Origin of the sequence: Pararhodobacter sp. CCB-MM2 (assembly GCF_001691415.1) — a bacterium.
Lineage (GTDB): Bacteria > Pseudomonadota > Alphaproteobacteria > Rhodobacterales > Rhodobacteraceae > Pararhodobacter.
The window spans coordinates 563395-618518 of record NZ_LRRR01000001.1 but is presented as its reverse complement, the minus strand read 5'-3'; the positions used below and the strand labels follow the sequence as shown (position 1 = coordinate 618518).

56 protein-coding genes and 1 tRNA gene (2 of these 57 only partly in view) are annotated in these 55124 nt (G+C 66.2%); 19 read left to right on the top strand and 38 right to left on the bottom strand.

Going from position 1 to position 55124, the window contains the following annotated elements:
• The 5 genes in view from BCY78_RS02935 to BCY78_RS02915 are tightly spaced (at most 13 nt apart) and all read right to left on the bottom strand, a layout consistent with a single transcriptional unit that may run on beyond the window.
• Positions 1-755, bottom strand: the 5' portion of a protein-coding gene (locus BCY78_RS02935) for an acyl-CoA dehydrogenase family protein (RefSeq protein ID WP_068297563.1). 409 nt of this gene lie to the left of the window's left edge; the window shows 755 of its 1164 coding nt (coding positions 1-755); it begins with the start codon at positions 753-755; its stop codon lies off the left edge, out of view.
• 13 nt (positions 756-768) lie between these two features.
• Complete coding sequence (locus BCY78_RS02930; protein WP_068297556.1) at positions 769-1524, bottom strand: SDR family oxidoreductase; 756 nt, start codon at positions 1522-1524, stop codon at positions 769-771.
• Positions 1521-2987: a carnitine 3-dehydrogenase gene (locus BCY78_RS02925; protein ID WP_068297553.1), complete on the bottom strand. Its 1467-nt coding sequence runs from the start codon at positions 2985-2987 to the stop codon at positions 1521-1523. Before BCY78_RS02925 ends, BCY78_RS02930 begins: the two co-directional genes overlap by 4 nt.
• 13 nt (positions 2988-3000) lie before the next feature.
• Positions 3001-3318 carry a hypothetical protein gene (locus BCY78_RS02920; RefSeq protein ID WP_068297552.1) on the bottom strand — a complete coding sequence of 106 codons (318 nt, stop codon included), beginning with the start codon at positions 3316-3318 and terminating at the stop codon, positions 3001-3003.
• Entirely contained in the window at positions 3315-4223 is a 909-nt protein-coding gene (locus tag BCY78_RS02915; protein ID WP_068297549.1) for a 3-keto-5-aminohexanoate cleavage protein, read from the bottom strand. The genes BCY78_RS02920 and BCY78_RS02915 overlap by 4 nt, the downstream gene beginning before the upstream one ends.
• 70 nt (positions 4224-4293) lie before the next feature.
• On the opposite strand from BCY78_RS02915, the gene BCY78_RS02910 reads away from it, so the two are divergent.
• Positions 4294-5280, top strand: a complete 987-nt coding sequence (locus tag BCY78_RS02910) for a GlxA family transcriptional regulator (protein WP_068297546.1) — start codon at positions 4294-4296, stop codon at positions 5278-5280.
• Positions 5281-5391: 111 nt separating this feature from the next.
• Here BCY78_RS02910 and tyrS read toward each other — a convergent pair whose 3' ends face one another.
• Positions 5392-6642, bottom strand: coding sequence for a tyrosine--tRNA ligase (gene tyrS / locus BCY78_RS02905; RefSeq protein ID WP_068297543.1), 1251 nt, complete (start codon positions 6640-6642; stop codon positions 5392-5394).
• A 97-nt stretch (positions 6643-6739) separates the two neighbouring features.
• Between tyrS and BCY78_RS02900 the strand changes: the two genes are divergently transcribed.
• A complete protein-coding gene (locus tag BCY78_RS02900; RefSeq protein ID WP_068297540.1) occupies positions 6740-7819 on the top strand; it encodes an anhydro-N-acetylmuramic acid kinase in 1080 nt (359 codons plus the stop codon).
• Between the two features lie 118 nt (positions 7820-7937).
• On the opposite strand, the gene gatB is transcribed toward BCY78_RS02900, so the two are convergent.
• The gene (gene gatB / locus BCY78_RS02895; RefSeq protein WP_068297533.1) at positions 7938-9452 is read right to left on the bottom strand and encodes an Asp-tRNA(Asn)/Glu-tRNA(Gln) amidotransferase subunit GatB; all 1515 of its coding nucleotides are present in this window, start codon (positions 9450-9452) and stop codon (positions 7938-7940) included.
• A gap of 206 nt (positions 9453-9658) precedes the next feature.
• Here gatB and BCY78_RS02890 point away from each other — a divergent pair, with 206 nt between their 5' ends.
• Entirely contained in the window at positions 9659-10249 is a 591-nt protein-coding gene (locus BCY78_RS02890; protein ID WP_158515892.1) for a transglycosylase SLT domain-containing protein, read from the top strand.
• A 60-nt stretch (positions 10250-10309) separates the two neighbouring features.
• Here BCY78_RS02890 and BCY78_RS02885 read toward each other — a convergent pair whose 3' ends face one another.
• Positions 10310-10831 carry a YbjN domain-containing protein gene (locus BCY78_RS02885; protein ID WP_068297526.1) on the bottom strand — a complete coding sequence of 174 codons (522 nt, stop codon included), beginning with the start codon at positions 10829-10831 and terminating at the stop codon, positions 10310-10312.
• Positions 10832-11042: 211 nt separating this feature from the next.
• On the opposite strand from BCY78_RS02885, the gene BCY78_RS02880 reads away from it, so the two are divergent.
• Positions 11043-11645, top strand: a complete 603-nt coding sequence (locus BCY78_RS02880; RefSeq protein WP_068297524.1) for a hypothetical protein — start codon at positions 11043-11045, stop codon at positions 11643-11645.
• Between the two features lie 341 nt (positions 11646-11986).
• The gene (locus BCY78_RS02875) at positions 11987-12598 is read left to right on the top strand and encodes a DnaJ domain-containing protein (protein WP_369808687.1); all 612 of its coding nucleotides are present in this window, start codon (positions 11987-11989) and stop codon (positions 12596-12598) included.
• Between the two features lie 69 nt (positions 12599-12667).
• Here the strand turns inward: BCY78_RS02875 and yghU are convergent, their stop codons facing one another.
• Positions 12668-13501, bottom strand: a complete 834-nt coding sequence (gene yghU / locus BCY78_RS02870; protein ID WP_068297518.1) for a glutathione-dependent disulfide-bond oxidoreductase — start codon at positions 13499-13501, stop codon at positions 12668-12670.
• A gap of 135 nt (positions 13502-13636) precedes the next feature.
• A complete protein-coding gene (locus BCY78_RS02865; protein WP_068297516.1) occupies positions 13637-14659 on the bottom strand; it encodes an extracellular solute-binding protein in 1023 nt (340 codons plus the stop codon).
• Positions 14660-14863: 204 nt separating this feature from the next.
• Here BCY78_RS02865 and BCY78_RS02860 point away from each other — a divergent pair, with 204 nt between their 5' ends.
• The gene (locus BCY78_RS02860) at positions 14864-16576 is read left to right on the top strand and encodes an iron ABC transporter permease (protein ID WP_083194775.1); all 1713 of its coding nucleotides are present in this window, start codon (positions 14864-14866) and stop codon (positions 16574-16576) included.
• A gap of 164 nt (positions 16577-16740) precedes the next feature.
• Positions 16741-17382, top strand: coding sequence for a L,D-transpeptidase (locus tag BCY78_RS02855; protein WP_068297514.1), 642 nt, complete (start codon positions 16741-16743; stop codon positions 17380-17382).
• An 84-nt stretch (positions 17383-17466) separates the two neighbouring features.
• On the opposite strand, the gene BCY78_RS02850 is transcribed toward BCY78_RS02855, so the two are convergent.
• The 6 genes from BCY78_RS02850 to BCY78_RS02825 all read right to left on the bottom strand — a co-directional run bounded on the left by BCY78_RS02850 (position 17467) and on the right by BCY78_RS02825 (position 22876).
• A complete protein-coding gene (locus BCY78_RS02850) occupies positions 17467-17745 on the bottom strand; it encodes a hypothetical protein (protein WP_068297510.1) in 279 nt (92 codons plus the stop codon).
• 1017 nt (positions 17746-18762) lie between these two features.
• Positions 18763-18839, bottom strand: a tRNA-Arg gene (locus tag BCY78_RS02845).
• Positions 18840-19374: 535 nt separating this feature from the next.
• The gene (locus BCY78_RS02840; protein ID WP_068297507.1) at positions 19375-20301 is read right to left on the bottom strand and encodes a pentapeptide repeat-containing protein; all 927 of its coding nucleotides are present in this window, start codon (positions 20299-20301) and stop codon (positions 19375-19377) included.
• A gap of 147 nt (positions 20302-20448) precedes the next feature.
• The gene (locus tag BCY78_RS02835; protein ID WP_139103061.1) at positions 20449-20988 is read right to left on the bottom strand and encodes a hypothetical protein; all 540 of its coding nucleotides are present in this window, start codon (positions 20986-20988) and stop codon (positions 20449-20451) included.
• Positions 20989-21218: 230 nt separating this feature from the next.
• Positions 21219-22220 carry a hypothetical protein gene (locus tag BCY78_RS02830; RefSeq protein WP_068297500.1) on the bottom strand — a complete coding sequence of 334 codons (1002 nt, stop codon included), beginning with the start codon at positions 22218-22220 and terminating at the stop codon, positions 21219-21221.
• Between the two features lie 95 nt (positions 22221-22315).
• The gene (locus tag BCY78_RS02825; protein WP_083194774.1) at positions 22316-22876 is read right to left on the bottom strand and encodes a TIGR00730 family Rossman fold protein; all 561 of its coding nucleotides are present in this window, start codon (positions 22874-22876) and stop codon (positions 22316-22318) included.
• Positions 22877-23007: 131 nt separating this feature from the next.
• Between BCY78_RS02825 and BCY78_RS02820 the strand changes: the two genes are divergently transcribed.
• Positions 23008-25347, top strand: coding sequence for a LysM peptidoglycan-binding domain-containing protein (locus tag BCY78_RS02820; RefSeq protein WP_068297497.1), 2340 nt, complete (start codon positions 23008-23010; stop codon positions 25345-25347).
• A gap of 112 nt (positions 25348-25459) precedes the next feature.
• Complete coding sequence (locus tag BCY78_RS02815; RefSeq protein WP_068297494.1) at positions 25460-27301, top strand: ABC transporter ATP-binding protein/permease; 1842 nt, start codon at positions 25460-25462, stop codon at positions 27299-27301.
• A 94-nt stretch (positions 27302-27395) separates the two neighbouring features.
• On the opposite strand, the gene BCY78_RS02810 is transcribed toward BCY78_RS02815, so the two are convergent.
• The 5 genes from BCY78_RS02810 to BCY78_RS02790 form a co-directional block, all read right to left on the bottom strand.
• Complete coding sequence (locus tag BCY78_RS02810; protein ID WP_068297491.1) at positions 27396-27599, bottom strand: DUF2892 domain-containing protein; 204 nt, start codon at positions 27597-27599, stop codon at positions 27396-27398.
• An 81-nt stretch (positions 27600-27680) separates the two neighbouring features.
• On the bottom strand, positions 27681-28328 hold the full coding sequence (locus BCY78_RS02805) for a Crp/Fnr family transcriptional regulator (RefSeq protein ID WP_068297488.1): 648 nt from the start codon (positions 28326-28328) through the stop codon (positions 27681-27683).
• On the bottom strand, positions 28325-29194 hold the full coding sequence (mmsB, locus tag BCY78_RS02800; RefSeq protein WP_068297485.1) for a 3-hydroxyisobutyrate dehydrogenase: 870 nt from the start codon (positions 29192-29194) through the stop codon (positions 28325-28327). The genes BCY78_RS02805 and mmsB overlap by 4 nt, the downstream gene beginning before the upstream one ends.
• A 47-nt stretch (positions 29195-29241) precedes the next feature.
• On the bottom strand, positions 29242-30264 hold the full coding sequence (locus BCY78_RS02795; RefSeq protein WP_068297482.1) for an enoyl-CoA hydratase/isomerase family protein: 1023 nt from the start codon (positions 30262-30264) through the stop codon (positions 29242-29244).
• Positions 30264-31409, bottom strand: a complete 1146-nt coding sequence (locus tag BCY78_RS02790; RefSeq protein WP_068297480.1) for an acyl-CoA dehydrogenase family protein — start codon at positions 31407-31409, stop codon at positions 30264-30266. The genes BCY78_RS02795 and BCY78_RS02790 overlap by 1 nt, the downstream gene beginning before the upstream one ends.
• 179 nt (positions 31410-31588) lie before the next feature.
• Between BCY78_RS02790 and BCY78_RS25510 the strand changes: the two genes are divergently transcribed.
• On the top strand, positions 31589-31744 hold the full coding sequence (locus BCY78_RS25510) for a hypothetical protein (protein ID WP_158515891.1): 156 nt from the start codon (positions 31589-31591) through the stop codon (positions 31742-31744).
• 3 nt (positions 31745-31747) lie between these two features.
• On the opposite strand, the gene BCY78_RS02780 is transcribed toward BCY78_RS25510, so the two are convergent.
• Both BCY78_RS02780 and BCY78_RS02775 read right to left on the bottom strand, forming a co-directional pair.
• Entirely contained in the window at positions 31748-32170 is a 423-nt protein-coding gene (locus tag BCY78_RS02780; protein ID WP_068297473.1) for a hypothetical protein, read from the bottom strand.
• Between the two features lie 89 nt (positions 32171-32259).
• Positions 32260-32583: a cupredoxin family copper-binding protein gene (locus BCY78_RS02775; protein ID WP_139103060.1), complete on the bottom strand. Its 324-nt coding sequence runs from the start codon at positions 32581-32583 to the stop codon at positions 32260-32262.
• A 240-nt stretch (positions 32584-32823) separates the two neighbouring features.
• Here BCY78_RS02775 and BCY78_RS02770 point away from each other — a divergent pair, with 240 nt between their 5' ends.
• Positions 32824-33312, top strand: a complete 489-nt coding sequence (locus tag BCY78_RS02770) for a hypothetical protein (protein WP_068297471.1) — start codon at positions 32824-32826, stop codon at positions 33310-33312.
• 54 nt (positions 33313-33366) lie between these two features.
• Here BCY78_RS02770 and BCY78_RS02765 read toward each other — a convergent pair whose 3' ends face one another.
• Positions 33367-34866 (bottom strand): CoA-acylating methylmalonate-semialdehyde dehydrogenase, encoded by a 1500-nt coding sequence (locus tag BCY78_RS02765; protein WP_068297469.1) that lies wholly within the window; start codon positions 34864-34866, stop codon positions 33367-33369.
• Between the two features lie 100 nt (positions 34867-34966).
• Between BCY78_RS02765 and BCY78_RS02760 the strand changes: the two genes are divergently transcribed.
• The gene (locus BCY78_RS02760; protein WP_068297467.1) at positions 34967-35866 is read left to right on the top strand and encodes a LysR family transcriptional regulator; all 900 of its coding nucleotides are present in this window, start codon (positions 34967-34969) and stop codon (positions 35864-35866) included.
• Here the strand turns inward: BCY78_RS02760 and BCY78_RS02755 are convergent.
• Entirely contained in the window at positions 35851-36453 is a 603-nt protein-coding gene (locus tag BCY78_RS02755) for a hypothetical protein (protein ID WP_158515890.1), read from the bottom strand. The two genes, BCY78_RS02760 and BCY78_RS02755, sit on opposite strands and share 16 nt — an antisense overlap.
• Before the next feature lie 78 nt (positions 36454-36531).
• Between BCY78_RS02755 and BCY78_RS02750 the strand changes: the two genes are divergently transcribed.
• Positions 36532-36963, top strand: coding sequence for a CBS domain-containing protein (locus BCY78_RS02750; protein WP_068297462.1), 432 nt, complete (start codon positions 36532-36534; stop codon positions 36961-36963).
• A 128-nt stretch (positions 36964-37091) separates the two neighbouring features.
• Positions 37092-37598, top strand: coding sequence for a pantetheine-phosphate adenylyltransferase (coaD, locus tag BCY78_RS02745; RefSeq protein WP_068297460.1), 507 nt, complete (start codon positions 37092-37094; stop codon positions 37596-37598).
• A 21-nt stretch (positions 37599-37619) separates the two neighbouring features.
• Here coaD and BCY78_RS02740 read toward each other — a convergent pair whose 3' ends face one another.
• The 6 genes from BCY78_RS02740 to gap (BCY78_RS02715) all read right to left on the bottom strand — a co-directional run bounded on the left by BCY78_RS02740 (position 37620) and on the right by gap (BCY78_RS02715) (position 43924).
• Positions 37620-40124, bottom strand: coding sequence for a cation:proton antiporter (locus BCY78_RS02740; protein ID WP_068297457.1), 2505 nt, complete (start codon positions 40122-40124; stop codon positions 37620-37622).
• A gap of 81 nt (positions 40125-40205) precedes the next feature.
• Positions 40206-41210, bottom strand: coding sequence for a type I glyceraldehyde-3-phosphate dehydrogenase (gap, locus tag BCY78_RS02735; protein ID WP_068297452.1), 1005 nt, complete (start codon positions 41208-41210; stop codon positions 40206-40208).
• 103 nt (positions 41211-41313) lie between these two features.
• Positions 41314-41820 carry a LuxR C-terminal-related transcriptional regulator gene (locus BCY78_RS02730; RefSeq protein ID WP_068297450.1) on the bottom strand — a complete coding sequence of 169 codons (507 nt, stop codon included), beginning with the start codon at positions 41818-41820 and terminating at the stop codon, positions 41314-41316.
• A complete protein-coding gene (locus BCY78_RS02725) occupies positions 41817-42362 on the bottom strand; it encodes a cytochrome b/b6 domain-containing protein (RefSeq protein WP_068297447.1) in 546 nt (181 codons plus the stop codon). Before BCY78_RS02725 ends, BCY78_RS02730 begins: the two co-directional genes overlap by 4 nt.
• Before the next feature lie 63 nt (positions 42363-42425).
• Entirely contained in the window at positions 42426-42677 is a 252-nt protein-coding gene (locus tag BCY78_RS02720; protein WP_068297444.1) for a PepSY domain-containing protein, read from the bottom strand.
• Between the two features lie 245 nt (positions 42678-42922).
• The gene (gap, locus tag BCY78_RS02715) at positions 42923-43924 is read right to left on the bottom strand and encodes a type I glyceraldehyde-3-phosphate dehydrogenase (RefSeq protein ID WP_068297441.1); all 1002 of its coding nucleotides are present in this window, start codon (positions 43922-43924) and stop codon (positions 42923-42925) included.
• A 357-nt stretch (positions 43925-44281) separates the two neighbouring features.
• Here gap (BCY78_RS02715) and BCY78_RS02710 point away from each other — a divergent pair, with 357 nt between their 5' ends.
• Complete coding sequence (locus tag BCY78_RS02710) at positions 44282-44563, top strand: DUF1294 domain-containing protein (RefSeq protein WP_233499331.1); 282 nt, start codon at positions 44282-44284, stop codon at positions 44561-44563.
• A gap of 54 nt (positions 44564-44617) precedes the next feature.
• On the opposite strand, the gene BCY78_RS02705 is transcribed toward BCY78_RS02710, so the two are convergent.
• From BCY78_RS02705 to BCY78_RS02690, 4 genes are all read right to left on the bottom strand, one after another.
• Positions 44618-45670, bottom strand: coding sequence for a low specificity L-threonine aldolase (locus tag BCY78_RS02705; protein WP_068297438.1), 1053 nt, complete (start codon positions 45668-45670; stop codon positions 44618-44620).
• Positions 45670-46119 carry a YcgN family cysteine cluster protein gene (locus tag BCY78_RS02700; protein WP_068297435.1) on the bottom strand — a complete coding sequence of 150 codons (450 nt, stop codon included), beginning with the start codon at positions 46117-46119 and terminating at the stop codon, positions 45670-45672. Before BCY78_RS02700 ends, BCY78_RS02705 begins: the two co-directional genes overlap by 1 nt.
• A gap of 70 nt (positions 46120-46189) precedes the next feature.
• Positions 46190-47116 (bottom strand): bifunctional riboflavin kinase/FAD synthetase, encoded by a 927-nt coding sequence (locus BCY78_RS02695; protein ID WP_068297432.1) that lies wholly within the window; start codon positions 47114-47116, stop codon positions 46190-46192.
• 32 nt (positions 47117-47148) lie between these two features.
• Positions 47149-47634 (bottom strand): MaoC family dehydratase, encoded by a 486-nt coding sequence (locus BCY78_RS02690; protein ID WP_304441969.1) that lies wholly within the window; start codon positions 47632-47634, stop codon positions 47149-47151.
• A gap of 202 nt (positions 47635-47836) precedes the next feature.
• On the opposite strand from BCY78_RS02690, the gene BCY78_RS02685 reads away from it, so the two are divergent.
• A complete protein-coding gene (locus BCY78_RS02685; RefSeq protein WP_068297426.1) occupies positions 47837-49054 on the top strand; it encodes a CynX/NimT family MFS transporter in 1218 nt (405 codons plus the stop codon).
• Here BCY78_RS02685 and BCY78_RS02680 read toward each other — a convergent pair.
• Complete coding sequence (locus BCY78_RS02680) at positions 49036-49602, bottom strand: NADPH-dependent FMN reductase (RefSeq protein WP_068297423.1); 567 nt, start codon at positions 49600-49602, stop codon at positions 49036-49038. The two genes, BCY78_RS02685 and BCY78_RS02680, sit on opposite strands and share 19 nt — an antisense overlap.
• A gap of 64 nt (positions 49603-49666) precedes the next feature.
• On the bottom strand, positions 49667-50548 hold the full coding sequence (locus tag BCY78_RS02675; protein WP_068297420.1) for a TIGR01459 family HAD-type hydrolase: 882 nt from the start codon (positions 50546-50548) through the stop codon (positions 49667-49669).
• A gap of 106 nt (positions 50549-50654) precedes the next feature.
• On the opposite strand from BCY78_RS02675, the gene BCY78_RS02670 reads away from it, so the two are divergent.
• Positions 50655-51890 carry an aminopeptidase gene (locus BCY78_RS02670; protein WP_068297417.1) on the top strand — a complete coding sequence of 412 codons (1236 nt, stop codon included), beginning with the start codon at positions 50655-50657 and terminating at the stop codon, positions 51888-51890.
• A 240-nt stretch (positions 51891-52130) separates the two neighbouring features.
• On the opposite strand, the gene tkt is transcribed toward BCY78_RS02670, so the two are convergent.
• On the bottom strand, positions 52131-54149 hold the full coding sequence (tkt, locus tag BCY78_RS02665; protein ID WP_068297414.1) for a transketolase: 2019 nt from the start codon (positions 54147-54149) through the stop codon (positions 52131-52133).
• A gap of 221 nt (positions 54150-54370) precedes the next feature.
• On the opposite strand from tkt, the gene BCY78_RS02660 reads away from it, so the two are divergent.
• Together BCY78_RS02660 and BCY78_RS02655 are read left to right on the top strand one after the other, a co-directional pair.
• Positions 54371-54898: a hypothetical protein gene (locus tag BCY78_RS02660; RefSeq protein ID WP_068297411.1), complete on the top strand. Its 528-nt coding sequence runs from the start codon at positions 54371-54373 to the stop codon at positions 54896-54898.
• A 13-nt stretch (positions 54899-54911) separates the two neighbouring features.
• A protein-coding gene (locus tag BCY78_RS02655) for a cell division protein ZapA (RefSeq protein WP_068297408.1) crosses the window boundary here: on the top strand, positions 54912-55124 show its 5' portion. The gene runs 168 nt beyond the window's last position; 213 of the gene's 381 nt are visible here — the first part of the coding sequence; the start codon lies at positions 54912-54914; its stop codon lies beyond the right edge, outside the window.

The window sequence follows — 55124 nt, the reverse complement described above, 5'->3', positions numbered from 1 at the left end:
GAAGCGACCTGCAGCCGGGTCGCGCCCAGCCAGTCGTTCGCGACCTCAAACCCCTTGTGGACCTCGCCAAGGATGTTCTCGGCCGGGATGCGGCAATCGTCGAATTCCAGCACCGAGTTGGTGTAGCCCCGGTGCGAGACGTTGCGATAGCCGTCGCGGACGGTGAAACCCTTGGTGCCCTTGTCGACGAAGAAGGCGGTGATCTTCTTCTTCTTGCCGCGCGGGGTGTCCTCCTCGCCGGTGGCAAGGAAGGCGATGGTGAAGCCCGCGATATCGGCATGGCTGATGAAATGCTTGGTACCGTTCAGGACCCAGTCGCCGCCGTCTTGCCGTGCCGAAGCCGACATCCCGCGCAGGTCCGAGCCCGCGCCCGGTTCGGTCATCGCGAGGCAATCCCAGGTTTCGCCACGGATGCAGGGCATGAGGTATTTCTCACGCTGCTCGGGCGTGCCGGCCAGAAGGATGTTCGAGGGCCGCGCGACACAGGTCCAGTGCAGCGCGTAATTCGCCCGGCCGAGCTCGCGCTCATAGAGCAGCCAGGACAGGGTATCGAGCCCGGCGCCGCCGACCTCCTCGGGCATGTTGGCGGCATAGAGACCCGCTTCCATCGCCTTTTGCTGCAGCTCCTTGATCAGCTCCAAGGGCAGGTGGCCCGTGCGCTCGACCAAAGCTTCGTGCGGGTAGAGTTCGGTTTCCACGAAGGCGCGAGTGGTCTCGACGATCATCCGCTGCTCGTCGGTCAATCCAAAATGCATCTGTGTCAGCTCCTTACGGGTCGACGTTGTAGGTGTATCCGTCCACGGCCATGGCCTGTCCGGTGATCATGCGCGCCCGGTCCGAGGCGAGGAACAGCGCCATATCGGCCACGTCCGAGGCACCCGACAGCCGCTTCAGCGCGGTGCCCGAGGCATAGCCCTCGCGCACGGCGTCGGGGGTCATGCCCTTGGCGGCAGCCTCGGCCTCGATGACGCGGTCGATGCGCGGCCCGTTGACCGAGCCCGGGCAGATGGCGTTGGCGCGGATGCCCTTCGGCCCCAGCTCCATCGCCACCGATTTCATCAGGCCAATCACCCCCCATTTCGCCGCCGAATAGGGCGTGCGGAAGGGCGTGCCATGCAGGCCCGAGGTCGAGGAGAGGAAGGTGATGACCCCCGAGCCTGCGGGCAGCATTAGCCGGGCGCCGAGACGCGCGGCCAGCATCGCGCCGGTCAGGTTCACGCCGACGCAGGCATCCCATTCGGCGCGGTCCATTTCCTCGATCCCGGCGGTCGGGCCCTTGATGCCGGCATTCGCCACCAGCACGTCGAGGCCGCCCCATTCCGCCAGTACAGCTTGCTCCAAGGCCTGCATCGCCGCGTCATCGGCGCTGTTGCACTCGGTCCGCTGCCACTCGGCAGGGGCCTCTGCCAGCGCTCCGGCGTCGACATCGGTGATCCAGACGCGGTCCCCCTCGGCGGCGAAGGCCGTGGCCATCGCGTAACCGATGCCCGAGGCCCCCGCCGTGATGAGGACCCGACGGCTCACGCGCGTTTCTGCCCGACATGACGGCCCGCGGTGGCGGGACGCTCCAGCGCCTTGTGGGCCTCGACGATCGGCATCAGCCGCTCCAACACCTCGGGCTTCGCGGGGCAGGATTTGCCGGCCTTCATGTCGACATGCAGCAGCATCTGTTCGATCGAGGCGACCAGATCCTCACCGCGCTCGATGCGGATGAAGAGGTGCAGCCGCTTCTCATCCGCGCCCAGCACCTGCACCGAGCCAGTCAGCCGGTCGCCCAGCTTGGCCTCACCCGCATGCATGATGTGGCTCTCGGCGGTGTAGTAGCTGTGGCCGCCCGCGACATAGTCCATGCCGGCGCCGATATTGCGCAGGAAGGCATCGCAGGTCTCGGAGGACGCGAACAGGTAGCGGCTCTCGGTCATGTGGCCGTTGTAATCGATCCAGCCCGGCAGCACCTGCATATGCGCCAGCACCATCGGCGCGGCGGTTTCCGGCGTGGGATCGGGGGCGGTGACACGGCGGCGGGGGTCGTGATCCAGAAGCACCTTGCCGGCGCCCCAATTGCTGTCCTTCAACACGCGCAGGAAGCCGACGAGATTGCGGTCGCGGATGCGTTCCAGCTCACGGATCGAGTGCATCCCGGATTGTTCGTCCGACTGCCCGGCGATCAGATCGACCAGCTCGTCGGTGAACTCGGGGACATCCATCAGCTTGGTCCAGGGCCAGCTGAGGCAGGGGCCGAACTGCGCCATGAAATGCTTCATGCCGGCCTCGCCACCCGCCACGCGGTAGGTCTCGAACAGGCCCATCTGGCCCCAGCGCAGGCCGAAGCCCATGCGGATCGCCTCGTCGATCTCCTCTGTCGTGGCGATGCCGTCCTTCACCAGCCAGAGCGCCTCGCGCCAGACGGCTTCCAGGAAGCGGTCGGCGATATGGGCGTCGATCTCCTTGCGGACATGGAGCGGGAACATGCCGATCTCGCGCAGGATTTCCTTTGCCTTTTCAATCTTCTCCGCGTCGTTCTTCGGCGAGGGGACGACCTCAGCCAAGGGCAGCAGATAGACCGGGTTGAACGGGTGCGCGACAAAGATAGAGCCCGGATTCGCGGCATTCTCCTGCAATTCCGACGGCTTGAAGCCCGAGGTCGAGGAGCCGAGCAGCGTATCCGGCGCGGATTGCTGGATCTGGGCATAGACGCGATGCTTCAGGTCCAGTCGCTCGGAGACGGATTCCTGAATATATTCAGCGCCCTCGACGGCGTCGTGGATGTTGTCGTGGAAGGTCAACGTGCCTTCCGCCGGCATCGGCACATCGGCCAAAGCGGGCAGCGCCGCGCGAGCATTGGCGAGGACCTCGCCCACCTTGCGCGGGGCCTCGGGATCGGGGTCGAAGACCGCCACGTCCCAGCCCGAGAGCAGGAAGCGCGCGGCCCAGCCGCCGCCGATGACACCGCCGCCGATGATGGCAGCCTTGCGATTGGTCGTCATGGAAGAACTCCGGTCAGTCGACGCAGATGTCGATGCGCTCGCCATCCGCATTGAGGAAGGCGTAGCAGCCAAAGGGGGATTGATAGGTTGAGCATTGCCGCGTCTCGGCCTCGCAATAGCCGGCGCAATCGGTGCCCCGGCTGCAGCTCTGCCCGGCATCCGGGTTGCGGGCCGCGCAGAACTCATGGCCCGAGAGGCCCGCGGTCATGACCATGCCACCGGCGGCCTCGCATTGCGCGCGCGCCGCCGCGTCCAGACGGTCCGGCGCGGGAACGTCATCGGACGGCGTGCAGGCCGCGAGGAGCAGTGCGAAGGCGAGGGCGCGCTTCACAGCGGCGCCCGCTTTTCCAGCTTCAGGCGCTGGCGAACCTCGGCCGGGGTGATGACCCGCGAACCCATGTTCTCGATGATCGTCACCGCTCGCTCGACCAGCTGCGCGTTGGTCGCCAGCACGCCCTTGTCGAGCCAGAGGTTGTCCTCGAGACCCACGCGGACGTTGCCACCGGCCAGCACCGAGGCCGCGACGAAGGGCATCTGGTGGCGACCCAGCGCGAAGGCCGACCAATGCCAATCAGCGGGTACGTTGTTGACCATCGCCATGAAGGTGTTGAGGTCATCGGGCGCGCCCCACGGCACGCCCATGCAGAGCTGCACCAGCACCGGATCCTTGATGATCCCCTCGGCCACCAGCTGCTTCGCGAACCACAGATGGCCGGTGTCGAAGGCCTCGATTTCGATCTGCACACCCGAATCGGTCATGCGCTGCGCCATGTCGCGCAGCATGCCGGGGGTGTTGACCATGACATAGTCGGCCTCGGCGAAGTTCATCGTGCCGCAGTCGAGGGTGCAGATCTCGGGCCGGCAATCGACGATATGCTGCACGCGCTCCTCGGCGCCCGCCATATCGGATTTCTGCGACATGCGGTTCATCGCCTCGGTGCCGTCAAACAGCAGGTCGCCGCCCATGCCGGCGGTTAGGTTCAGCACCACATCGGTGCCCGAATCGCGCACGCGCTCGGTGAGTTCGCGGTAAAGCTTCGGATCGCGCGAAGGGGTGCCGGTCTCCGGGTCACGGACATGGCAATGGACGATGGCGGCACCGGCCTTGGCCGCGTCGATGGCGCTGTCCGCGATCTGCTGGGGCGAGCGCGGAACGTGGGGGCTGCGGTCCTGCGTGCCGCCCGAGCCGGTGACGGCGGCGGTGATGAAGACTTCGCGATTCATGGTGAGTGGCATGTGGTTTCTCCCGTGTTGCGCGCAGCCTAGCAGGCTTGTGGCGGCATAGTTGGCGCTGTACGAAGAAAACATGGCTATTTCCGAAACCATTTTTGCCCCCTCCAGCGATGCGCTGGACATCGCCGTGTTGGTCCTGCCGCGCGCCTCGATCCTTGAGGTGGCGTCCGTTCTGGACCCTTTGCGCTCGGCCAACCGGCATCTGGGGCGCGAGGGATTCCGCTGGCGCGTGGTGTCGATGGACGGCGGGCCGGTGCCCCTGACTTGCGGCATCGAACTGCCCTCGAAGGGCGGCTTGGCGGCGGCCGAGGGGGCGGATGTGCTGATCGCCGTCGCGGGCTATTCGCAGGCCGAGATCGTCACGCGGCCCCTGCTGGCCGGGCTGCGGCGCATGGCCGGGCGGTTCAAGGCGATCGGCGGGGTGGATGCGGGGCCCTGGGTGTTGGCGCGGGCGGGGTTGCTCGACGGCCACCGCGCCACCGTGCATTGGGAGGATATGGAAGATTTCGCCGCGGCTTTCCCGGCGGTGGACGTGGTGCCCGACCGCTTCGTGATCTCGCGCAACCGCTTCACCTGTGGCGGCGCGGTCCCTGCGGCGGACCTGATGCTGCACCTCATCGGCGCGCGCTGCGGCGCCGGGGTCGCCGGGCGGGTCGCGGACAGCTTCCTCTACGAGGCCCGCGCGGATGGCGCGCGCCCCCAGCGGCCCGGTCTTTTGCCCGGTGCGCGCGACCCGAGGCTCTCGGCCGCCCTGACGCTGATGAGCCAGAACCTTGAGGAACCCCTGCCTTTGGAGCAGGTGGCCTCGGAGCAGGGCGTGGGCCTGCGTCGGTTGGAGCAGCTGTTCCGGGACGGCCTGGGGCAGGGGCCGGGCGCAGCTTATCTGGAGCTGCGTCTGCAGGCCGCGCGGCGGTTGATGGCCGATACCGCGCATCCCATTCAGGAGATTGCCCTGCGCTGCGGTTTTCCCGACCGCTCCAGCTTCTCGCGTGCTTTCCGGCGACAGTTCGGGCAGGCGCCGAGGGCCGCCCGCAGCGGAAAGCCCGCCGCCGGAGTATGAAGAAGGCGCGCCGGTGGATAACCCGCGCGCCTTGCCGTCTATTACGATTAATCCTTCAGTAACTTGGCGTTACGAAAGGATTAAAATGTCAGATAATTGAATGTCTGACGATCAATCCAGCGCCACGAGAGCATGACGCTTGCGCCCGGCGGTCAGTTTCATCGGCTGCGCCAGATCCTCGGCCTTCACCAGAAGGCCCGCATCCGACAGTGCCTCGTCATTGACCCGCGCGCCACCTTCCGAGATCAGGCGCTTCGCATCCTTGCCCGACTTCGCCAGACCCGCACGGACGAAGAGCTGCACGATCGACACGCCCTCGGCAGCCTCAGCTGCGTCCAGCACGACGCGCGGCAGGTCATCGCCCAAGCCGCCCTGTTCGAACACGGCCTTGGCGGTAGCTTCGGCGGCCTCGGCGGCCTCGGCCCCATGGCACAGGGTCGTCACTTCGCGGGCGAGGATGATTTTGCCCTCGTTGATTTCGGCGCCCTGCAGGTTGCCCAGACGGTCGCATTCCTCGACCGGCAGCTCCGTATAGAGCTTCAGGAAGCGGCCCACATCGGCGTCGGTGGTGTTGCGCCAGAACTGCCAGAACTCATAGGGGCTGAGCATGTCGGCATTGAGCCACATTGCGCCGCCTTGCGACTTGCCCATCTTGCGGCCGTCCGAGGTGGTCAGCAGCGGCGTGGTCAGGCCGAAGATTTGCGCGTCGATCACGCGGCGCGTCAGGTCGATGCCGTTGACGATGTTGCCCCATTGATCCGAGCCGCCCATCTGCAAGAGGCAGCCATATCGGCGGCGCAGTTCGAGGAAGTCATAGGCCTGCAGGATCATGTAGTTGAACTCGAGGAACGACAGCGACTGCTCGCGGTCGATGCGCGATTTCACGCTCTCGAAGGACAGCATCCGGTTCACCGAGAAATGCCGACCGATGTCGCGCAGGAACTCGAGGTAGTTCAGATGGTCCAGCCATTCGGCGTTGTTGAGCATGATCGCGTCGCTCGCGCCGTCGCCATAGGCGAGGTACTTGGCGAAGACGTTCTTCATGCTGGCGATGTTGTCGTCGATGGCCTCGGCCGTCAGCAGCGGGCGCTCGTCCGACCGGAACGAGGGATCGCCCACCTTCGTGGTGCCGCCGCCCATCAGGGTGATCGGCTTGTGGCCGGTCTTCTGGAACCAGCGCAGCAGCATGATGTTCAGCAGGTGCCCCACGTGCAGCGATTTCGCCGTGGCGTCATAGCCGATATATGCCGGGACCACCCCTTTCACGAGTTGCTCGTCAAGGCCCTGCAGATCGGTGCAATCGGCAAGAAAGCCGCGTTCGATCAGGATGCGCAGGAAGTCGGATTTTGGCTGGTAGGTCATGTCGCTGGTCCGGTCATTTCACTTGTCATCGCCGCCCTTGTGGGGCTGTGTATGCGCGAAGGCCCTTTTAAGGGAAAAGCTTGGCAAAGGGAAAGCCATGATGAAGGCCGGAATGCAGCGCGTGCTGGGGACGATGTCGGGAACCTCATTGGATGGGGTCGACGCGGCCGTGCTGGTGACGGATGGCGTCGGGATCGAGAGCTTCGGTGTGAGCGCCTATCGGCCCTATTCCGACGATGAACGCGCCGTGCTGCGGGCGGCTCTGGGCCTCTGGCCCGGCGATCCGCGGGTCGAGGCGGCGGCGGAGGTCGTGGAGCTTGCCCATGCCGCGCTGCTGGCCGAATTCGCGCCGGTGGATCTCGTGGGTTTCCACGGCCAGACCCTGGCACATGAGCCGGGCGGGCGGGGCACGCATCAGGCGGGCTCGGGGCAGATGCTGGCCTCGGCGCTGGGATGGCCCGTGGTCTGGGACTTCCGCTCGACCGACGTGCGGCTGGGCGGGCAGGGCGCGCCCCTCGCGCCCTTCTACCACCACGCGCTGGCGCAATATCTCGGCCTTGAGGCGCCGGTGGTGTTCCTCAATCTCGGTGGGGTGGCGAATGTCACCTGGTGCGATCCGCGGATCCCCAAACCCGAGCACGTCTGCCTCGCCTTCGATTGCGGCCCGGCCAATGCGCCGATGGACGACTATTGCCTGACCCATCTGGACCGGCCGAGGGACGAGGGCGGCGCGATGGCCGCGCAAGGCACGCCCGACGAGGCGCGGCTCGAGGCCTATCTCGGCCATGAGTATTTCCGCCGCATCCCGCCGAAATCCCTCGACCGCGCCGCCCCGGTGCCGGATGTATCGGGGCTTTCCCCGGAGGACGCACTGGCGACGTTGGCGGCGGGTGTGGCGATGGGCGTGGCTTTGGCGTTCGAGCATTTCCCAGAAGCCCCCGCCCGTGTGCTGGTCTGCGGCGGCGGGCGGCATAATGCGACGCTGATGGCGATGATCGCGGCGGGTTGCGACTGCCCGGTCGAACCCGTTGAAGCGATGGGGCTCGACGGCGACATGATCGAGGCGCAGGCCTTCGCCTATCTCGCCGCCCGCGTGTCCCGAGGCCTCCCGACCTCGGCCCCCGGCACAACTGGGGTCGCCACGGCGGTCGGCGGCGGCATCCTCAGCCAGCCCTGAGAAACGCCCGCCCATTCACTCTGCCCCCAATACGCAAAAGGCGCGGCCCCCAAGAGCCGCGCCCATCACCTTGTTCCAAATACTCAAATCCCACTTGGGGCCTTGAGCGCGCCCGGGATCAGAGCCCCAGCTTCGCCATCACCAGCGCGTTGACCGCCGCCGGGTTGGCCTTGCCGCCGGTCGACTTCATCACCTGACCGACGAACCAGCCCGCGAGCTTCGGGTTCTGCTGCGCCTTCTCGACCTGCGCCGGGTTGGCGGCGATGATCTCGTCGACGGCCTTCTCGATGGCGCCGGTATCGGTCACCTGCTTCATGCCGCGCTCTTCGACGATGGCGGCGGGCTCGCCGCCCTCGGTCCAGAGGATCTCGAACAGGTCCTTGGCGATCTTGCCCGAGATATCCCCCGACTTGATCAGCTTGATCACGCCGCCCAGCTGCGCGGGCGAGACGGGGCTTTCGCCGATCTCCTGACCTTCCTTCTTCAGGCGGCCGAAGAGCTCGTTGATCACCCAGTTCGCGGCCAGCTTGCCGTCTTCACCCACGGCCACGACAGCCTCGAAGAAATCGGCATTCTCGACCTCGGCGGTCAGCACCGAGGCGTCGTAATCCGTGAGGCCAAAGCCCTCCATGAAACGGGTCTTCTTGGCGTCCGGCAGCTCGGGCATGGTCGCGGCGATATCGTCAACCCAGCCCTGTTCGATCTCCAGCGGCAGCAGGTCGGGATCGGGGAAGTAGCGGTAATCCTGCGCCTCTTCCTTCGAACGCATCGAGCGCGTCTCGCCCTTGTCGGGATCGTAGAGACGGGTCTCCTGATCGACCTTGCCGCCGTCCTCGAGGATGGCGATCTGGCGACGGGCCTCGTAGTCGATGGCCTGCTGGATGAAGCGCATCGAGTTCATGTTCTTGATCTCGCAGCGCGTGCCGAGATGCGAGAAATCCTGCGTTTCCTGATACTTCTCGTACTGGCCCGGACGGCAGACCGAGACGTTCACGTCCGCGCGCAGGTTGCCGTTCTGCATGTTGCCGTCGCAGGTGCCGAGATAGCGCAGGATCTGGCGCAGCTTGCCGACATAGGCCGCCGCTTCCTCGGGGCCCCGGATATCGGGACGCGAGACGATCTCCATCAGCGGCACGCCGGTGCGGTTCAAATCGATGAAGGACATGTTCGGGTCCATGTCGTGGATCGACTTGCCCGCGTCCTGTTCGACATGGATGCGCTCGATCCGGACCACGCGGGCGACGCCCGGGCCCATCTCGACCAGCACCTCGCCCTCGCCGACGATCGGGTGGTACAGCTGGCTGATCTGATAGCCTTGGGGGTTGTCCGGGTAGAAATAGTTCTTGCGGTCGAAGGCCGAGCGCAGGTTGATCGCGGCCTTGAGGCCCAGACCCGTCCGCACCGCCTGTTCGAGGCAGAATTCGTTGACCACCGGCAGCATGCCGGGCATCGCGGCGTCCACGAAGGCCACGTTCGAGTTCGGCTCGGCCCCGAAGGTCGTCGAGGCGCCCGAGAACAGCTTTGCCTGCGTCGAGATTTGCGCGTGGATCTCCATGCCGATGACCAATTCCCAATCGCCGGTTGCACCGGCAATCACCTTGGGCTTGGGGGCTTCGAAGCTGAGATCGAGCATGATGTCATCCTTGTTGCGGATCAGGGGCGAGGGACGCCCGGGACCCTTATCGCGGGTTGCGCCGGTTCTAGAACGCCGCGCGTCCAAGGAAAAGCGGTTTTCCGCCTAGCGCCCTTCCGCCCATCGGCGGGGTCCGCAGGCAGCGCACGCTTGCAGGGAATCGCGCCGCCGATCATGGGAAGCGAGCAACAATCATGGAAGACCGCATGCGTCCCGCCCTCGTTCTCACTCTTGCCGCCCTGCCGGTTCTCGGCGCCTGCTCGATGCCGCCCGCCGAGGACACTGTCCCCGAAGTCGCGGCCCGCTGGAACCACCGCCCGGAATCGGCGGACTGGAACACGGCGATGATCGAGGCGCTGCTGACCGACGGCTCGGGCATGGTGGGGACGGTGCCCGAGGATATCGAGCGGTTCTGCCCTGAATACGAGGAAGCCTCGCCCAGCCAGCGCGCGGCCTTCTATGTCGCCTTCTTCTCGGGCCTCGCGCGGTTCGAGAGCACTTGGAACCCGCGCGCGGCGGGCGGTGGCGGGGCCTATCAGGGCCTTCTGCAGATCTCGCCCGCGACTGCGCGCTACCACGATTGCGAACTGGGTGAGGATGGCCTCTACGACGGCGCCTCTAACCTGACCTGTGCCGTGCGCATCGCCTCGGCCGCGGTGGAGCGTGACGGGGTTCTGGTGCAGGGCACGGGCGGCGTCGCGGCAGACTGGCCGCCGATGCGCAACGACAGCCACCGCCGCGAGGTTGCCGCCTTCACCCGCGCGCTGCCGCAATGCGGGGGCAGCCAAGAGGGCTGAGCGCAGTAAAAAGGGCGCGACCGGTGGCCGGGCGCGCCCCTTTTTGATGTCCGGCGGTGCTTATTTGCTGCCCGACGGCGCGCCCGAGCTGCTCGAATCCGGTTCGATCACCTGATCGCGGAACTGACGGATCACCGCCTGCCACCATTGGATGTTGTCGTCGAAATTCGCAGCGGTCACGCCGCCCGCGAGGTTCACGTCCCATTCGATCGTCGCATTGTCGCGGCTGTCGAGATAGGCGGATGAAAAGCGGCGGTCGCGGTTCCACTGGTTCATGGCTTCGATGGTGTGCGCACCGTTTGATTCCCACCAGGCGCGGAACTGCACCGACGAGCAATTGGCATTGTTGTCGTCGCAGTTGAGGAACGAGATGGTGTAGACGATCTCGTCCATCTCACCGCGCAGCCAGATGCCGTCTTCGTCCTGACGGCGCTCGATGGTGCCATAGGCGCGGGCGAGGTCGGCGATGCGGTCGATGTCATTGCCGGTGATCATCCCGGCGAGGTTCTGTTGCGCCAGAGCAGGCGCGACGAAAAGGCTACCCGCCAAGCAAGCGGCGGCAAGGGTACGAATAGGCGTCATGATAATCCCTCCAGTCAAAATGCCCGGGCAGGCTAACACCGGCAAAAAACAGCTTACAATCAAAAGCCCGTGGCCCAAGTGAAATAACGGAGGGCACGCAGAACGGTTCCCGACGGCGCCCTCGCGCCGAGGTGAGGCCTCGCGTCTTGCAAACTGCGTCCTGATACCGCAAAACCCCTCAATCTTCTGGAACAACCTGCCGGACCCTCGAATGTACGAATACAAGGTCGTTCCCGCGCCGCAGCGCGCGGCGAAAGTCAAAGGTCTCAAGACCACCGCGGATCGCTTCGCGCATGCGCTGGCCGAACGGATCAATGCCGAGGCCGCCGGTGGCTGGCAATTCCTGCGCACCGAAACCCTGCAATGCGAAACGCGCGGCCGGTTCGGCGGGATCAAGCAATCCACGGAAACCGTGATGGTCTTTGCACGCGAAGTGGGCGTGACCCGTCCCGACGCCAGCGCCGCGCTGGCCGCCGTGCAGGAGCCGGAAGCGGCGGTCGAAGCGCCGCGTCGCCGGGCTGTCGCAGCGCCCGTCGCTGCACCCGCAGCCGCGCCGCGCGTGAACCGCTCAGTCCCGCCCGTCGCACCGCAAGAGATCGCGCGCTACGAGGACGAGGGCTATGACGAGGACGGCGACGAAGGTTTCGACGACGACGTTGTCGAGCCCGAGCTGGCCCCGGCGCCGCAGCGTCCGGCCCGCCGGCAAGAGCCGCTGTTCCGCTCGGGCGCGATGCTGCGCAGCGAGATGAACCGCGGCGAGGGTCGGTCCGAGCCGCAATTGCGCCCCCGGGCCAACAGCGCCGACGACGAGTGACCGTCGCGGGTTGACGCGAACAAGCACGGGCGCGCGGGGCTTGTCCCGCCGCTACGTCCTCCTACATCTATCCCGTGCAAGGCCTTGCTTCGGCGAAGTTTCCTTGCACGCTGCGTTGCGGCACCAGGCGCCAATGTTTCAGGCGCCTCGTTGCTCAAAGGGTCGTCATGACGGCCGCTTCCGGACATCGCGACCCTTTCCTTTTGGGGTCCGAAACCCTTAAACTAGCGCCTCCGAGTCGCCAGGGCAGATTTCGCCCTTCCGCGCGGGACGGAGCAGACACAGGCAAACAGCAGGCAAAGCATCGGCAGGCCATGACCCGCGATCCATTTAAATTCGACATGCGTGCGTCGACTGACAAGAAAAAGAAGGCCAAGGGCCGCCGGGGCATGTCCGGCGCGGTCGAAACCTCGGCGCGGACGTGCAACCATCCGGGCTGCGAAGAGCCCGGCCAATACCGCGCGCCGCGGTCGCCCGACGCGCTCAACGACTATCTGTGGTTCTGCAAGGACCACGTGCGCGAATACAACCTTCAGTGGAATTTCTTCTCCGGCCAGACCGAGGCCGAGCAGATGGACACGATGGATCGCGACCGGACTTGGGGCCGGGCGACCAACGCCTTTGGTTATGGTGAGACCCGCGACTGGTCGCGCCACGGCATCGACGATCCGCATCAGATCCTCGGCGACAAGGCGACGCGCAAGCGGGGCGATGGCGACCAGCCGGGCAAGGCGCAGGTCACGCGCCGGCTGCCCTCGACCGAGCGCAAGGCGCTGGAGATCCTCGATGCACGCGACACCTGGACCCGCGCCGAGATCCGCAAGCAATACAAAGGCTTGGTGAAAGATCTTCACCCGGACCTCAACGGCGGCAACCGCGCCGACGAGGAGCGCCTGCAAGAGGTCGTCTGGGCCTGGGACCAGATCAAGGAAAGCCGCAGCTTCCGCGACTGACGCGGGCTGCCGGACGATGAAAAAGGGGCGCCTTGGGGCGCCCCTTTGCGTCTCGGTGGGACGGAAAACTCAGTCCAGATCGGCGGCGCTGTGGCGCTCGGGGATGCCCTCGGCCGGGTTGCCGCGGTTCACCCGCTTGCCGCGCGCGACGGCGGGGCGGGCGGCGCAATCGGCGGCCCAGCGGATGACGTTCTTGTATTCGTGCACCGACAGGAACTCGCCCGAATCATAGGCCCCGCCTTCGACGAGGCGGCCGTACCACGGGTAGATGGCCATGTCGGCGATCGAGTAGTTGTCGCCGGCGATCCATTTGCGGTCGGCCAGATTGCGCTCCAGCACGTCGAGCTGGCGCTTCACTTCCATGGCGTAGCGGTTGATCGGATATTCCAACTTCTCGGGCGCATAGGCGTAGAAATGGCCGAAACCGCCGCCGAGGAACGGGGCCGAGCCCATCTGCCAGAACAGCCAGTTCATCACCTCGGTCCGCTCCGGCCCCGTGGCCGGCAGGAAGGCGCCGAATTTCTCGGCCAGATGCACCAGGATCGAGCCGCTCTCGAACACCCGCAGCGGTTCCGCGCCCGAGCGGTCCATCAGGGCCGGGATCTTTGAGTTCGGGTTGATGTCGACGAAATCGGAACCGAACTGGTCTCCCTCGCCGATGTTGATCAGCCAGGCGTCATATTCGGCGCCTTTGTGGCCGGCTGCCAGCAGCTCTTCCAGCATGATGGTGACCTTCACGCCATTCGGCGTGCCCAGCGAATACAGCTGGAAGGGATGCTCTCCGACGGGCAGCTCCTTGTCGTGGGTCTTGCCGGCGATCGGACGGTTGATCGAGGCGAACTGGCCGCCGCTGGACTTGTCCCAGGTCCAGACCTTCGGGGGCGTATAGCTGTCGGTCGACATCGTGCTTCCTTTGCAAATGGCTGGTGCTGAACGTGAACACGCCAACGCAAAGGTCAAGGGCAGGGGCCGGGAAAAGCGCGCATGAAAAAGGGGGCCGCGCGGGCCCCCTTTGACTAGCAGCTTGGAATCCCGGGCTTACGGGAAGCCGACGCGGTCGTAGATCTCAGTCGCTTCGGCGGCGTTGATGCCATAGATCGCGACGTTCACGCCCGAGTTGCGGAACTCGGTATAGGGCGCGACGGGGCCGTGGATCTCGACGCCCGGAACGATCGGGAATTCGTTGTTCGAATCCGCGAAGATCGCCTGCGCTTCATCCGACACGAGGTATTCAAGGAAGCGGATCGCGTTGTCGCGGTTCGGCGCGTTCACCACGACGCCGGCGCCCGAGATGTTCACATGCGCGCCCGAACCCGGCTCGGCATCGGTGCCTTGGTTGGGGTAGAAGAACTCGACGGCATCGGCGACGGCGACGTCATCGGGGTTGTCCGACGCGGCGAGCGCACCCCAGTAATAGGTGTTCGACACCGCGACCGAGCATTCGTCGGCGGCCAGTGCGCGCAGCTGATCGCGGTCGCCGCCCTGCGGCTGACGGGCCAGGTTGTCGACCACGCCCTGCGCCCAATCCTGTGCCGCATCGTCGCCCAGACGCTCGATCAGCTCGGCCAGCAGCGAGATATTGTAGATCGACGAGGACGAGCGGATGCAGATCTCACCCTCAAGGCGCGGATCGGCCAGATCCTCGTAATCGTTCAGCCATTCCGGGCGCTCGCCCTTGCGGGTGAAGATCACGCGGGCACGGGCCGAGAGGCCGAACCACAGATCTTCCGGGTGGCGGAAGTTTTCGGGGATGCGGCTGTCGAGGATGTCGCTGTGCACCGGCTGGAAGATCCCGGCTTCGACGGCCTGATGCAGACGGCCGCCATCGACGGTGACGTAGAGGTCGGCGGGCGAGTTCTCGCCTTCGGTCAGGATCCGCTCCATCAGCTGCTCGCCGGCGCCCTCGATGAGGTTCACGCGGATGCCGGTCTGGGCGGTGAAGTTCTCGTAGATGCGCAGGTCGGTATCGTAGTGGCGGGCCGAGTAGAGGTTGATCTCCTGAGCCAGCGCAGGGCTGGCCGCGACGAGCGCGAGGCCAAGGGCGGTGAGAGTGCGGACCATGAATTCCTCCGGGTCATGCGGTGTCACGGGCACCTGCCTGGGCCGCCCGAGGGACAAGCGGCGGGGGTGGGCGCTTCGGTCCAGGGCGCTTGGGCCCCGTCGCGGCCCGATCTAACGCGTCGCGACATTTCTGACAATAACAATCGGGTAACTGGACAGCCCCGAAGTGATGGGCTAGGGCAGGGCGAGAAGACAGGACGCGCCATGGCCACCACAGCCGATCCCCTCAAGCCGCAACCGGCCCCCTCCCGCGGGGCGGGTCGCAAGCCTGTGCGCCGCGCGGCGCGTCGCATTTCCGCCTGGAGCCTCGGCGCGTTGGTGGTGGCGGCGCTGATCGCCCTGCCGATCGTCGCCGTGGTGGCTCAGGTTTTCGTGCCCTCGGGCGGGGCGTGGTCGCATCTGGCGTCGACGGTACTGCCCCTCTATCTGCGCAATTCGCTGATGCTGGTGGTGCTGACGGTGGCGCTGGCCTCGGCCATGGGCGTGGGCGCGGGCTGGCTGATCGCCGGGTTCGAGTTCCGGGGCCGTGGCGTCCTGCAATGGGCGCTGATGCTGCCGATGACCGTGCCGGGCTATGTCATCGCCTATGTCTATTACGAGCAGCTGACCTTCGCCGGCCCCGTGCAATCCACCCTGCGAGAGATCTTCGGCTGGGGGCGTCGCGATTATTGGTTCCCTGACATCGCCTCACTGCCCGGCGCGGCCATGATGCTGGCGCTGGTGCTCTATCCCTATGTCTACCTGCTGACGCGGGCGGCCTTTGCCACCCAGTCGCTGCACCTGATCGAGGCGGCGCGCGCGCTTGGCCAATCCTCGCGCGGGGCGTTTTTCCGCGTGGCGCTGCCGATGGCGCGTCCGGCCATCGTTGCCGGTGCGGCCTTCGTGGCGATGGAAACGCTGGCCGATTTCGGTACCGTTCAGCATCTGGGCGTGCAGACCCTGACCTCGGGCATCTTCCGCACGTGGTTCGCCCGGGGCGAGCCGGTGGCCGCGGCACAGCTAGCGGCGATGCTGATCGGCTTCGTCGCGCTGGCCTTGGTGCTGGAGCGGCTGCTGCGGGGCTCGCGCCGCTATGTCGGGGATCCGGCGGGCAAATCGGCCTCGGCCGCCGCGCGCCATCCCCTGAGCGGCTGGCGGGCGCTGATCGTCATGGCGCTCTGTGCCTTCCCGATCGTTGCGGGCTTCCTGTTCCCGGCCGGTGACCTGCTGCGCCGCGCGATCGAGGTGGGCGACCCGATGTGGGGCGAGCGTTTCCTGGCCTTTGCGTTGAACTCGCTGTGGCTGGCGGGCCTGGCCGCGCTGGTCCTACTGTCGCTGGGCCTGTTCCTCGGCTATGCGCGCCGGCTGGATGGCGGGCCGCTGGTCCGAGCGGCGCTTGGCGTGGCGGGGATCGGCTATGCGATGCCCGGCGCGGTGATCGCCGTGGGCGTTCTGCTGCCGCTGGCTTGGGCCGACCGGACGCTTGACGCCTGGATGCGGGCAAGCTTCGACATCTCCACCGGCCTGTTGCTGACGGGCAGCTATGTCGGCCTGATCTTCGCCTATTCGGTGCGCTTCCTGTCGATCAGCCTCAACACCATCGAAGCCTCGCTGCAACGCATCCCGCCGTCGCTGGACGACGCGGCACGGGGCCTCGGCTCGGGCCCGGGGCGGACATTGGCGACGGTGCATTTCCCGCTGCTGCGCGGGGGGCTTTTGTCCGCGGCGATCTTCATCTTCGCCGACGTGATGAAGGAACTGCCGGCGACGCTGATCGTGCGGCCCTTCAACCTCGATACGCTGGCGATCCGTACCTACCGGTTGGCCTCGGACGGACGGCTCGATGAGGCCTCGACCTCGGCGCTGCTGATCGTTGCTCTGGGGATCATCCCGGTGATCCTGCTCAGCCGCGCGATGGACCGTCCCGGCGCGCATTGAGCCACGGGCCGGGACGACGCCGCCCAAACATGCAGTCTTACGCAAGTGTGAGCGCCTTTTTGCATGAGGCGGTTGGCCATTGTTGCCCTGTGACGCATATTGCGCTTAAGAGAATGCCGCAGCCCCCGCGCTGCGGCCCGACTTGTTTCAAAGGGACATCCGCTGTGACCACCAGACGCCAATTCATGACCTGTGCCGCCGCGCTGGCGGCTCCGGCCCTCGTGCCGTACCGGGCCTTCGGCCAGACCGCGCAAGAGCAACAATGGGATGATTGGGACACCCAGGTGACGCCGGCGGGGTATGACCCGTCCTTCTCGAACCCGTGGGACCTGCATCCGCGTTTCCTGCCGCGCCGGGTCGAGGCCAATCCGACCCTGCGCGCCGGCGACATCCATGTCGATGCGGTTGCGCGCTACCTCTACCACATTCAGGACGACGGCACCGCGATGCGCTATGGCGTCGCCATCGGTCAGGCCGACCTCTACGAGCCGGGCGTGTTCCGCATCGGTCGCAAGGCGCGCTGGCCCTCCTGGACGCCGACGGCGAACATGATCCGTCATACGCCCAGCTACGAGCAATACGCCGGCGGCATGCCGGGTGGCCCCGAGAACCCGCTCGGTGCCCGCGCGCTGTATCTCTACAGCGGCAACCGCGACACCTATCTGCGCATCCATGGCACCCCGCAGCCGTGGTCGATCGGCTACCGCGCCTCGTCGGGCTGCGTGCGGATGATCATGGCGCATATCATCGACCTGTACGAAGCGGTCGAGATCGGCTCTGTCGCGCATCTCTACGCGGCCGAGTAACCGCCCGACGGGCTGACCAATAGAAAACCGGGCACCGCGATGGCGGTGCCCGGTTTTTTCATGCGCTGAGTGGCCTGTGGCGCCTTATTGGGCGCGGGCGCATATCGGGCGGCCGTCGTTGGTGCGCAGCGGCAGGAAGGTCGTCTCGACGGGGTTCTGGTGCTCGTACCAATAGCAGCCGTCCGCCGGCATGATCCGCACCCGCGACAGGTCCTGGTTCGGCCCGGCGGTCTCGGCCAGCCCCTCCGGCAGCTCCGAAAGGAACGGCGACGGCGAATCCTCGGGGGCGCTGGACACGCAGGCGGACAACAGGAGGCTGGAGGCGAGCAGGGCAGCAGCGCCCGTGATGCGGTTCTGGATCATGGTTTTCCCGGTTTGTGGCAGACCCCTTCGGGATCTTTGGCAGCTATCCTCGAAGATTGCAGCAATCCCCGTTTCGTCAAGGCTTTACACCTTTCAACGACAAGGGGGAACCGTGGCGCGCCGCGTCGCGCTTAGGGGAGGCCTATTGGCAACAGCCGGATGCCGCTGTCCCCATTGGGCCGTATGCAGGGCGCTGAAGGACTGCCGCCACTCCGGGCTTTCGTATTGAAGTTGCTTCATTAATTGTGCTTTCCGGCGATGAGGCGCCGGCGGAAAAGCCGGAGTGATCCACGCGTTTCCACGCCCGAGACCGATGTCACCCGATACGGAGAATGCTCCCACGGTTTTGACCCGCTGACAGCGCTCCGGCAACACATTGAGATGATGGGCAGGAGCCCGGGCAACATTCTCGGGCCGTTCCGAGTTCTTCTCGGCGCCATGACGGCCGACGGGAGCGGGACCGGGATCGCCGATCTGCTGGTCGCTTTGACCGGGTTGCGGTCGACCGTCTCAGGCCGGGCCTCCTTCGGACCGAGATCGCGCTATCAGTCTGAGCGTCGCTGTGGAGGGACCCCCGATTCCCACCGCCTTCAGCGACGGTTGATCGCCTGCCTCACGCTGCCTTGCGACAGAACTCGGCAAGGGGCGTTTTGTCCTCATGCTGTTTCTGCCTGAGCGCCTTTGGAGCATTTGAACCGAACGGACCGGGCAGAAGGTTCTCTCCCGACCGGGTAAGCCGAGTGCAAGGCACCAGCGGCAAGCGGTCAATTTCATGAGCCGGTTGGGATACCCCCGAAGGATGTCCGTGCGCGGGTAAAGATGGCCGTCTCCGTTCACGAGCGTCACGGGCAAGCGGCCCCTGCGGAGAGCGATTCTCGTCAGCAGCGGTCGTGCACAAATTCGGGACTGCAATGTGCAGCACCGCCGGTGGATCGGCGCGCGCGCGTTGGAGTGTTGGAGAATTCGCGTGCCGCGGACCTTCCACGTGGAAACAGGGCAAGTCATCGGGGGGGAAGCTGGCGCACCCAAGAGGATTCGAACCTCTGACCTTTGCCTTCGGAGGGCAACGCTCTATCCAGCTGAGCTATGGGTGCGTTGGGAACCGGATAAGACATTCACTTACGGAAGGCAATGGCATTGGGAGGTGAAATGCGCGGCTGTGCGGACACATGATATCGCGTCGACGCCAGCTGAGAGGCCACCTGACATTCGCGTCGAAGCCCGGACAGCGGCACGACCCTGTTGAGGCTCCTTTTAGTCGCGAGACCAAGGCCAAATCTTCCCCGAGCGCAGGCTCCATGATGGGGAAATCTTGGCAGGCACCCGGCGTTGCGGACACGAATGTGAACTCGTGACCAGAGAACCTTAGAGCGAATTTGACCAGACGGAACGTCAGCCGGGAGTGTAGCAGAAACGCTTTCAGGTGAGCGACGGGCCATAGCGGCCGGATCGCGCGTTATCTGGATGAGGCTGAGCGATTTCTGTGGTGACGGATGCTGGCGCCGACCGCAACGCCGGCGGAGGTGCGTCCAAGGGAAGGGCTCACCGAGGCCCGCACGACAGGGAAATCCGCTGACTGCCCCTTTGCGCGGACGTCATCCGCTCAAGCTGCGCCTGTTGCGCTGCAGGTTACTCGGGGAAGGTGGCGCGGCGGCGTGCCTTGAACTCGGCGGGGTCCAAAGCGGTTGTTGGCCAGAAGCCGGGGCGTGGCAAGGACGCCGGAAAACAGACCGAACCATCGGCAAACAACTGGTTGAGTTGGCTTTCGCTCAGATCGGCTTGCGACAGATCGCTACCTTGCAGATAACTGCCAGAGAAACGGGCCCCGGCGAGGCTGGTGTTTGCGTCAAAGAGCGCACCACTTAGGTCGGTTGCAAGGACCTCGGCCAGGTCCAGCCGCGCGCCGCGCAGGTCTGCTCCGGCGGCCCGGCCGCGCTCCAACAGGATGTGGGACAGGTTAGCGCCGGTCAGGTCACAGCCACGCAGGTCGGCGGTCAGCATCTCGGCCGAGGTGAAGTCCGAGGCGGGCGCGATCGCCTCGACCAGCCGGATGTCATTGGCGATTGCCCCTTCGACCCGCGCCTCGCGCAGGCTTGCGCCCGAAAGATTGGCCCCTTCCAGCCGCGCATGGGACAGCAAGGCGAGGTCCAGCGTGGCGCCGACCATCTCTGCCACCGACAAATCCGCCTCACGTAGGTCAGCGCCTGTCAGCACAGTGCCTGACAGATTGGCCCCGGCGAGACGGGCGCCGCTCAGGGCCGCGCCGCGCAAGTCGCAATCGGACAGATTCGGCGCGCCACCCAAACGGGCCAGCAACGCGAGGGCGGCGGCGATATCGGCGCGCGGGGCCTCGGCGACCGCGCCGCAGGCGTTCTGGCGCAGGTAGCGGGCGAGAGTGGGGACCAGCGCAGGGTCGGGGTGCTTCGGGTCGGCCAGCCGCGCGAGGGTCGCCAAGCAGGCAAGCCGATCGTCGAGATCGGCGGGGGCCTCGGCGCCCGGTGCCGGGGTGAAGGTCATCAGGCCGTCAAGCGAAGAAGCGGGGCGGGGATCGGTCATGCGCGGCTCAATCAGGCAGGGCCTCGGGCAAACGGGGCCTCGGGGGCGGCAGGGAGGGTCCGCCCCCGATTGCCCCGCGCCGGCTGAGCGGTCAAGCGGCAATCCGGGGAGGACCGGGCCGCCGTCCGTCGCGCTGCCGGAGTCAGGTCATGGCGCGCCTGCCTGCCATGTGGCCACGAAGTTCAGGCCATTGGTGCCGCCCGGCGTCACGCGCATGCCGGCCGCGTTCTGATCCATCCACCATTGGTTGAATTTCTCCGAGGGAATGCCGGTGCCGCCGCTGCCGAAATGCTCCTTCCCGCCTTGGCGGTAGAAGGCCATGTCTTGCGATCCGAAACGGGTCTCGCCCAGCTCGGCCATGACGTCGGATTGTCGGCGGATCGTCACATTTCCCTCGGCCTTCGCCGCCAGATAGGCCGGATCGCCGGCATACCATTCATCCAAGGCAGCCGAGACTTCGGCCTGGAAGGTGGCGTCATCCACCTCGGCCCGGCCATAGAGCCGGACATGCGTCGCGCCCACGGACCGCGCGAAATCGCGGTAAACAGGGTCGAGCGTGTCGACATCGACAAGATCACCGATCTCGTAAGTGTCGGGCAGATCATTCGCTGGGTCGTAAGGCTGCTCTGGCGCGGTGACGGCTTTCGATGCGCTGGCCGTCTTGGCGTATTGCAGCAATGAATTCACGTCATCGGAGGGGGAAACGCGCGCGCCGTCGGGTGCGGTTGGGGAGGAATTCTGTGCCGTCTGAAGCAATCTCAGCGCAATATCGGCGCTGCGCAACGGCTGCAGTCCTGCGCCCGAGGTGATTTGCATGACCCGTACTCCTTACCCGGCAACGCACAATGTTGCCGAGGCAAGTGTGCGCCCCAAACCTTGCCGAGATCTTAACGCCAGACGGGTGCCGGCGCGGCGGCTCAGTTCATCGCGCAGCGCTGGACCTGTTCGACATGCCGGTCGACGCCTTGCCCGGTGACCGACATGGCAAAGCGCGAATCCAGCCGGGCGAGGGTGGCGATGTCGTAGACCTCGTAGCCGGTGAGGGCGAGGGTCAGCGACAGATCCGAGGCGGGCAGGGTGAAGCCCATCCGCCCGGCATATTCCACGACCACACCGTCGCGTTTCATCGCCCGGTGGCGGCCACTGACGGCCGAAACGATCTCCAGATCGTCGAACCCGGCACCAGCACCCAGCAGCGGGCCCGCCAAGGCCAAGATCCGGGGCAGGGCGCCGTCTTCCGCATCATTGCCCAGCCAGGACTGGCCCAGCCGGACGTCGCCTTCATTGAGGAACCACGCGGGGTTGCCGGCGACCATCGCGGCCAGAAGCTCGTCGATCAGGCGGCGGTTCGGGGCCTCGGGCGTGAGCACCGCGCGGGTCACGTCATCGCGGTAGAGAGGCGTGGTGCCAATCGGGCGCACGTCCATCGAACCCTCGGGACCGGTGTAGATCCAGCGCCCCAGCGCCGCCGCCTGTCCGTCCGAGCGGCCCAGAACGGCCAACCGGGTCGCGGCGCGGTCGGTGGTGACGTGGAAATCCACCGCGCCGCCAGGCTGGTGGCGCAGCTCGATCCGGTCACGCGAATGGGTCACATCCTCGCGCGGGAAATCCGAGGTGATGCGGGTGCGGCAGGCCAGCGCGTAATCCTCGCGTCCGGCGACGGGGACGATCCCCTCAAGCGGGGTCAGCGCGCCGTCGAACACGCCAAGCGACAGGGTGCCCGAGGCGGTGCCATCACGCCCGGCGCGGGCGAGGTCACGGATGCGGGTCAGGCTGTCTTCGCCCGGCGTGGCAAGGAAGGCGCGTCCCAGCGTGCGAAGCTCGGACTCGGTCTCAGGAGTGAGTTGGGCCTGTGCTGGCAGGGCAGCCCAGCTCAGGGTCGATGACAACAGGGCAGCGAGGAACGCGGTCTTCACCAATCGGGCCTCCGGATCTGTGGATCGGTCCCTTGTTACTGCCAAAATCCTGATTCCGGGTAAAGCGCCAAGCCCTTCGCCATTGCGTGAACGTAGAGTCAGCCGGGAAGATGAGCAGACAATGCCACTTCAAGCATCGCCACGTCCGGCACCACGGTGATCAGATCGCGCAAGGTGGGGGCGGCAAAGCCCTGGGCGATGACGTGTTCGACCAAGGCCATCAGCGGCTGCCAGAAGCCGTTGGTATCGACCAGGATCACCGGTTTCGCGTGCAGGCCGATCTGCGCCCAGGTCACGACCTCGAAGAATTCGTCCAGCGTGCCGGCGCCGCCCGGCAGGACCACGGCGGCATGGGAATTGGCGAACATGACCTTCTTGCGCTCGTGCATGGTCTCGGTGATGACCAGCGCATCAAGGCTGGCGCGCGCCACCTCGCCATGGATCAGATGGGTCGGGATCACGCCGAAAGTGCGGCCCCCGGCCTCCTGCACGGCGCGGGCAGTCTCGCCCATCAGCCCCACGTCGCCCGCCCCGTAAACCAGCCGCCAACCGCGCCGGGCCAGAAGCGCGCCCGTGTCCGCCGCCACCTGCATCATCGCCGGATCCTTGCCCGGACGCGAGCCACAGAAGACGCAGACAGACGGGGGGAGGACAGACATCTGGGGGCCTTTCGCAACACTTAGGGGAGGCAATATTCTTTTGCCCATAGATACGGGTCTATGTACAAGGGAACAAGGGTAGTTGGACGGTTGGGAAGGCCGGTACACGAACTGGCGAAAGGATAGACGGAATGTCGCGATACCTGGTGTGGTTGCTGGGCGGAGGTAGCGTTTTGGCGGCGGTGGCCGTGGCCGGGTATTTTGGCCTGAACCTCCGTGACGATCCTGCGCCTGTTGTCGTGACCCCGCGAGAGAGCGCGCCTACAGCCGCGCCGATTGCCGCGAACGATCCCGGCCCGATCGGCACCGAGCCGGTCGTCGAAGAGGCCGAGGCCGCCGTCCCGATGCCGACCTTCGACGTGGTGCGCGTGGCGCGCGATGGCGCGGCGCTGGTCGCGGGCTCGGCAATGCCGGGTGCGGCGGTTACCCTCAGCGTCGACGGCGTCGTCGTGGCCGAAGTCGCGGCGGATGCCAACGGTCAATACGTCGCTCTGTTCGAACTTGGCGTGAGCGATGAGGCGCAGAGCATGACCTTGAGCATGCGCGACGCCGATGGCACGGTCCTGACCGCCGAGGACACGGTGATCTTGACCCCGCGGCCTGCGCAGCTGGCTGCGCTGGATGTGCCCGAAGCGGCGAATGTCGATGCGGCGCCGGTCGCTGACGCGGAGGCCCCGGAGGTCGAGGAGACGCCGGCGGAAGCCGATGTCGCCGAGATTGAAGCGCCGGCCGAGGAAGTGGAGACGGCCACATCTGACGCCCAGCCCGCCGATGTCGACGTGACGCGGACCGCCTCGACCGAGGCGGAGGCATCGGTCGAGACGCCGGGCCCGACCGCCTTCCTGCTGCGTGGTGACGGTCAGGTCGAGCGGCTCGATACCGCGCCGGGTGTGGCCAATGTGGTGGTGGACACCATTGCCTACACGGCGGAAGGCGCCGTGCAGATCGCCGGTCGCGCGGCCGAGGGGGCCTCGGCGGCGCTGCGGCTCTATCTGAACAATGATTTCCTTGCCGAGACCCGTGCCGATGCCGGGGAATGGTCACTGGACCTGCCTGAGGTCGCGCCGGGCGTCTACACTTTGCGGGTCGACCAATTGGATGACGCGGGGCGCGTGGTCTCGCGGTTCGAGACCCCGTTCCTGCGTGAGGCGCCCGAACGTGTCGCCGAGGCGCAGGCCGCCATGGCGGCAGGAACGCCGGTGACTGAGACCGCGGCGGCCGCAGAGGCGGTTACAGAGCCGGCACCGGAAGCTGAGAGTCCGGCTGAGGATGTTGCGGTGATCGAGGAGGCTGCCGAAGACGCGCCGGTCGAGATCGCGGCGCTGGATCTGCCGGAAGAGGCGGCCGCGTCATCTTCGACCGAGGCCTCATCGACGATGTCAGAGGCCACTGAAGCCACCGAAGTGATGGAAGATCCAGCGGTCGTTCCCGCCACAGAGGCGACCGATGAAGCCGCAACCATCGAGGCGGTAGAGACCGAAGCGGCAGAGGACGTGATGGCGTCCCAGGCCGAGGAAAGCGAAGCATCCGCAGAGGCGCCGGCCAGCGATGCCCCGGCTACTCCGCCCGTCGTGGCCTCGGCCCCTGCCACCGGGGAGTTTGCAGAGACCGAAGAGGCGGTGACCGAAGAGGTGGTGGTCGAGGACGCCGCCGAACTCCCGTCCGCCACGCAAACCGAAACCACCCCGCGTGAGACGGCGAGCGACGCTGATGCAGGCGATGCCAACCCGGTCGCATCCGCCCCGACCCCGGAGCGGGTCGTATCCGAAGCGGCCGCCTCGTCGGAACAGAACGCCGGAAACACCGCAACGGTGAGCGCCGAAACTCCGACGCAAAGCGCCGAAGTGCCCGTGACTGAAAGCGCCTCGACGACCACGCAAACCGAACAGGCCGATGTAGCTACGGCGACGTCCGAAAGTTCTGCTGTCGGCGAGAGTTCCTCTGCGCCTGCTGCACCCACGACGGCGGAGGCCAGCGCTTCCGCGGCGGCGTCCGCTTCGACGTCGTCCAGCAGCACCGGATCAAGCGCGGGGACTTCGCCCAGCCAGACCTCGAGCGCCGGCGCGTCCAGCGGCGCCGTTGCCGAAGGGGCAATCGCAGCGCAGTCCATGGGGGTGTCGTCCTCGCAATCTGGGACCAGCGCAACGACAACCAGCAGCGCGAACGGGTCGTCGTCGGGCGCCACACAGCCAGCCGCGTCGACCTCCTCGAGCAGCAGCGCGTCGGGCAGCAGCACGCAAGCCTCGGCTTCGGCGGAAAGCTCCAGCGCAGGCACTGCGTCGTCCACCGCTCCGGCCGCACCTCGGGTCTCCCTGATCACCGTCCAACCCGGCCACACCCTGTGGCATATCTCGCGGGAGCGCTACGGGCAGGGCGAGCAATACGTGATCATCTACAACGCCAACCGTAGCCAGATCCGCGATCCGGACCTGATCTATCCGGGCCAGATCTTCACGCTGCCCGACCGCTAAGGCCACCTCAGGCCGACCCGTCCCGCCGGTGCTCTGGTCAGCAGGGCGCCGGCGACCTATTTCAGGACCATGCCAGCCGGGTCCTGACGCCCGCCGCCAGCCCGGAGCCCCCATGCGTTACCGTCCCAGCGCCAGCGCGCTGCCTTCCGATCCCAATGAACCTCGTGCCTCGGGCATGCAGACCATCGCCAAGGTCGCGCCCTATCTGTGGCCCGCCGACCGGCCCGCGTTGCGCACACGCGTGGTGCTGGCGATGCTGGCGCTTCTGGCCTCGAAGCTGATCGCGGTGGGCACGCCCATGCTCTACAAGGGTGCGGTCGATGCACTGGCGCCGAGCGAGCTGGACGCGGGCTGGCTGGTGGGGATCGGCGCGGTCGGGCTGACCATCGCCTATGGCCTTGCGCGGCTGATGACCAACGGCTTCCAGCAATTGCGCGACGCGCTGTTCGCGGCCGTCGGCCAGCGCGCCCTGCGGCAACTGGCGCTGGTGACCTTCGAGCATATCCATGCGTTGAGCCTGCGCTATCACCTAACGCGCAAGACCGGGGGCCTCAGCCGCATCATCGAGCGTGGCGTGAAGGGCGTCGATTTCCTGCTGCGGTTCCTTCTGTTTTCCATCGGGCCCTTGGTGCTGGAACTGCTGCTGATCGGCGTCGTGATGACGGTGCTGTTCGATGTCTGGTACATGGCCGTCATCGTCGGAGTTATCGCGCTTTATGTCTGGTTCACCTTCGCGGTGACGGAATGGCGGGTGAAGATCCGGCGCGAGATGAACAAGCAGGATACGGATGCCAACCAGAAGGCCATCGACAGCCTGCTGAACTTTGAAACCGTCAAGTATTTCAACGCCGAACAACGCGAAGCTGCGCGCTATGACCGGGCGATGGAAGGCTATGAAAGCGCGGCTTTGAAGACCGCCTATTCGCTGACGCTGCTAAATTTCGGGCAGTCGGCGCTGATTACCTCGGGGTTGGTGATCGTCATGGTCATGGCCGCGATGGGGGTTCAGAACGGCCAGCTGACGGTCGGCGATTTCGTCATGGTCAACGCTTACATGATCCAAATCACCATGCCGCTGAACTTCCTCGGCACGGTCTATCGCGAGATCCGGCAGGCGCTGGTGGATATGGGCGAGATGTTCGGACTGCTGGAACAGGCGCCAGACGTGACCGAGAAAAAGGGCGCGACGCCACTGGCGCTGTCGGGTGGACATGTCCGGCTGGAGGACGTGCAGTTCTCGTATGAGAAGACGCGCGCGATCCTGAAAGGGGTCAGCATCGACGTCCCGGCGGGGCAGAAGGTGGCGCTGGTCGGCCATTCCGGCAGCGGCAAGTCGACCATCGGGCGGCTTCTCTTCCGCTTCTATGACGTGTCGGGCGGGCGGTTGACGATCGACGGCCAGGATATCCGCGACGTGACGCTGACCTCATTGCATCAGGCGATCGGGGTGGTGCCGCAGGACACGGTGCTGTTCAACGACACGATCTATTACAACATCGCTTACGGCAAGGATGACGCCTCCCGCGAGGAGGTCGAGGCCGCCGCCAAGGCTGCTCGCATTCATGACTTCATCATGGGCCTGCCCGAAGGCTACGAGACGCAAGTCGGCGAGCGGGGGCTCAAGCTCTCGGGCGGCGAGAAACAGAGGGTCGGCATCGCACGCACGTTGCTGAAGGACCCGGCGATCCTGCTGCTGGACGAGGCGACCTCTGCGCTGGACACCCAGACCGAACGCTCGATCCAGGAGGCCCTCTCGGCCATGGGACGCGGGCGCACGGTGATTACCATCGCGCACCGGCTCTCGACCGTGGTCGATGCGGACCGGATCGTGGTGTTGGAAGCGGGCGAGGTGGTCGAGGAGGGCACGCATGCCGAGCTCCTCGCCCTTGGTCAGCGCTATGCGCAGATGTGGGCGCATCAGGCGGCCGAGCGGCAGGCTGAGGCGGCGGAGTAAGGGAGGAACGCCGCGCTCGGGCCCCCTTCAGGGGAGCCCTCGCGCGGCGTGTCGGGGCGTTTGCCCCTCCGGGTGCCTGTGGCGGCGGGGCGCGTTACCGGCGCAGACCGCAGGTGTTGATGCCGAGGATCGAGTACAGCGGGCAGGGCCCGACGAGACCCGTCACCAGCGGCACCACGCCGATCAGGAAGGCCCAGCGATAGGCGGCGTCGGGGAAGACGAAATAGCCGGCGAGCAGCGCCAGACCGACGATGACCCGCAGAACACGGTCGAGGCTGCCTTCATTGCGCGAGAACATGGGAAACTCCTGTCATGGCTTCCCGTTCTGGTTAATCCCGGCGACCCGAGTCGGTCTGTGACCTCGTCACCGTCAGCCCGATTATTGCGCGTCGGCGAGCCGTTTCAGCCCCGCCGGGTCGCGCAACAGGACCCGTCCGCGATCCGTCGCCACCAGCCCGCGCTTCGCCAAGGCCTCGAGCCGGCGCGAGATCACCTCGCGGGCCGACCCGATGCGGGCGGCGAGTTCGGCATGGGTGGCCTCGACCACGCCCTCGGACGCCAGATCCAGCAGCGCCTGCGCCAGCCGGGCCTCGACGCGCGTGAAGGCCACGCGTTCCAACAGCTGGGTCATGTCGCTCATCCGCGTGGCAAAGGCGCGGAAGACGAGGGCCCGGAAGGGCTCGGAGCGGTCCATCAGCGTGCGAAACAGGGGGGCGGGGATCAGGGCCAGCCGCGTCTCCGAGGCGGTGATCGCGTCGCCGGAATAGGGCTCGTCGCCCAGAAGACCCAGCGTGGTCTGGATGCAGGTCTGGCCGGGCTCGACCGCATAGAGCAGGGTCTCCCGCCCCGAGGGGCCGGTGAGCGAGACCTCGATCCGCCCGGACAGCACCACGGCAAACCCCTGCGCCGTGTCGCCGGGGCCAAAGAGATGCGCGCCGCGCGGCAGGGTCTGGACGGGCAGGGCGTCGAGCCGAGCCCGATCCTCGGGCGCGAGACCCGGAAGCGCCGCGCCCGCCCAGGCCTTCAGCCGCGCGACCGTTTCTCGAAGCGGGGCAACATGGCCGAGAAGTCCATGCCCTTGCCGTCTTCCTTGTCGACGAAGGTCTCGTAGAGCGCGGCAGCCAGCTGGCCCATCGGCGTGTCCGCATCGGCACTTTCAGCCGCCTGCTGCGACAGGCGCAGATCCTTGAGCATCAGTTCCGCCGCAAAACCGGGTTTGTAGTCGTTGTCGGCGGGGCTTTTTGCACCGACGCCCGGCGCGGGGGTATAGGCGTTCATCGTCCAGCTGTAGCCCGACGAGGTCGAGACCACATCATACATCTTCTGGCGATCCAGCCCCAGCTTGTCGGCCAGCGCGAAAGCCTCGCAGGTGGCGATCATGGTCACGCCGAGGATCATGTTGTTGCAGATCTTCGCGGCTTGCCCAGCGCCCGAGGCGCCGCAATGCACGGCCTTCTGGCCCATGATCTCGAAGAGCGGCTGCACCGTGGCGAAGGCCGCGTCCGAGCCGCCGACCATGAAGGTCAGCGTCCCCGCCGCCGCCCCGCCGACACCGCCCGAAACGGGCGCATCGAGCGCGCCGAGGCCCGCTGCCACCGCCTGCTCCGCCACCGCCTTGGCACTGTCCACATCGACGGTCGAGCAGTCGCAGAACACCGCGCCGGGCTTCATCGCCGGGATCACCTCGGCGGCGACGGCGCGCAGGATGGTGCCGTTGGGCAGCATGGTGATGACCACATCCGCGGTCGCGGCGGCCTCACCCGCCGTGGCGGCGAGGTCGATGCCGTCGGGGGTGGCGAACGTGTCGAAGCCGGTGACGGTATGGCCGGCTTTCAGCAGGTTCAACGCCATCGGCGCGCCCATATTGCCGAGGCCGATGAAGGCGATGTTCATGGTGGTTCCTCCTCACGAATTCGGGGTGAGCGGGGCTGACGCGCCGCTCAGAATGTCAGCTCATCGGCCCCCAGCGGGGCCAGCATCGCCGCGACCTCCTCGTCGCGGACGGCGTCCGGAGCCGGGTGCTTCCACGTCGGGTTGCGGTCCTTGTCCAGGATCTGCGCGCGCACACCCTCAAGGAAATCCCCGTGCTCGACGGTGCGCCAGACCCAGCGGAATTCCTGTGCCAAGGCGGCCTCGATATTGGTCGGGGCCGGGCGCAGCATGGCCAGCGTCGAGGCCATCGACAAGGGCGAATTGCGGCGGATTGCCTTCAGGGCCGATTGTGCCAACGGCGCGTCCGAGTTCTCTAGCGCGGTGACGATGGCGGGGATATCGGCGCCCGCAAACATCGTGTCGATGAGGCTTTGTTCGGCGGCGAGGGGGCTTTCGGGCGTGTAATGCTCGGGCAGGGCGATGACGTCGCCGGCCTCGCACAGGCGGGCCTTCACCTCGTCCCACTCGGCCTCGGGGATGAAGCGGTTGGCGAAACCTGCGTGGATCGCATCGCCCGGACCCATCCGTGCCGCCGTCAGCGCAAGGTAGAGGCCCAGCTGGCCGGGCGCCTTGCCCAGAAGATAGGTGCCGCCCACATCGGGGATCATGCCGATGCCGCATTCGGGCATCGCCATCTGCGTCGACTCGCCCACCACGCGGTGCGGGATATGGCAGCCATAGCCGACTCCACCGCCCATGACGAAGCCATTGAGGAAGCTGACGATGGGCTTGGGATAGGTCGCGAGCAGCACGTTCATCGCGTATTCATCGCGCCAGAAATCCCGGCCCATGGCATAATCGCCAGCTTTGCCCGCGGCATGGACCTGCGCGATGTCGCCGCCCGCGCAGAAGGCCCGCTCGCCCGCGCCATCGAGGATCACCAGCGCGACCTCGGGATCATCGCGCCACGCCAGCAGCGCCTTGGTCGTCTCAAGACAGATGTGGTGCGTCAGCGCGTTCAGCGCCTTGGGACGGTTCAGGGTCAGACGGCCGGCGCGGCCTTCCTTGCGGATGATCAGTTCGGGTTCCATCAGCCCCTCTCGGCCAGAAGCGCCCGGACGGTGATCAAGCGCATGATTTCGTTCGTGCCCTCAAGGATCTGATGCACGCGCAGGTCGCGCACGATCTTCTCGATCCCGTAATCGGCCAGATAACCATAGCCCCCGTGCAGCTGAAGGCACTGGTCGGCGACGCGCGAACCGGCCTCGGTCACGAATTTTTTCGCCATGGCGCAGAACTTGGTGGCGTCGGGCGCCTTCTGATCCAGCTTCCACGCCGCCTGCCGCAGGAAGGTGCGCGCGGCCTGAAGCTCGATCTCCATATCGGCCAGCCGGAATTGCAGCGCCTGAAACTGGTCGATGGATTTGCCGAAAGCCTTGCGCTCACCCATATAGGTCAGCGTCTGGTTCAGCGCGGCCTGCGCGCCCCCCAGCGAACAGGCCGAGATATTGAGCCGTCCGCCGTCCAGACCGATCATCGCGTACTTGAACCCGTCGCCCTCGGTGCCGACGAGGTTCTCCAACGGCACAAGGCAATCATCGAACTGCACCTGCCGGGTCGGCTGCGAGCGCCAGCCCATCTTGTCCTCAAGCCCGCCATAGGACAGGCCTTCCGTTCCGTGTTCGACCACCACGGTTGAGATCCCCTTCGGCCCCTCGTCGCCCGTGCGGCACATGACGACATAGGCGTCCGAATAGCCGCCGCCCGAGATGAAGGCCTTGGTGCCGTTGAGCGTATAGCCCGCGTTGCCCTTCTGCGCGCGGGTCTTCAGCGCCGCCGCATCCGAGCCCGCGCCGGGCTCGGTCAGGCAATAGGAGAGGACCTTCTCCATGGTCACGGCGGGCTCCAGGATACGGGCCTTCAGCTCGTCCGGCGCGAATTTGTCCAGCATCGCCGCGCACATGTTGTGGATCGACAGGAAGGACGCGACCGAGGGGCAGGCATGGCTCAGCGCCTCGAACACCAGCACCGCATCCAGACGCCCCAGCCCCGTGCCGCCGCTGTCTTCGCTGACATAGAGCCCGCCAAAACCCAACTCACCCACCTTGGCCCAGAGGTCGCGCGGGATTGTGCCCTCGGCCTCCCATTGGCGCGCGAAGGGCGCGATATGTTCCTGCCCGAAGGCATGGGCCATGTCATAGATGGCCAGCTGCTCGTCGCTGAGTGCGAAATCCATGGCGTTCCTCCCCCTTGAACAGCCGTTCCGACCTGGAATTGAACGGATGTTTAATTCGGGAATGTTGCAGGAGTTTTGCGGGGAGGTCGAGAGGCGACGCCACGTTGCAAGCGCGTCAAAGCGGAATTGAACCAATGGCCATCGCCGCACGACAGACGGCAAAGCCCAAGGAGGTTCCCGTGATCCGCATCGTCGCCCTCATTGTCCTGATTTGCCTTTCCGGGGCAGCCTCGGCCGCTGTGTTCGAGCCGAACGATCACCCGGTTCAGGGGCCGGTAGTACAAGGCGGCGTGCTGACAATCCCGACCGGCGGCTGGGGCCTTGTCCGGCGCTGAGCCTCAGCGGGCGGAGGTCAGCAGTTCTTCCATGTCACGTTCGGGTTGGCCAAGGATATCCAACGCATGCGCGGCGTTACGCTGCACCGTGGCCATGACCGTGCGCACGCCTTGCCATGAACGCAGGATCAGCTTGGCCATCTCGTAGCCCTCATCGTTCGGCGCGTAATACACCAGCAGGGTCTGCACGGCATCGGCCGGACGGAACACATCGGCCTTCTGCGCCTGCAAGCCCAGCAGCCGGGCATAGTCCTTCTCGAACCCGGTGACGGCGGAGAGGTCGACCAGCTGTTTCTGACCCGGCACGCGGTCTGGATGCGGCATGTAGCGCGCCAGCAGGGCAACCGTGTCGTCGATGGTCACGAACCCCTCGTATCGGACGTAGACGAGGCCGCGCTCGGGCAGGATGGTGAAGCTGGCTGGCACGGGAGGTCCGCTTGCTAAGGGTTGTCTTCAAAACCTAAGCGGAATTTTCTCGCCGTGCCAAACCCTGATTGGCAAAACCGGGCGCAGCGTTACCCGGTGACCACAACCTGTCCTCGCATCGACGGGTGGATGGCGCAGGCGTAGTCATACGTGCCCGGCGTATCGAAGGTCAGCTCGGCGCTGTCACCGCGGTTGAGCCGAGGTGTCGCCATGCCGGAGAAGGTCGCCGTATGGGGCGCGCCGTCCTGATTGGTCCAGCGGATGGTGGTGCCGGCGCTGACGCTGATCGAGGCTGGCGCGAAGGCCATCCCCGAGATCGCGACCTCGGCGCTTCCGGCGGCTTGGGCGTGGCGGGGCAGCAAGGGCAGGGTGGCAACGAGAGCAAGGGCAGAGCGGCGGGTCATCGCAGTCATGTCAGTCCTCCGTGTGGGGCAGCCGGGATCGCCCGAGATCCGATGGGGCGCCGACGCACGCCAAACAGGCTATCGCAGGGCAGAGACCGCGCAAGTGTCAATTGTGACAGGGGGATCGCGTCCGTGTGAGCCAGACGGAGCCAACGTGAATTGACCTGTGCCTCGGACCGGGTAGGCTAGCCTCATTCATCCGGCGTCTCGGCGCCATTTTTTATCGCTGTATTTTCAATGGAGGACGTCATGTTTCGACGCCAATTCCTTCTGTCCGCGCCGGCCCTCATGCTGCTGCCCGCACTTCCGGCCCTTGCGCAATCCGGCCCTTCGCTCTCGGCCAGCGCCGACAATGGCAATTCCGGCACGATCCGGCCCCATCGCGACGGCTTCCTGCTGGAGGTGAGCGGGCTGCGCTTCAACATCGGCATGCCGCCGACCAACCGGCTGGGCAATTTCGAGATCCAGGATCTGATGGCGCGCGAGATCACCTACCGCGTCGGCAACGCCGCCGTCACCACCACGCTGCGCGCCAATGGGACCGGGCAATACACCCTGCCGAATGGCCGCAGTGGCTCGCTGAACTACCGCTCGCAGGGCGGCGGCACGGCGCTGGGGTATCTGACCATCACCATGACCAACACCGTGGTGCTGGGATCGTCGCTGGGCCGCGGCGGCGCCGGTCAGATCTCGATCGGCGGGCGGAGCATCAACTTCATGCTGCAACCGCAATCGTGAACTCAAAAGGGGCCCCGAAACGGGGCCCCTTGGCTCAAGGCTGGATCGCGTCGATCAGTCCATGGCCTTGAAGTTGAACGCGGCGCCTTCCTTGATGCCCGAGGGCCAGCGCGCGGTGATGGTCTTGGTGCGGGTGTAGAACTTGAACCCGTCGGGACCGTGCTGGTTCAGGTCACCGAAGCCCGACTTCTTCCAGCCGCCGAAAGTGTGATAGGCCAGCGGCACCGGGATCGGCACGTTGATACCGACCATGCCGATGTTGATCCGGCTGGCGAAGTCACGCGCAGTGTCGCCGTCGCGGGTGAAGATCGCGGTGCCGTTGCCGTATTCATGCGTGATGGCGAGGTTGATCGCCTCCTCGTAATCCTTGGCGCGCACCATCGACAGGACCGGGCCGAAGATCTCGGTCTTGTAGATGTCCATATCGGGGGTGACGTGGTCAAACAGATGGGCACCGACGAAGAAGCCGTCCTCGTAGCCCTGCAGCTTGAAGTCGCGCCCGTCGACGACCAGATCCGCGCCCTGCGCCACGCCGGTTTCCACCAGCCGCAGGATGTTCGCCTTGGCGGCGGCGGTGACGACCGGGCCGAAGTCCACGTCATTGCCGGCGGTGTAGGGGCCGACCTTGAGGGCCTCGATCTTCGGCACCAGACGCTCGCGCAGGGCTTCCGCCGTGCCTTCGCCCACCGGCACCGCGACCGAGATCGCCATGCAGCGTTCGCCCGCCGCGCCGAAACCGGCACCGACCAGCGCGTCGGCGGCCTGATCCATGTCGGCATCCGGCATGATGATCATGTGGTTCTTGGCACCGCCGAAGCACTGGGCGCGCTTGCCGGTGCGGGCAGCGTTCTCGTAGATGTATTGCGCGATCGGGGTCGAGCCGACGAAGCCCACCGCCTGGATGATCTCGCTGTTGAGGATGCCGTCGACGGCTTCCTTGTCGCCGTTGACGACCTGCAGCACGCCGTCCGGCAGACCAGCTTCCTTGCAGAGTTCGGCGATCATCAGCGGCACCGAGGGATCGCGCTCGGAGGGCTTCAGGATCATCGCGTTGCCCGAGGACAGCGCCGGGCCCATCTTCCACAGCGGGATCATGGCGGGGAAGTTGAAGGGCGTGATGCCGGCGACGACACCCAGCGGCTGGCGCATCGAATACATGTCGATGCCCGGGCCGGCGGCGTCGGTGAATTCGCCCTTCAGCATCTGCGGCGCGCCGATGCAGTATTCGATCACCTCGAGGCCGCGCTGCACGTCGCCCTTGGCATCCGGGAAGGTCTTGCCATGCTCGCGCGAGAGGGCCTCGGCCAGCTTGTCCATGTCGCGGTTCAGAAGCCCGACGAGGGCCATCATCACGCGGGCGCGGCGCTGCGGGTTGGTGGCACCCCAGGCGACCTGAGCCTTGGCGGCCGAGGCGATGGCGGCATCGAGCTCCGCGGCCGAGGCCAGCGCGACCTTGGCCTGAACCTCGCCGGTGGCGGGGTTGTAGACATCGGCGAAGCGGCCCGACGTGCCGGCAACCATCTTGCCGTCGATCCAGTGACCAATTTCCTTCATGGGAACCTCCTCTCGGTTTGGCGCGGAGAATAGCCTTGCAGAAATGGCCTGAACAGGGGCAGTTTCCCAAAAGTGGTTTTGCAAAATTGCAGGGGTCGCGGTGGCGGACTGGGATGATCTGAAGGTATTTCTGGCGGTGGCGCGTGGCGAGAGCCTGTCACGTGCCGGGCGGGTGCTGAAGCTGGATGCCGCGACGGTGGGGCGGCGTGTCACCCGGCTGGAAGAGGCGCTTGGCGCGCGGCTGTTCACCCGCTCGCCGCAGGGCTATCAGCTCAGTGACGAGGGAGCGCGGCTGGTCGCCCATGCCGAAGCGGTCGAGGCCGAATTGGCCCGCGCGGCCGAGGCTTTGGCTGGACCGTCCGAAGGGATCACCGGGCAAATCCGCATCGGCGCGCCGGACGGATGCGCGAACTACCTGCTGCCGCAGGTGGTCGCGCGGATCGCAGCGGTAAATCCGGGGCTGGAGGTACAGATCGTCGCACTGCCGCGGGTGTTCAACCTGACCCGGCGCGAGGCGGATATGGTGATCTCGGTCTCCAAGCCTGAGCAGGGGCGGGTGATCGCCACCAAGATCACCGATTACCGGCTCTCGCTCGCGGCCAGCCGGGATTACCTGCACGAAGCGCCGGGGCTCACGGATCTGGCGGACCTGAAGGCGCATCGGGTGATCGGCTATATCCCCGACATGATCTTCGACCGCGAGCTGGATTACCTCGCCGATCTGGGGGTCGATCAGGCGCCCTTGGCGTCGAATTCCGTCTCGGTGCAGTTGAACCTGATCCGGCAGGGCGCGGGGGTGGGCGTGGTGCATGACTTCGCGCTGCCCGCCGCGCCGGGTGTCGAACGGGTGCTCACCCGGCAGTTCGGGCTGACCCGGGCCTTCCATCTGGTCCGCCATGCCGATGACCGCCATGTGCCTCGGATCGAGCGCTTCTCGACCGCGCTGATCGAGGGGCTGAGGGCCGAGGTCGCCCGGCTGGAGGCTCAGTCGCAGGCCTGATCGCCGGCACACAGGCGGAGCGTGGACAGATGCTGCAGGCGCTCGTCCCAGGTCGCTAAGGGAATCGCCGCGCCTTCCTTCGCGCCGGTCGGAAAACGCTCGGCCCATTGCAGGGTATAGAGGTCCTCGCTCCCCTGAATCACCAGTGCGGCCATCGCCTCGCCGAACGAGGCGCCCGCGACTTGCGGGCAGGTCAGTACGAGCGCTTGCACGCCATGGCTGCCCGTCGGGCGCGACACGTTTGCCATCCGAAGGTCCACCGGGGCCGCGCATCCGGCCTCGTAATTCTCGCGCAGCATGCCGAGGCCCCGGTCCATGGCGCCCGCACTGCCTGCGGCGCCCCGGATTGCCGTCAGCGTGATCATCTGCCGCCAGTCGTGGACGCTTTGGCCGCCCGGCACCCATTCGGCGATCATCGCGCTGCCGTTGCTGTCCACCCAGTCGGGCGCCGGATCATGAGCGAAGGGCACAGGCAAGATGAGGACCTGCGCGAAGGCCGGCATGCGCAGGGATGCGGCGGTCTGGGCCCCGGAAGGGGCCGCCGTCAGCAGGGTGAGAAGCAGCAGTATTACGCGCATGTACTTCATTCCACTTGAAATCAACCCTTGACAGACTCCCATGCAGGATGGCGCAATTCAAGGGCAAGCAAGGCAACGGAGGTGCTCATGCTGGTCAGCCAGATCCTGAAGAACAAGGCCTCGGGGGTCATCACCGTCGCGCCGAGTGCCAGTCTGCGCGAGGTGGTCGAGCTTCTGTCGACCCGCCGTATCGGCGCCGTGGTGGTCTCGACCGACGGCAAGAAGGTCAAGGGCATCGTCTCCGAACGCGATATCGTCCGCGAGCTGGGCCGCGCCGGTCCCGCCTGTCTGGACCAGACGGTCGACACCATCATGACCCGCGCGATCTACGGCTGCGCCCCCGGCGACAGCACGGATTCGGTGCTGGAGACGATGACCACCCGTCGTTTCCGCCACATGCCGGTGATGGAGGACAACGTGATGGTCGGCTTCATCTCCATCGGCGACGTCGTGGCCGCCCGCCTGTCCGAGCTGCAGATGGAAAAGGATGCGCTCACCGGCATGATCATGGGCAACTGAGCCTCGGTTGGCCGCGAAAGGCGTCCCGTTCCGCGGGGCGCCGGTTTTTCTGCGCTTGCATCTTCCGACGCAATATTGTTGCGTGACGTCGCAATGACATTCGCACGGGACCGCAAGGGGGGGACGCCATGCGCATCGGCCTGTATCCGGGGACTTTCGACCCGCTGACACTGGGGCATATGGACATCATCACGCGCGCCTGCGCGCTGGTGGATCGGCTGGTGATCGGGGTTGCCATTAACCGCGACAAGGGCCCGCTGTTCTCGCTCGATGAGCGTGTGGCGATGGTGCAGGGCGAGACCCGCGCGCTGGCCGAACGCACCGGTACCGAGATCGTCGTGCATCCGTTCGAGAACCTGCTGATCGATTGCGCCCGCGACGTGGGCGCCGGCGTCATCATCCGCGGCCTGCGCGCCGTGGCGGATTTCGAGTATGAATTCCAGATGGTTGGCATGAACCGCGCGCTCGACGACAAAATCGAGACGGTGTTCCTGATGGCCGATGCCCGCCGTCAGGCCATCGCTTCGAAGCTGGTCAAGGAGATCGCGCGGCTGGGCGGCGACGTCACCAAATTCGTGCCCGCCCCGATCAACACCGCCCTGCGCGACCGCTTCGGTCCGGTGCACGAGCGCTGAGAAACGCCTTGGAAGCGGGCCTCAGGCCCGCTCCAACGCCGCGGCATCCAGCGGCACATCCCGCGTCCGGGCCGAGTTCAGAACGGCCTGACGCAGACCCTCGTCCGATTTCAGCATCTGCACGAAATGCGCCTCGTCCAGCGTCAGCAGGGTCGAATGCGCGATGGCCGTTGTCTGCCCGCGCCGCAGATTGCGCCGCAGCAGGGCCAGATGGCCGAACATCTCGCCCGGACCCAGACGCAGGATCCCGTCCGGTCGTACCTGCTCGACGGCGCCTGAGGCGATGAACCAGACCCGGCGCGGGGCCTCGCCGCGACGCAGCAGCACGGTGCCCGGCGCTGCATAGACCGTCCGCATCTCGCGCATCAGCATCTTGCGGCGGTCGACCGGCATGTCGGCAAACAGCGGGAAGGCCGCGACCAAGGCCATCCGTTGGATCGCCAGATCGAGGGGCGGGCGCTTGGCCAGCTGCTTGCGGCGCTTGGCGATGCCATTGGTCAGGGCGTGGCGCAGCTCAGGACCGATCAGGCCGTCGTCGACCAGCGCGGCGTATTCGCGCTCCTCCTGTGACAGCGTCATCTGCCGGATCAGGCGGCGCTCCAGCTCTTCGGCATAGCCGGGGAATTGCAGGCGCAAACCGTCGAGGGCGCGGTCGGCTTCCTCCATCCGGCGCTCCAGCAGGTCGTGCAGCAGATCCGCGACCCGTTTGCCGTGAATGCGGCGGATGCGGGTGTCGATGAATTCGTGCAGCTCGCGCAGGATGGGGGCGAGGGCCACGAGATATTCGAAGCGATCCGCCGTCAGCCGCGCGAGGGGCCCCGAGATCCGCAAACGGTTGTGCAGGAAGCTGGCGCCGCTCAGTTCGGGGCCGGCCCGGAAGCCTTTTCGCGCGGTTCCCAAATAGGCCAGACGACCGCCCGTCCGTGTGCCTTCGATCAGCCGGTCCGCATCCGAGACCATCACCGTTGCCAGCCGCGCGGGCAGCACACCGTCGCGGAAGCCTTCGAGGATCAGATCGCGCTCGCGGCCAGCCAGGGCCACCAGACCCAGCGTGATACGATCACGGTCGGGGATCTCGGCGCCCTCATCGGCGATGGAGACGGCCTCATCCACACGCTCGGCAAAGCGTTTGGCTTCGTCGCGGACGGTCTCGCGGGCAAGGCCAAAGTCGCGGGCGGTGTCGGCGACGTTCTCACGCACCGATTGCAGCGCCACGGCCACCACCTGCGAGGACAGCGCCACGTCGAGCGGCGACAGCTTGTCCAGCCCCAGCCGGTGGATCACCCAGCGCAGCGTCGTGCCCTGAACCATCAGCGTGTACAGGGTGAAGCCGGTGGCAACGATGCCGACCACGCGCTTCACGTCGCCCGGGATACGGAAGCTCTCGGTCACCGCCAGCGCCAGCGCCAAGGTGACGGCGCCCCTGAGGCCGCCCCATAGGATCGCCGTGCGTTGCCGCGTCTCCACCTTGGGCGACAGCTTCATCCGGGACAGAAGCGGCAGAAGCCCGAACAGGATCGCGGCCCGCGCGACCAGCGAGGCGACGACGGTGACGAAAACCAACAGCAGGTCCCAGGCGTGGACGTTGGACAGAAGCCGCGGGATCAGGATCGCGGCGAGGACGAAGATCAGCCCCCCGGCCCAATAGCCCAACAGGTCCCAAGTATCGTTGAGCTTGGCCTGATTGGCCGGCGACAGCGTGCCCGGCGCGTGGAAGTTCAACGCAAGACCCGCCGAGACCACCGCGATCACGCCGGAGACGCCCAGCACGGTTTCGGCGAGGATATAGGTCAGATAGGGCAGGGCCACCGACATCGAGATCTGGCCCAGCGGGTGCGCATCCATCCGCGCCAGACCGGCAAGCCCGATGCGCCCGGCGATCCAGCCCGAGACCGCGCCGCCGGCGACCAGCCACGGGAACTGCACCAGCACGTCGGACAGCTGCGGGTTGGGGATGCCGAAGGCCACGAAGGCGAAGAACAGGCCGAACAGCGCGATGGCGGCGGCGTCGTTGAGCAGGCTCTCACCCTCGACGATCCGCGCCAACCTGAGGGGGGCGGGTGTCGCGCGGAAGATGCTGACCACGGCCGAGGGGTCTGTGGTCGAGACAATCGCGCCGATCATCAGGCAGGCCATGATCGACAGGCCGGAAAGCGGGTACAGCGCCCAACCGACCGCGAGGGTCGAGACGATCACCGCGACCACGGCCATCATCAGGATCGGCACCCAATCGTCCAGCATCCGCCGCAGGTCGATCGACAGCGAGACCTGAAAGATCAGCGTCGGCAGGAAGACGTAGAGGAAGAAGTTCGACCGGATCGGCAGATCCTGAATCATCGCTGCCGCCGCCGTCAGCATCTCGGATTCGCGCATCGCCAGCAGAGAGGCCGAGGCCGTGCCGATCAGGATCCCCAGAAGGGCCAGAATCACCGTGGCGGGCAGGCGTGTTCGGGCCGCCAAAGGCTCGGACAAGCCAATGACAGCGAAGAGAACAGCGGTGACAGCGACGATGGCGACGATATCCATGTTTCCTGCATAAAATCAAAACCCCCCGGCGCGAAGGGCCGGGGGGTCAACTTTCGGACATGATGTGAAATATTGCCGCGATCAGCCCAGTTTGCCGACTGCCGCCGCCGTATCGAGCATCCGGTTCGAGAAGCCCCATTCGTTGTCGTACCACGACAGGATGCGCACCATCGTGCCGTCCATGACCTTGGTCTGATCCAGCGCGACGATGGACGACCGGCGGTCATGGTTGAAGTCGATGGAGACGTTCTTGTCATGCGTCACGCCGAGGATGCCTTTCAGCGGACCTTCCGAGGCCGCGGCGACGAGGGCTGCGTTGATTTCCTCGGCCGTGGTGGCGCGCGAGGCCTCGAAGGTCAGGTCGACGGCCGAGACGTTCGGCGTCGGCACGCGGATCGCGACGCCGTCGAGCTTGCCGTTCAGTTCCGGCAGCACGAGGCCCACGGCCTTGGCGGCGCCCGTCGAGGTCGGGATCATCGACAGGGCCGCGGCGCGGGCGCGGTACTGGTCCTTGTGCATCGTGTCCAGCGTCGGCTGGTCGCCGGTGTAGCTGTGGATGGTGGTCATGAAGCCCTTGGTGATGCCGACGGTGTCATTGAGCACCTTGGCCACCGGGGCGAGGCAGTTCGTCGTGCAGGAGGCGTTCGAGATCACCTTGTGCTCGGCATTCAGGGCGCCGTGGTTCACACCGTAGACGATGGTCGCATCCGCGCCCTTCGAGGGGGCCGAGACCAGCACGCGCGTTGCGCCGTTCTCGAGGTGGATCTTGGCCTTCTCGGCATCGGTGAAGACGCCGGTGCACTCCAGCACCACGTCGACATCCTTCCACGGCAGCTCGGCCGGGTTGCGCAGGGCGGTCACGCGGATCTGGCCCGCGCCCACGTCCATCCAGTCGGCGCCGGTGGTGACCTCGCCGTCGTAGCGGCCATGCACGCTGTCGTAGCGCATGAGGTGTGCGTTCATGTCGACCGGACCGAGGTCGTTGATCGCGACGACTTCGAGGTCGCTGCGTTTTTGGTCCATCAGCGCCCGAAGCACGAGGCGACCGATGCGGCCGAAACCGTTGATGGCGATTGTCGTGGTCATGGAGGCTCCCGGCCCCGGGGTGGCTGGAGGCCGGGGCGCATTGTTTGCGCTAACACCACATTTTGCCGCGAAAGTCAATGACCCCGCGTTCGGGTCGGCGGGATCAGGCGGAGGGAGGCGTTCCCGGTTGGGTGGCGACGAGGTCTTCGATCAGCAGGCTCAGCAGCTCGCCCCGGTTGCCGACCCCGGCCTTGCGGTAGACGGAAGTGAGCTGGGATTTGACGGTGCCGATGGCGGATTGGCGCAGCTCGGCGATGTCATTGTTGGACAGGCCTTTGACCATGAAATGCGCCACGTCGCGCTCGGCTGCCGTGAGGCCCCAATCGGCGAAGCGCTGTTCGACGACCTCGTGGAAGGCCTGCGCCGCGAGGTTCATCTGCCGCTCGAGATGCGCCTTGCGGGCGAGAAGACCCATGAGCACCCGGATCTCGAAGGCGATGGCGGTGATCAGCGCGAAGGTCGCCACCCCCTCGAGGTAGAAATCCGAGAAGCCGCGCTGGCCGGTCGTCGCGTCATGCAGGACATCGACGAGGAAGTAGGCCGCGCAGAGGGTCTGCGCGGTGATCAGGCTGGCGACGACGGCAGGACGGTCGGTGAAACGCGGGCTCATTCCCCGGTCATACCCTCGACCGGCAAGGTTTTCACGCCCGAGATCATTGCCTGCGGCAGATTGACCCCGGTGCGGCGGCTTTCCCACACCACCGCGGCGATATGTGCGACGACCGAGACCTCGACCCAATGCACGAGCAGCTCATGCACTTCCTTGACCCAGGCCACGCCCCAATAGGCGTTGGTGGTCAGCATCCAGCCGGTCCCGGCCAATGCCAGCAGGGCGGCGAGCAGGTTGTAGATCATGAAGGCCCCCAGCGGCGTGTGGCCGATATGCACGCGGTTGCGCCCGGTGGCCATGTCGGTGAGCTGTCCCATCGCCGCGCGGGGCGAGGGCGGGAAGCTGGAGAACCGGGCATAGCGCGTGCCGACGAAACCCCAGAGCAGCCGGAACAGCACGAGGCCCAGCACCGTGTAGCCGACCCAATGGTGCAAGGCGCTCTCAGGGTCGATGATCAGGGCGTTGGCGGCGAAGGTGAGGACCAGCGACCAGTGGAACAGGCGGACCAGCGGGTCCCAGACGCGGACGGGTTTGGTGGACATGGCGGGCTCCGAGGGCAAGGGGGAGGGGCCGCGCCCTTGGGAAGCGCGGCCCTTGTGAGGGGATCAATCGTGGTCGCTGTCGCCGCCGCGAACGATGTTCAGGCCGGCATCGAGATAGATCTCGTAGCGCTGGCCGTCTTTCAGGGCATAGGCCTCGAACAGGCCGTCCTCGGTCTGGATCGAGCGGACCTCGTAGCCCTGCTCGGTCAGGATCGCGCGGATCTGCGCATCGGTCTCGGCCGGCACCGCGGCACCCGAGGCCAGAGCAGCCGAGGCGGGCAGGAGGAAGGCGAGCGAGAGGATCAGGTTCTTCATGGGTTCGTCCTTGGTTGAGGCCTGCCGATGCGGCGGGCGGTCGTGGCCCGGAGGTTGCGAGCCATGAGGACGATGAAGGCGATTGGCAGGCGGGATGCCATTGGGCCGGGGTTGATCCGGCCCCCCTTGGCACCGCGGTTGAGCGGCATAAGCTCTGGTTGAGGCGCGGTTTACACCCGTTCCCCAACGAAAAACGCCCGGCACGGGGCCGGGCGTCTGTCAGACATTCACGATGGAGGCGTCGCTCAGATCAGGCGGCCCATGGCGCCGGCGACATCGGCCATGCGGCACGAGAAGCCCCATTCGTTGTCATACCAGGCCAGCACGCGAACGGTGCGGCCGCCGACAACCTTGGTCTGTTCGGGCGCGAAGATCGAAGAATGCGGCGTGTGGTTGAAGTCGATCGAGACCTTGGGCTCGTCGTCATAGGCCAGCACGGCACCCATGGCCCCGGCAGCGGCCTCGCGGACGACTTCGTTGACGTCGGCGACGGTCACGTCCTTTGAGGCGACAAAGGTCAGGTCCACGGCCGAGACGTTCGGCGTCGGCACGCGCATCGAGGTGCCATCCAGCTTGCCCGACAGTTCCGGCAGCACTTCGCCCAGAGCCTTGGCGGCGCCGGTCGAGGTGGGGATCATCGCCATGGCGGCCGAACGGGCGCGGTAGAGGTCCTTGTGGCGGCGGTCCAGCGTCGGCTGGTCACCGGTGTAGCTGTGGATCGTGGTCATGATGCCCGATTCGATGCCGATCGCATCGTTCAGCACCTTGGCCAGCGGCGCGAGGCAGTTCGTCGTGCACGAGCCGTTCGACACGACCAGATGTTCGGGCAGCAGCGAGCGGTGGTTCACGCCGTAGACGATGGTCTTGTCGGCGTTCTTGGCGGGCGCCGAGACCAGCACGCGCTTGGCGCCACGGCCGAGGTGGACGGCGGCTTTCGAGCGTTCGTTGAAATTGCCGGTGCATTCGAGGACGACATCGACGCCTTCCCAGTCCAGCTCGTCGGGGTTGTAGGTCGACATCACGCGGATCGGGCCGCGGCCGAGGTCCAGGGTGTTGCCTTCGACCCGGATGGTGCCGGGGAAGCGGCCATGGACCGAATCGTATTTGAGCAGATGCGCGTTGGTTTCGATCGGCCCGGTGGCGTTGATCGCGACGACCTCGACATCGTTGCGGGCGGCTTCGGCAATGGCAGCGAGGGTGCAGCGGCCGATACGACCGAAACCGTTGATACCGAGGGTGATGGTCATGATCTGTCTCCGTGAACGCGGCGGACCTTGGGACGGTCGAACCTGGGGGCGGATCGGCGCGAGAGCCGGGGGAAGACGGGCCGGGCTGAGAGACAAGCTCAGGGGGCGGGCCGTCGGCTTTTCTTGGGCTCGGATATACAGTCTCGATCATGGCTAAGAAAGGGCGAAAAGGCATGCACAGCAAGGCGTTAGCGCAAAAGGTCCGCCGCTTTTGCGTGTTTGCGATAACGGTTTTCGACCTGCTCATGGACGAGGCGCGGATGGTACCGCTATCCTTAAGCGGGTATGCGATCCGGTTGCATCATCCCCGGGCTGCGCCTATCAGGGCGGGCAACACATATCCCGAATAGGTCCGCTTTGTTCCTGATCCTTGCCTTGATCTACCTCGTGGTTCTGAACGTGGTGGCTTATGTCGCCTTCGCGCGCGACAAGGCCTATGCCGTGGCCGGCACCCGCCGCATTCCCGAGGACCGCTTGCTGGCGCTGGCGTTCCTCGGCGGTTCGATCGGGGCAAAGCTGGGGCAGATGATCCTGCGCCACAAGATTCGCAAGGAGCCGTTCAAGCAACAGCTCAACGGCATTATCGCGGTGCAGATCGTGGCCTTGGCCGCAGTGTTCGCCATCGCCTACCTCGGCTGACGGCTACAGACCGCGTGACGACGAAAAAGGCCGCCCGTAGGGCGGCCTTTCTGTTCAGAGCGCGGTTTTCAGGATCTCGGTTAAGCGCGTCACATCGTCTTCCGTCGTCGACCACGAACAGACCAGCCGGCATTGATGCGGATGGTCCGGGCCAGCTCCGGCGGGCGGCGGCGCGGGCCAGTCGTAATAGACGGCGCCGGCCGCGCGCAGGGCCTCGTGCGCCTTGAGCGGAAATTCCGCGAACAGGATGTTGCCGCCGCGCGGATGCACCAGCGTGACGCCGGCATCGGTCAGCGCGGCCTCCAGCGCCTCGGCCCGGGCATTGGCGTTCTTCGCCAGCGTCAGCCACAGGTCATCCGTCAGATAGGCCTGCATCTGCGCGCTGAGATAGCGGTGCTTGGAGAACAGATGCCCGCCACGCTTGCGCCGGAACTCGAATTCCTCGGCCTTGGCGGGATCGAAGAAGATCACCGCCTCGACACCCATCAAACCGTTCTTGGTGCCGCCGAAGGACAGCACGTCCACCCCGGCCTTCCAGGTGATCTCGGCGGGTGTGCAGCCTTCGGCCACCAGCGCATTGGTGAAGCGCGCGCCGTCCATATGCACCGGGATGCCGCGGGCATGGGCGATGCGGCAGAGCTCAGTCACCTCGGCCACCGAGTAACGCGCACCGCGCTCGGTGATGTTGGTGATCGACAGGATGCCGGGCTGGGCGTGGTGAACCCCCTCGGGCGCGTCGGCCAAAGCCTGCGTCAGCGTTTCGGCCGAGATCTTGGCGTGCTCACCATCCAAGAGCCGCAGCGTCGCGCCGCCGGCATAGAAGATCGGCGCGTTGCACTCGTCTTCCTCGATATGCGCGTGGCGGTGGCAGTAGATCGCCTGCCACGGCTGCACATAGGACGCGATGGCCAGCGAATTCGCGGTGGTGCCGGTGGCGACCAGATAGACCGCGGCTTCGGGCGCTTCGAACAGGGCGCGGATCTTCTCGCGCACCTCGTCCATTTGGCGGTCGGCGCCATAGCCGAGGGCAAAGCCCTCATTCGCGGCCGAGAGAGCGGCCAGAACCTGCGCGGGCACGCCCGAGCTGTTGTCTGAGGCGAAGAACATCAGATCTCCTCGTCGATAATGTAATCTTCCCAATCGTCCTCGGGGACCTGAGTCTCCGGCACGGTGCGGTCCTTCACCGAGATCCCGGCCTCATGGACGGAATTCGGATCGCCCGAGATCAGAGGATGCCATTTCGCCAGCTTCCGCCCCTCGTTCAGGCGGCGATAGGCGCAGCTGTGGGGCATCCAATAGCTGATGTCGTCCAGCGTGTCGGGCTTCAGCACCACGCATTCCGGCACGATCGACTTGCGGATCGCGTAATTGGCGCATTGGCACGAGGCATCATCGAAGAGCCGGCAGGCGATGCGGGTGAAGAACACCTCGCCCGTGTCGGCATCTTCCAGCTTGTTGAGGCAGCATTTGCCGCAGCCATCGCAGAGGGCCTCCCATTCGTCGGAGGTCATCTGTGACAGGGGAACATCTTCCCAGAAACGGGGTCTCAGGCTCATGCGCGCGACCCTAGCGTTTCGCACGCGAAAGGAAAGGGGGGTTGCAAGGCCCGATCGTCGCGCGGGCGGGTCAGCTGCGGGCGAGGATCACGCGGGATTGCGCGCTGTCCGCGTCCATCTGGTCGATCAGCGCCTGAAGACCGTCGAATTTCATCTCAGGCCGCAGGTATTCCACCAGCGCGACCGAGAGGTGCTGGCCATAGAGATCGCCCTTGAAGTCAAAGAGATGGACTTCGAAATTGGGTTGGTTCTCGCCGAACATCGGCCGCACGCCGAGACTGGCCACGCCGTCATAGAGGCCTTTGTGGGCGCCGCCCATCACCTCGACCTTCACCGCATAAACGCCAAGGCGCGGCAGATGCAGGCCGGCCACGTCCATATTGGCGGTTGGATAGCCCAACTCACGGCCGCGCTTTTCGCCGTGCAGGACCTCGCCGTCGATGCGGTGGTAATGGCCCAACATATCCGCGGCGTCGCGGGTGCGGCCCTCGGACAGGGCGTTGCGGATCGCGGTAGAGCTGATCGCGCCGTCCTCGCCGCCGACGAGCGGTTGGATCGTCACCTCAAAGCCATGGGTCTTGCCCAGGTCGCGCAGCATCTCGGCGGTGCCGGCGCGGCCCTTGCCGAACTGGAAATCGGCGCCGACGACGACATGGGTGACGCCGAGGCCATTGGCCAGCACGTCGCGGGCGAAACCCTCGGGCGGGAGGGAGGACAGATCACGGGTGAAGGGCAGCTCGTACAGGCGCTGCACGCCCAGCTTTGCCAGACGGTTGCGCCGCGATTCCGCGTTCATCAGCCGGAAGGGCGGGGCGTCAGGGGCAAAGACCTGACGGGGATGGGGCTCGAAGGTGATGACGCCCAGCGGCGCGCCGTCACGACGGGCGGCGTCGATCACCGCTTGGTGGCCCCGATGGACGCCGTCGAAATTGCCCATGGCGACAGAGGCGCCCTTGAGCGCCGTGTCGATCCCGGTCCAGCTGGTGATGACGTCCATTCTGCCCCGCGTCTGCTGCGCGGGGCGCAGCCTCAGTCGAACTTGCGGCTGGGCGCCAGAACCAGCGCCTCGCCTTTCAGGACCGTGGTATTGCCCACCGAGCACCGACAATCAAGGGTCACCCGGCGCTTGGCATACTCGATCTCGCGCACGGTCACTTCCGCCAGCACCACGTCTCCGGGGCGCACAGGTGCGAGAAACTTCAGGTTCTGGCCCATGTAGATCGTGCCATGGCCCGGCAACTGCTCGCCGATCACCGCCGAAATCAGGCCCGCCGTGAGCATCCCGTGGGCAATCCGCCCCTCGAAGATCGTGTCGCGGGCATAATCGTCATCCAGATGCACCGGATTGTGGTCGGTCGAGACCTCGGCGAACAGCTCGATATCGCGATCGGTGATTTCCTTGCGGAGATACCGGCTGAGGCCGATCTCCAGATCTTCGATGCAGATGGTCCCGCGGGGCAGGTTGTCGTGGGGGCGGCTGTCGAGCATGGCGTTGGTTCCGGTCTCGTGTCCCATACGGGCCTCAAGGGTTTTGCTGCAGTGCAACATAGCGGGGCTGCCCGGCCTTGGCAAGATGGCGTTGTAACTTTCTCTCAAATCATGACCAAAAGTTGCAATTAAGTTGCGTGACGGATTTCGTGTCCATGGAAATAGTGAAGGGGTGTAGAAAATGCGCCTCAAACTCGCTAGCGCTGGGGCAGGGGAGAAGGAGACGAGGATGCAGCCGCGCGAGAGAACGGCCTGGGCGGCCGTGGCGATGATCACGCTGGCGGGGGCGATGGCCTCGGCGCAGGTGGGGAAACTGCCGCCGGCGCTGCCGCTGATCCGCGAAGAGCTGGGCTTCGGGCTGATCGCCGGGGGCTTCGTCCTGTCGTTGTTCAACGTGCTGGGCATGACGCTGGCCGTGCTGTTCGGCGGATTGGCGGACCGGGCCGGGCGCGCGCGCATGGTGGCGGGCGGCTTCGCGATGATCGTCTGCGGCTGCGCGCTGGGGGCTTTGTCGCCGGGGCTGGGTCTGCTGATGGCCTCTCGGTTGGTCGAGGGCGTCGGCTTCGTCGCCATCACCGTGGCGCTGCCCTATGCGATGGTTGCGGCCTCGGCCCCGCGCGATCAGGGCATGACGCTGGGGATCTGGAGCATCTACCACCCGACCGGCATGGCGGTGACGATGCTGGCCGCGCCACTGCTTCTGAACGCCGTCGGCTGGCGCGGGCTGTGGTGGCTGTTGGCGGTGATCTGTCCCTTGGTCGCATGGGCCGTGTTGCGGCAACTCAAGCGGCTTGACCTGCCGCCGCCGTCCCGCGCGCCGTTCCTGCCCCTCGCGCTTGAGGCGCTGCGGGTCCGGGGCTTCCAGCTGGTCGGTCTGGTGTTCTTTTCCTACGCATTCCAGTGGGTCACGCTGATGGCCTGGCTGCCGACCTTCCTGACCGAGAGCATGGGGGCGGATCTGGCCTTCGCGGCGCTGGTCACCGCGCTCATCGTGCTGGCCAACGTGCCGGGCTGCCTGTTCGGCGGTGCGCTGATCCGGCGGGGCGGACGGCCCGCGCCGATGATCCTGACCGGCACGGCGATCATGGCGCTATGCACGCTGGGGATCTTCCTGCCGGGGCCGAGTGTCGCGGTGAAGGTCGCTCTGTGCCTTGCGTTCAGCTTTTTCGGCGGGCTGGTGCCGCCGTCGCTGTTCACCTGCATCCCGCGCTTCTCTCCGTCCCTGCGCCATGTCAGCGCGGGCAACGGCATGTTGATGCAGGGATCGGCGCTGGGGCAATTCATCGGAGCCCCGCTGGTGGCCGCCGCCGTCTCGATGGGCGGCGGCGACTGGGTCTGGGCGCTGGGTCCGATGTTGGGCTTTTGCGCTCTGACGATGATGGGCGGCCTGCTTCTGGGCCGCCTCATGTCACGCCAGAGCCCGGCAGGTCAGGCGCGGATCGTCTGAAGGGCGCCGGCCCATTTCATCAGCTCGTTGAACATCAGTGTCGCGCCTTCGGCCATCTTCTCGGTGCCGTTGAACGCGCCGTCCTCGCCCAAGTATTCGGTGAACAGGGGCAGCGGCACGGCCTGCGGGATCGCCATGACATTGAGGTTGTTCAACAGCCCGCGCAGCACCTGGCTGGCGCGAAGCCCGCCCGAGATGCCGCCATAGCTGACAACGCCTGCCGGCTTGTAGCGCCATTCCTGGCTGAGGCATTGCAGCGCGTTCACCAGCGAGGCCGGGGCGTGGAAGTCGTATTCCGGCGTCACGAAGACGAAGGCATCGGCGCCCTCGATCACCTCGCTCCAGCGCTTGGTGTGGGCGTGTTGGTAATCCTTCATCGCCGGATGCTTGGGCTCGTCGAGGAGCGGCAGCTCCATATCCGCAAGGTCCACCAGCTCGACGGTGAAACCGCCGTGCTGACGGGCCAGCGTCTCGACCCATTTCGCCACGGCGGGGCCTTTGCGGCCCGGGCGGGTGGAGCCGATGATGATCTTCAAGGTCAGTGTCATGTCTGGTCCGGTCTTTGTCAGGGTGTCGCAGGGTCACATAGGCCGCTGCGGCAGCGCAGCAAGGTCAGCGCAGGCGACCGATGGTATAGGTCGGGTGCAGGTCCTCGGCTTTCAGGTAGCTTTCCAGCAGGCCGGCATCGGGATTTTCGATGTCCGAGCCGAAACGCTCGGCCTCCAGCCCGCTGGTGACGAAGATCGCGTCGATCCCCTCGGCCTGAGCCCCGCGGATGTCGGTGCGCACGCCGTCGCCGATGGCCAACACCGTCTCGGGGTCGTAGCTGACGCCCATGCCGGCAAGGATCGTGCGGGCGGTGTCATAGATCGGCGGGAAGGGCTTGCCGAATTGCAGGACTTCGCCGCCCATCTCCTCGTAGAGCTGGGCCAGCGCACCAGCGCAATAGATCCGGCGGTCGCCGAAATCGACGACCAGATCAGGGTTGGCACACAGCATCTTCAGGCCGCGCACCTTCGCGGACAGGAAGCGGCCGCGGTAATCCTCGGGCGTCTCGGTGAACTCGTCGAAGGGGCCGGTGCAGATGATGCCCTCGGCGGCGTCCAGTTCCACGCGCTCGATGGCGGGCTGGTCCTGCAGCCAGTCGGGAATGACCGAGAACAGGTCTTCGTCCTTGCCCGGGCCCACATGCCACAGCTTCCGACCGGCCGCGCCCTGCAGCATCGCCACCTGCGTCGCATCGCCCGAGGCGGCGATGGCGTCATAGGCATCCGCCGGCAGACCCATCTGGTCGAGGCGCTTCTTCACCGCGTGCTTGGTGCGCGGCGCATTGGTCATCAGGATCACCGTGCCGCCCTTGGCGCGGAAGGCCTGCAGTGCGGCCACGGCCTCGGGGTAGAGCGTCTTGCCGTTGTGCAGGCAGCCCCAGAGGTCGCAATAGAGCACATCGTATTTGGCAGAGATCTCGGCGATCGAGGCGATGATCTGGGTCACGGGCGGTCCTTCCAAGGCTGTGGCGCCGGGTGCATTGACGGCAGGTGAGGTCGGTTTATCCTCCCCTCTTGAGCGGGGCAACGCCCGCACTGGAATAGGTAACGCAATGCAAGACCCGATCGATCCCGTCAAACTCGACCGCTTGGCCGAAGTCGCCGTCAAGGTGGGGCTCAACCTGCAGCCCGGCCAGGACCTGGTGCTGACCGCGCCGGTCTCGGCCCTGCCGCTGGTGCGCCGCATCACGGAGCATGCCTACAAGGCCGGCGCCGGGCTGGTGACGCCGATCCTGTCGGACAACGAGGTGACGCTGGCGCGCTATCGCCACGCCCATGACGACAGCTTCGATGCCTCGGCCGCATGGCTCTATGACGGGATGGCGGCGGCCTATGACAACGGCGCGGCGCGGCTGGCGATTGCCGGGGGCGACCCGATGCTTCTGGCCAACGAGGACCCCGACAAGGTGGGCCGGGCCAACAAGGCGATGTCGATGGCCTATACCCCGGCGCGCGAGCGGATCACGCGCTTTGCTACCAACTGGACCATCGTCGCCTGGCCGGATGCCGATTGGGCCCGTCTCGTATCGCCCGATCTGGATGATTACGCCGCGCAGCGGAAGCTGGCCGATGCGATCTTCGCCGCCTCGCGCGTTGACGATGGCGATGCCGTCGCCCGCTGGGAGGCCCATAACGCCGAGCTGGGGCGCCGCTCGGCCTGGCTGGACGGTCAGAACTTCTCGACCCTTCATTTCACCGGTCCGGGCACCGATCTGGAGGTCGGTCTGGCTGACGGGCACAAGTGGATCGCTGGTGCGACCGAGACGGCGGGCGGCATCCTGTGCAACCCCAACATCCCCTCGGAAGAGGTCTTCACCACCCCGCACAAGCTGCGCGTGAAGGGCCATGTCAGCGCGACGAAGCCGCTGTCGCATCAGGGCACGTTGATCGAGAATATCCAGGTCCGTTTCGAGGACGGCCGCATCGTCGAGGCCAAGGCAACCAAGGGCGAGAAGGTCCTGCAGAAGGTACTGGACACCGACGAAGGCGCGCGGCGTCTGGGCGAGGTGGCGCTGGTGCCGCATGCCTCGCCGATCTCGCAATCGGGGATGCTGTTCTACAACACGCTGTTCGACGAGAACGCGGCCAGCCACATCGCGCTGGGGCAATGCTATGCCACTTGCTTCCATGGCGGGGACAAGATGGAGAACGACGAGGTCGCGCGCCGGGGCGGCAACGCCAGCGCGATCCATATCGACTGGATGATCGGCTCGGACCAGATCGACGTCGACGGGATCTCGCAAGAAGGCGAACGGATCGCCGTGATGCGCAAGGGCGCCTGGGTCTGAGCGAGGCCTGCCCGGGACAAGGCCGAAGGCCGCCGGGCAAGCGCCGGCCCGTCCCGACGGGCTGGCGCTTTGGTTGCCGCCCGTGCTGAACAATCGTTCAGCGGATCTGGCACCATAAAGCGCGCCGTTCAGTCGATGCTGCGCCATCCCACGGTCCGGCGCTTGCCCGGCTCACCGCTTTCCCCAAACGAACAAAGCCGCCCCGAGGGGCGGCTTTGTCATTCCATCAGCCAGAGGCGATCAGATCAGGGCCTTGGCCTTCTCGACCACGGCCTCGGCGGTGATGCCGAACTTCTCGTACAGCGTCTGGTAAGGGGCCGAGGCACCGAACGAAGCCATGCCCACGAAGTCCGATTTCTTCGTGTTGGCGCGCTCGCCCAGCAGCCACTGGTCCCAGCCACCGGCACGCACGCCGGCTTCGATGCCGATCCGGGCCGGACCCGCCGGCAGGACGCGCTTGCGATACGCCTCGTCCTGTTGCGCGAACAGCTCCATGCAGGGCATCGAGACAACGCGGGTGCCGATGCCTTCGGCTTGCAGCATCTCACGGGCCTCCAGCGCGATCTCCACTTCCGAGCCGGTGGCGATCAGGATCACCTGACGCTTGCCCTCGGCCTCGGCCAGCACATAACCGCCCTGCGCCACGAGGTTCTTCGCGGTGTTGGCGGTCCGCGCGGGCTTCAGGTTCTGACGCGAGAGCGAGATCACCGAGGGGGTAGTCTTCTGCTCAAGCGACACTTCCCAAGCCTCGGCGGTTTCCACCAGATCGGCGGGACGGAACACCAGCGTGTTCGGCGTCGCGCGGCTGATCGCCAGATGCTCGACCGGCTGGTGGGTCGGGCCGTCTTCACCCAGACCAATCGAGTCGTGGGTCATGACATAGGTCACCGGAATGCCCATCAGCGCCGACAGACGCATCGAGGGACGCGCATAATCGGTGAAGGCCATGAAGGTGCCCGAATAGGGACGCACGCCGCCATGCAGCGCCATGCCGTTCATCGCGGCGGCCATGCCATGCTCGCGGATGCCCCAATACATGTAACGGCCCTTGCGGGTGTCGATGTCGAAGGCGCCCAGATCACCGGTCTTGGTGTTGTTCGAGCCGGTCAGGTCGGCCGAGCCGCCGAAGGTGTCGGTGACAATCGGGTTGATCGCGTTCAGAGCGACTTCCGAGGCCGAGCGCGAGGCCATGGCTTTCGGGTTTTCGATCGCGTCCTTCTTCACCTTGCGGATCGCCGCGGCGAGGCGCTTGGGGATCTCGCGGGCGAAGATGCGGTGGAACTCGGCCTGTTTCGCAGGGGCCAGCGCGGCGATTCGGGCTTCCCACTCGGCGCGTTCAGCGGCGCCACGGCGGCCGATGGCTTCCCATTCGGCCTTGATGTCGGCGGGGATGACGAAGGCGCCATGCTCCCAGCCATAGACCTCGCGGGTGTCGGCGATGAGCTTGGCATCCGTCAGCGCGCCATGGCCCTTCGAGGTGTCCTGCGCGGACGAGCCAAGCGCGATATGCGTCTTGCAGGCGACCATGGCCGGACGCGGCGAGGCTTTCGCTTCGGTGATTGCGCGGTCGATATCCGCGGGATCATGGCCGTCGCATTCGAACACGTCCCAGCCGGAGGCGGCAAAACGCGCCTTCTGGTCGGTCACGTCCGACAGCGAGACCTTGCCGTCGATGGTGATGCCGTTGTCATCCCACAGCACGATCAGCTTCGACAGCTTCTGACGGCCGGCGATGCCGATGGCTTCCTGGCTCACGCCCTCCATCAGGCAGCCGTCGCCGGCGATGACGTAGGTGTAATGCGACTGGATCTTCGAACCCCAACGGGCGCGCAGATGCTCCTCGGCCATGGCGAAGCCGACCGAGTTGGCGATGCCCTGACCCAGCGGGCCGGTGGTGGTCTCGACGCCCTTCACATGGCCGTATTCCGGGTGGCCGGCGGTGATGGCGCCCCATTGGCGGAAGTTCTTGATCTGCTCGAGCGTGGTGTCGGCATAGCCGGTCAGGTGCAGGAGCGAATAGATCAGCATCGAGCCGTGGCCGGCCGAAAGGATGAAGCGGTCGCGGTCCGCCCAGTCCGGCGCCGAGGCGTCGAACTTCAGGTGGTTCTTGAACAGCACCGTGGCGACATCGGCCATGCCCATCGGCATGCCCGAATGGCCGGATTTCGCCGCAGCGACGGCGTCCAGCGTCAGGACGCGGATGGCGGTGGCGAGGCGCCAGTGATCAGGGTGCTGGGCGCGGAGCGTGGCGATATCCAAGGCAGGCTTCCTTCACGACGGGATGTGTAAGCGGGGGGTGTTAGCGCGCCTCATAGCAGGCTGGGGTCCAAGATCAAGCTTGGCGCGGGCCGCATCCGCCGGTTCCGGCGGTGGATCGGTTGGAAAGGCGGGATTTTCCCCCTATTCTGTCCCAAAACGACCCGTTGCCCCGTGTCGCGTGATTCGCGCGTCCGGAGGCGGGCAGTGTCGAGGAGATGCACATGAGCGACCTGGCCCCCGTTGAACAAAGATTGTCGGCGGCGCTCGACCGGATTGCGCGGCAGGTCGAGAAGGGCCCCGCGAAACCTGCCAAGGGCTCGGTCTTCGGCCTCGGCGGACGCCCCGAAGCCCAGCCCGACCCCGAGCAGGCGGCGACCATCGCCAGCCTGCGCGAGGCGCTGGAAAAGGAACGCGCGGCGAATGCGCAACTGTCGGACCGGGTGCATTCGGTCAAGCAGCGGCAGGAGACCACGATCGGTCAGCTGGAGCGCCGTCTCGCCCGTCTGACCGAGCAGCTGGATCTGCAATCGCTGGAAATGCTGCGGCTGAAGAAGGCGAATTCTAAGCTGATCGAGGCCAACAAATCGCTGCGCGAGGCGCAGGTCGAGGGCTTCCCGGATGCCACGCTGATCAACCGATCGATCTCGGCCGAGCTGGAGGCCCTGCAGGCCGAGCGCCGCGCCGAGATGGCCGAGATGGAAGAAATCCTGGCCGAGCTGAAGCCGCTGATCGCGAACGACCACCGCTGAGAAGGAGAGGGCCATGCCCAACGAGACCATCACCATCGGCGGCAAGAATTTCGAAGTCGCCTGCCAGCCCGGCGAAGAGCATTACCTGCGCGCCGCGGCGGCGATGCTGGACAACGAGGCGCAGGTGCTGATCGGCCAGATCGGCCGTCTGCCCGAAGCCAAGATGCTGCTGATGGCCGGCCTGATGCTGGCCGACAAGACCGCCGGGGCCGAGGACCGCGTCCGT

What these genes read in the sequence shown, in the direction of transcription:
- BCY78_RS02925 (WP_068297553.1), bottom strand. Translation starts at nt 2,987, where the DNA reads ATGACGACCAATCGCAAGGCTGCCATCATCGGCGGCGGTGTCATCGGC.
- BCY78_RS02915 (WP_068297549.1), bottom strand. Translation starts at nt 4,223, where the DNA reads ATGCCACTCACCATGAATCGCGAAGTCTTCATCACCGCCGCCGTCACC.
- BCY78_RS02910 (WP_068297546.1), top strand. Translation starts at nt 4,294, where the DNA reads ATGGCTATTTCCGAAACCATTTTTGCCCCCTCCAGCGATGCGCTGGAC.
- tyrS (WP_068297543.1), bottom strand. Translation starts at nt 6,642, where the DNA reads ATGACCTACCAGCCAAAATCCGACTTCCTGCGCATCCTGATCGAACGC.
- BCY78_RS02900 (WP_068297540.1), top strand. Translation starts at nt 6,740, where the DNA reads ATGATGAAGGCCGGAATGCAGCGCGTGCTGGGGACGATGTCGGGAACC.
- gatB (WP_068297533.1), bottom strand. Translation starts at nt 9,452, where the DNA reads ATGCTCGATCTCAGCTTCGAAGCCCCCAAGCCCAAGGTGATTGCCGGT.
- BCY78_RS02890 (WP_158515892.1), top strand. Translation starts at nt 9,659, where the DNA reads ATGCGTCCCGCCCTCGTTCTCACTCTTGCCGCCCTGCCGGTTCTCGGC.
- BCY78_RS02885 (WP_068297526.1), bottom strand. Translation starts at nt 10,831, where the DNA reads ATGACGCCTATTCGTACCCTTGCCGCCGCTTGCTTGGCGGGTAGCCTT.
- BCY78_RS02880 (WP_068297524.1), top strand. Translation starts at nt 11,043, where the DNA reads ATGTACGAATACAAGGTCGTTCCCGCGCCGCAGCGCGCGGCGAAAGTC.
- BCY78_RS02875 (WP_369808687.1), top strand. Translation starts at nt 11,987, where the DNA reads ATGCGTGCGTCGACTGACAAGAAAAAGAAGGCCAAGGGCCGCCGGGGC.
- yghU (WP_068297518.1), bottom strand. Translation starts at nt 13,501, where the DNA reads ATGTCGACCGACAGCTATACGCCCCCGAAGGTCTGGACCTGGGACAAG.
- BCY78_RS02865 (WP_068297516.1), bottom strand. Translation starts at nt 14,659, where the DNA reads ATGGTCCGCACTCTCACCGCCCTTGGCCTCGCGCTCGTCGCGGCCAGC.
- BCY78_RS02860 (WP_083194775.1), top strand. Translation starts at nt 14,864, where the DNA reads ATGGCCACCACAGCCGATCCCCTCAAGCCGCAACCGGCCCCCTCCCGC.
- BCY78_RS02850 (WP_068297510.1), bottom strand. Translation starts at nt 17,745, where the DNA reads ATGATCCAGAACCGCATCACGGGCGCTGCTGCCCTGCTCGCCTCCAGC.
- BCY78_RS02840 (WP_068297507.1), bottom strand. Translation starts at nt 20,301, where the DNA reads ATGACCGATCCCCGCCCCGCTTCTTCGCTTGACGGCCTGATGACCTTC.
- BCY78_RS02825 (WP_083194774.1), bottom strand. Translation starts at nt 22,876, where the DNA reads ATGTCTGTCCTCCCCCCGTCTGTCTGCGTCTTCTGTGGCTCGCGTCCG.
- BCY78_RS02820 (WP_068297497.1), top strand. Translation starts at nt 23,008, where the DNA reads ATGTCGCGATACCTGGTGTGGTTGCTGGGCGGAGGTAGCGTTTTGGCG.
- BCY78_RS02815 (WP_068297494.1), top strand. Translation starts at nt 25,460, where the DNA reads ATGCGTTACCGTCCCAGCGCCAGCGCGCTGCCTTCCGATCCCAATGAA.
- BCY78_RS02810 (WP_068297491.1), bottom strand. Translation starts at nt 27,599, where the DNA reads ATGTTCTCGCGCAATGAAGGCAGCCTCGACCGTGTTCTGCGGGTCATC.
- mmsB (WP_068297485.1), bottom strand. Translation starts at nt 29,194, where the DNA reads ATGAACATCGCCTTCATCGGCCTCGGCAATATGGGCGCGCCGATGGCG.
- BCY78_RS02795 (WP_068297482.1), bottom strand. Translation starts at nt 30,264, where the DNA reads ATGGAACCCGAACTGATCATCCGCAAGGAAGGCCGCGCCGGCCGTCTG.
- BCY78_RS02790 (WP_068297480.1), bottom strand. Translation starts at nt 31,409, where the DNA reads ATGGATTTCGCACTCAGCGACGAGCAGCTGGCCATCTATGACATGGCC.
- BCY78_RS02775 (WP_139103060.1), bottom strand. Translation starts at nt 32,583, where the DNA reads ATGACTGCGATGACCCGCCGCTCTGCCCTTGCTCTCGTTGCCACCCTG.
- BCY78_RS02770 (WP_068297471.1), top strand. Translation starts at nt 32,824, where the DNA reads ATGTTTCGACGCCAATTCCTTCTGTCCGCGCCGGCCCTCATGCTGCTG.
- BCY78_RS02765 (WP_068297469.1), bottom strand. Translation starts at nt 34,866, where the DNA reads ATGAAGGAAATTGGTCACTGGATCGACGGCAAGATGGTTGCCGGCACG.
- BCY78_RS02755 (WP_158515890.1), bottom strand. Translation starts at nt 36,453, where the DNA reads ATGAAGTACATGCGCGTAATACTGCTGCTTCTCACCCTGCTGACGGCG.
- BCY78_RS02750 (WP_068297462.1), top strand. Translation starts at nt 36,532, where the DNA reads ATGCTGGTCAGCCAGATCCTGAAGAACAAGGCCTCGGGGGTCATCACC.
- coaD (WP_068297460.1), top strand. Translation starts at nt 37,092, where the DNA reads ATGCGCATCGGCCTGTATCCGGGGACTTTCGACCCGCTGACACTGGGG.
- BCY78_RS02740 (WP_068297457.1), bottom strand. Translation starts at nt 40,124, where the DNA reads ATGGATATCGTCGCCATCGTCGCTGTCACCGCTGTTCTCTTCGCTGTC.
- gap (WP_068297452.1), bottom strand. Translation starts at nt 41,210, where the DNA reads ATGACCACGACAATCGCCATCAACGGTTTCGGCCGCATCGGTCGCCTC.
- BCY78_RS02730 (WP_068297450.1), bottom strand. Translation starts at nt 41,820, where the DNA reads ATGAGCCCGCGTTTCACCGACCGTCCTGCCGTCGTCGCCAGCCTGATC.
- BCY78_RS02725 (WP_068297447.1), bottom strand. Translation starts at nt 42,362, where the DNA reads ATGTCCACCAAACCCGTCCGCGTCTGGGACCCGCTGGTCCGCCTGTTC.
- BCY78_RS02720 (WP_068297444.1), bottom strand. Translation starts at nt 42,677, where the DNA reads ATGAAGAACCTGATCCTCTCGCTCGCCTTCCTCCTGCCCGCCTCGGCT.
- gap (WP_068297441.1), bottom strand. Translation starts at nt 43,924, where the DNA reads ATGACCATCACCCTCGGTATCAACGGTTTCGGTCGTATCGGCCGCTGC.
- BCY78_RS02705 (WP_068297438.1), bottom strand. Translation starts at nt 45,670, where the DNA reads ATGTTCTTCGCCTCAGACAACAGCTCGGGCGTGCCCGCGCAGGTTCTG.
- BCY78_RS02700 (WP_068297435.1), bottom strand. Translation starts at nt 46,119, where the DNA reads ATGAGCCTGAGACCCCGTTTCTGGGAAGATGTTCCCCTGTCACAGATG.
- BCY78_RS02695 (WP_068297432.1), bottom strand. Translation starts at nt 47,116, where the DNA reads ATGGACGTCATCACCAGCTGGACCGGGATCGACACGGCGCTCAAGGGC.
- BCY78_RS02690 (WP_304441969.1), bottom strand. Translation starts at nt 47,634, where the DNA reads ATGGGACACGAGACCGGAACCAACGCCATGCTCGACAGCCGCCCCCAC.
- BCY78_RS02685 (WP_068297426.1), top strand. Translation starts at nt 47,837, where the DNA reads ATGCAGCCGCGCGAGAGAACGGCCTGGGCGGCCGTGGCGATGATCACG.
- BCY78_RS02680 (WP_068297423.1), bottom strand. Translation starts at nt 49,602, where the DNA reads ATGACACTGACCTTGAAGATCATCATCGGCTCCACCCGCCCGGGCCGC.
- BCY78_RS02670 (WP_068297417.1), top strand. Translation starts at nt 50,655, where the DNA reads ATGCAAGACCCGATCGATCCCGTCAAACTCGACCGCTTGGCCGAAGTC.
- BCY78_RS02660 (WP_068297411.1), top strand. Translation starts at nt 54,371, where the DNA reads ATGAGCGACCTGGCCCCCGTTGAACAAAGATTGTCGGCGGCGCTCGAC.